Genomic DNA, 57671 nt, shown 5'->3' on the forward strand with positions numbered 1-57671 from the left:
TTCGACGAAGCGCATCAGGTGCCGGATATCGCCAGCCAGTATTTTGGGCAGCAGCTCTCAAGCAAGCAGCTGCTCGACCTGGCTAAAGACATCAGCATTGCTTACCGCACCGAGGTCCGTGATGCGCAGCAGCTGCAAAAATCGGCGGACCGTCTGGCGCAGTGTGCACAGGATTTCCGTCTGGCGCTTGGCGATCCGGGCTTTCGCGGCAACCTGCGCGACCTCCTCAGCGATGCCAATATCCAGCGCGCCCTGACGCTGCTCGATGATGCGCTCGAACTCTGCTATGACGTGGCGAAAATGTCGCTTGGCCGTTCGGCGCTGCTGGATGCGGCTTTCGAGCGTGCGGCACTCTATCGCGGCCGTCTTAAGCGGCTGAAAGATGTCTCACAGCCCGGCTTTAGCTACTGGTATGAGTGTAACTCCCGTCACTTTGTGCTGGCGCTGACGCCGCTCTCCGTCTCCGATCGCTTTCGCGAAGTGATGGACGAGCGCCCGGCGACCTGGATATTTACCTCGGCGACGCTGGCGGTAAATGAGCAGATGACCCACTTTGTGGAGAGGCTGGGCGTCAGCCAGGCCGAGACGCTGATCCTCACCAGCCCGTTTGATTTCGCCAGGCAGGCCCTGCTCTGCGTGCCGAGAAATCTGCCGTCGCCTAACCAGCCTGACAGCGCCAGCCGAATGGCGCGCATGCTGCTGCCGCTGATTGAAGCCAATAACGGACGCTGCTTTTTTCTCTGTACTTCCCATAAAATGATGCGCGATTTGGCGGCGCAGTTCCGATCGCTGCTGACCCTGCCGGTTCTGTTACAGGGTGAAACCAGCAAAGGGCAACTGCTGAAACAGTTTATCGCGGCGGGGAACGCGCTGCTGGTGGCCACCAGTAGCTTCTGGGAGGGCGTCGACGTGCGCGGGGATGTGCTGTCGCTGGTGATCATTGACAAACTGCCGTTTACCTCGCCCGACGATCCGCTACTTAAGGCGAGAATGGAAGATTGTAAACTGCGGGGCGGCGAACCCTTTGACGACGTCCAGCTGCCGGACGCAGTGATCACTCTCAAGCAGGGCGTGGGCCGCCTGATCCGTGACGTTGACGATCGCGGAGTACTGGTTATCTGTGATAACCGGCTGGTTATGCGCCCCTACGGTGCGGTGTTCCTTAACAGCCTGCCGCCGACGCCGCGTACGCGTGATATTCAGCAGGCAGTGGCCTTTCTTAAGCCGGACGCTTAGCCGCAGCGTCCTTAAGCTTGACGCATAGCCATATCGTCGGCAAAGACCTGATTTAAGCCGGAAGTCCGGCAGTAAATTATTGCGCAGTATGCTATGCTGCGCGCCGAAAATTTTCCCCGCCAGAGGTGAGTATGTCCACGCGAATTTTAGCCATTGATACGGCCACGGAGGCCTGCTCCGTGGCGCTGCTTCACGACCAGAAGGTCACCGCCCAGTTTGAGCTTTGCGCCCGCGAACACACCCAGCGCATACTGCCGATGGTGCAGGCGATCCTCCAGCAGGGCAATACGGCGCTGACCGAACTGGATGCACTGGCATTTGGTCAGGGGCCGGGCAGCTTCACCGGCGTGCGCATCGGCATCGGCATCGCCCAGGGGCTGGCACTGGGCGCGGAACTGCCGATGATTGGCGTGTCGACGCTGAAAACCATGGCGGAAGGCGCATGGCGCCGCCAGGGTGCCACCCGCGTTCTGGCAGCGATTGATGCCAGAATGGGCGAGGTCTACTGGGCAGAATATCAGCGGGATGAGCAGGGTATCTGGCAGGGAGACGACAGCGAAGCGGTGCTAAACCCCGAGGCGGCGCAGGAGAGAATGTCCCGGCTCACCGGGTGCTGGGCGCTGGTGGGGACAGGCTGGAAGGCCTGGCCGCAGCTGGCAGAAAGTGCTCACCTTGATTTACAGATGACCGGGGTCGAGCTTCCGCAGGCGGAGGATATGCTGCCCCTGGCCGCGCTGGCGCTTAAGCAGGGCAGGACCGTGGCGGTTGAGCTGGCGGAACCCACCTACCTGCGTAATGAAGTCGCATGGAAAAAGTTGCCGGGGCGTGAGTGAGTTGGCAACTAATTAACGCGCCCGGAGTCAAAAGGAACGGTATCTCGGAGAACACTATGCGTAAACGATTTTTGGTACAGACGGGCAGTATATTACTTGTCAGTATGCTGCTTCTCGGCTGCGTAAGCATACCGGACTCAGTAAAAGGCACGTCGGCTACGCCCCAGCAGGATTTAACGCGCGTGATGAGTGCGCCTCAGCTGTTTATCGGTCAGGAGTCACGCTTTGGCGGCCGGGTGGTGAAGGTGATAAACCAAAACGGCAGCACCCGGCTGGAAATTGCCGCTATGCGGCTGGATGATACCGCCCGGCCGATATTAGGCAGTGCCTCTGTTGGGCGTATTTATGCGGACATCAGCGGCTTTGTCGATCCGGTTGATTTTAATAATCAAATGGTCACCGTTGTCGGTCCGATTAAGGGAACCGAAAAGGGTGTGATTGGGCAGGCTGCCTATAACTTCGTGGTGGTGAGCGTGACCGGCTATCAGCGCTGGCACCTGACGCAGCAGGTGGTCTCACCGCCGCAGCCGCTTGATCCGTGGGTCTGGTATGGCCCGCCACGTGGACGTCACTCCGGTGGCTACTGGGGACCGCCGCCGTTCGGCTACTTTAATCAGGGCCCGGCGCAGGTACAGACCATCCTGACTGAGTAGCCCGGTAGAAAATAATCAACGTGACCCGCTGGCTGTCTTTCCGCTGGCGGGGCATTTTTTTATATTTTTTCTGAATGAAAATGTTTTTAGTGATGGGCTTCGCAACCTCATAACGGAGAAGTAATCAAACTGGTACGCTGAGTTAAAATAATGTTAACAAACGCGACGAGCTGAGGGTGCGATGGAAAATATCACGTGTTCAGGAGGAACTTATTTGAACAAGATTTGGTTAAAACGCTATCCCGCCGATGTGCCTGCGGAGATCAGTGCCGATCGCTATACATCCCTTGTTGACCTCTTTGAAGAGGCGGTAAAACGCTACGCCGATCAGCCCGCCTTTATCAATATGGGGCAGGTGATGACCTTTCGTAAGCTTGAGGAGCGCAGCCGGGCTTTTGCCGCCTGGCTACAGGAAGGGCTGGGGCTGAAACAGGGCGACAGGGTGGCGCTGATGATGCCGAACCTGCTGCAATATCCGATTGCCCTGTTTGGCATCCTGCGCGCAGGGATGGTGGTGGTTAACGTCAATCCCCTCTACACGCCGCGCGAGCTTGAGCACCAGCTTAATGACAGCGGTGCCAGCGCTATTGTGATTGTGTCGAACTTTGCCCATACGCTGGAAAAAGTGGTTGAGAAAACCCAGGTTAAACATGTGATCCTTACCCGGCTGGGCGATCAGCTTTCGCCCGCCAAAGGGACGCTGGTTAATTTTGTGGTCAAATACATCAAGCGTCTGGTGCCTAAATATCATCTTCCGGACGCTATCTCATTTCGCAGTGCGCTGCATAAAGGTTACCGGATGCAGTATGTGCGACCGGACATCGTTAACGACGATCTGGCCTTTCTGCAATATACCGGCGGCACCACCGGCGTTGCCAAAGGGGCGATGCTGAGCCACCGTAATATGCAGGCGAATCTGGAGCAAACCCGGGCAACCTATGGTTCTCTGCTGAAAGACGGGAAGGAAACGGTCGTCACCGCGCTGCCGCTTTACCATATATTTGCGCTTACGGTGAACTGCCTGTTGTTTATCGAGCTGGGCGGTGCAAACCTGTTAATCACCAATCCCCGGGATATTCCCGGACTGGTGCGGGAGCTGGCTAAAACGCGCTTCACCGCCATTACCGGGGTGAATACCCTGTTTAATGCGTTATTGAACGACAGTGATTTCCAAAAGCTGGATTTCTCCAGCCTGAGCTTGTCGGCAGGTGGGGGAATGTCAGTGCAGAAGGCGGTCGCCGAGCGCTGGGAGAAACTGACCGGACACTATTTGCTTGAGGGATACGGCCTGACCGAATGCGCGCCGCTGGTCTCCGTCAATCCCTACGATATTCGCTACCACAGCGGCAGTATCGGGCTGCCGGTGCCGTCAACGGACATCCGCCTGGTGGATGAGCAGGGTAATGAAGTCGCCGCAGGTGAAGCAGGTGAACTGTGCATCAAAGGCCCCCAGGTGATGCAGGGATACTGGCAGAAGCCGGAGGCCACCGATGAGGTGCTCAAAAATGGATGGCTTCACAGCGGAGATATTGTTACCGTTGACGCCGAAGGTTTTATCCGCATCGTCGATCGCAAGAAAGATATGATTCTGGTTTCAGGGTTTAACGTTTATCCTAATGAAATCGAAGATGTGCTGATGCTGCACCCAAAGGTCAGGGAAGCCGCCGCCGTCGGCGTGCCCAATGAGGCCGCGGGTGAAACGGTAAAAATCTGTGTGGTAAAAAAAGATCCCTCTCTTACCCAGGAGGAGCTGATTATCCACTGCAAAAAACATCTTACCGGGTATAAAATTCCCAAAATCGTCGAATTTCGCACTGAGCTGCCCAAGAGTAACGTGGGGAAAATCCTGCGGCGCGAACTCCGCGATGAGGCAATCAGGATAGCGAAAGCATCCTGACGAGGTGACAACACCGCCGATAAACGCTATCACGCCGGGTTTCCCGGCGTTTTTTTGTGATGACACTGAGGCGCAGAACGCCGCAGCGAGAGGATCGTTTTGAATTACACCATGATAACCACCAACGAGGCGCTGGCTGAACTTTGTCAGACTGCCCGTCAGTTCCCCGCGCTGGCGCTGGATACCGAATTCGTCCGGACCCGTACCTATTATCCCCGGCTGGGGCTGATTCAACTGTATGACGGGGAGCAGATCGCGCTTATTGACCCTCTCCCTATTACCGAGTGGGCACCGTTTCGCGACCTGCTGCTTGACGAGGGTGTCATCAAGTTCCTGCATGCTGGCAGCGAAGACCTGGAAGTCTTTCTGCACGAGTATGGCGTTCTGCCCACGCCGATGATTGATACCCAAATACTTGCTGCCTTTACCGGACGCCCGATGTCCTGCGGCTTCGCCACGCTTGTTGAATCCTTTACCGGCATCGCACTGGATAAAAGTGAATCCCGCACCGACTGGATTGCGCGACCGCTGACGGAAAAGCAGTGCCAGTATGCCGCCGCCGATGTGTTCTATCTGCTGCCCATCGCCCACAAGCTGATGGCCGAAGCCGGGGCCGCCGGTAAGCTGGACGCTGCGCTTGATGAGTGTGGGCTGCTGTGCCGACGTCGACAGGTGGTGGTTGCGCCTGAAGAGGCTTACCGTGACATCACCAATGCCTGGCAGCTGCGTCCACGCCAGCTGGCGGCGCTGCGTTTGATGGCGGCCTGGCGGCTTGACATGGCTCGCGAAAAGGATATGGCGGTTAACTTTGTTGTGCGCGAGGAGAACCTGTGGAAGGTGGCGCGCTTTATGCCGGGGTCGCTGGGCGAACTCGATCACCTCGGTCTGGCCGGTCAGGAGATCCGTTTTCACGGCAGGGCGCTGGTGGGCATGGTGGCGCAGGCAAATGCCTTTGATGACAGCGAGCTACCCGAGCCGATCGTTAACCTGATTGACAATCCTGCCTACAAAGCGGCATTCAAGGCGCTAAAATCGCTCGTGGCGGCGGCCGCTGAGCAACACGGCGTCAGCCAGGAACTGCTGGCTTCACGTCGTCAGATTAATCAGCTGTTAAGCTGGTACTGGAAAATAAAGCCGCAGGAAAGAAGGCCAGAGCTGATTGATGGCTGGCGGGGACAGCTGTTAGGCAACGACATCATGGCGCTGCTGCAGGCTGAATACGCCTGATGGTTTCCCCTGCAACCCGCAGGGGAAAGCCATACGCTGATGCGGCTCATTTCGGGGCGTCTTCTGCCTCCGGGAGCGTCACGTTTAGCTCCAGAATCGAAATGTCGTCGTCTTTCTGATCCAGCTTCACGCTAAGCATCTCTGGATCGATCTTCACATACCTGCAGATGACTTCCAAAATATCCCTCTTCAGCTGTGGCAGATAGTGGGGCTCGCTATCGCCCCTCCTGCGTTCTGCCACGATAATCTGCAGCCGCTCCTTGGCTATATTGGCTGTGCTCTTTTTACGGGATAAAAAGAAATCGAGTAAGGCCATGGTTTATCCCCCAAACAGGCGTTTCAGGAAACCCTTCTTCTCTTCTTCAATGAAGCGGAAGGGGCGTTCTTCACCGAGAATACGGTCAACGGTATCGGCATAGGCTTTGCCCGCATCGGATTCAGCGTCAAGAATGACCGGCTCGCCCTGGTTGGAGGCACGCAGCACGGACTGATCTTCCGGGATAACGCCCGCCAGTGGAATACGCAGGATCTCCAGCACGTCTTCCATGCTCAGCATATCACCACGGTTAACGCGGCCCGGATTGTAACGGGTTAACAGCAGATGTTCTTTAATCGGATCCTGGCCGTTTTCTGCCCGACGGGATTTCGACGAGAGGATGCCCAGGATGCGGTCGGAGTCACGCACGGAGGAGACTTCAGGGTTGGTAGTAATAATGGCTTCATCGGCGAAGTAAAGCGCCATCAGCGCACCGGTTTCGATCCCGGCCGGGGAGTCACAGACGATAAAGTCGAAGTCCATTTTCCCGAGGTCATCCAGCACCTTCTCAACGCCTTCACGCGTTAGCGCGTCTTTATCACGGGTCTGCGAAGCAGGCAGAATAAAGAGTTTTTCGGTACGCTTATCCTTAATCAGAGCCTGATTCAGCGTAGCGTCACCCTGTATTACGTTCACAAAGTCGTACACTACGCGGCGCTCACAGCCCATAATCAGATCGAGATTACGCAGGCCGATATCAAAATCGATCACCACGGTTTTTTTACCTTTCTGGGCTAAACCGGTAGCGATGGCCGCGCTGGACGTGGTTTTTCCCACGCCTCCTTTACCCGAAGTAACTACAATAATGCGTGCCATATAATAATTTCCTTAAGAAAAGAAAGGGCTCGTGAGCCTGGCTCAGTTCAGTGTCTGTATAGTCAGCTCGCCATCTTTTAAACAAAGACGCGAGGCTTTTGCAAAAAATTCAGCAGGGATCTGGTCCATAATCCAGTATTCACCGGCGATGGAAACCAGCTCGGCTGATAAGCTGGTACAAAAAATTTGGCATTCACGATCGCCACTCGCACCGGCAAGGGCGCGACCACGCATCATGCCATAAATATGGATATTGCCATCAGCAATCAATTCCGCCCCGGCGCTAACGCTGCTGGTCACAATCAGATCGCTGTTTTTAGCGTAAATTTGCTGACCCGATCGGACCGGCGTATTAATTAATCGGGTTCTGACGGCGGCAGGTTCAGCGGCAGGCTGCGGGGCGGGAGGCTCAATAATCTCAGCGCTTCTTTGCTGCTCCTTGCCTTCCGACAGCAGCGGCAGACCTGCCCGGCTGATAACACGTTTTAACGACTCGTCTTTACAGCCGCTAACGCCAACGATATGCAATCCGGCGGAGGTAATCGCTTCCTGCATCTGTCGCCAGTTGACGTCGCGGGTTAATGAAGCCACGTTTAACACGACCGGCGCATTTTTCAAAAAGGCTGGCGCCTGATTGACTTTATCCTGAATCGCCTGACGAACCACGTCCGGATCGGCATGGTGCAGGTGAACAACTGACAGAGTAAAACTGCTGCCTTTTAACTCAATTGGCGTTTGTGACATCTGGCCCGGCTCAGTCCTGTTATTCAAATTCCCCAATCAGGCCAGCTGAACCGGCATTTAATCGTAATGGGGAAATATTCCGAAGTTCTGCAAGCATGTTATAGTTACTACTATATTCAGGCAAGGTGCCAGCCAGGTTAATTCGAGTAAAAAATATGTTTTGTGTGATCTACAGAAGTCCAAAGCGTGACCAGACTTATCTTTATGTTGAAAAAAAGGACGATTTCTCCCGCGTGCCGGAAGAACTGCTCAGGGGTTTTGGCAAGCCGCAAATGGCGATGATGCTGCCGCTTGATGGCAGTAAGCGTCTGGTCAATGCCAGCCTGGATAAGGTAAAAGCCAGTCTGCAAGAGCAGGGTTATTATTTACAAGTTCCCCCGCCGCTGGAAAGTTTGCTTAAGAGTCATCTGGAAACGGCGAAGAAGCCTAATTAAGAATCGTCTGCAATTATTCACCGCTACCGGTTTCGTCGTTCAGATTTAATTTGTGGCGGTGTCTGAATCCAAAAGGATGCCGCATGAAAACTCCCTCGCTCAGCACAATTATTCTCGCGCTTGCGCTGGCGGGATGCGTCAGTAAAAACAGCGCGGCCCCCACGCAGGCATCAGCGACTCCTGCGCTGCCATCATCAGTTTCAGCCGGATCTGCTGTCACCCACGGCCACTTACTTTTGTCCACGAGCAAAAGCACGCTGGCCACGGAAGGGCGCGATCCTGCCGAATTCCCGGCCTATGTGGCGCAGTTAAAAGATAAGGCAAGGCAGCAGGGTATCGACGATGCCACCCTCAATACCGCCTTTAACGGGGTACACTTTGTCGATCGCGCCATTTCAGCCGATCGCAATCAGCCTGAGAATAAAGTCACCCTCAGCGAGTACCTGGGGCGCGTATTAACGACGGCGAAGATTCAGCAGGCGCGCGACAGCTTGCAGCAATACCGGGCGCAGTTGGCCCCCGTAAGCCAGCGCTCGGGCGTGCAGCCAGAGTACATTGTCGCTCTGTGGGCGATGGAGAGTCATTTTGGCAACATTCAGGGTCGGGAAGAGGTGATCTCCGCGATCTCCACGCTGGCGTTTGAAGGACGGCGCGAGGCCTTTTTCACCCGGGAGCTGATTGCGGCACTGCACATTATTCAGCAGCAGCACATTGCCCCCGGCGATCTGCAGGGCTCCTGGGCCGGTGCCATGGGGCAGAATCAGTTTATGCCCAGCTCATTTTTACGCTATGGTGCAGATGGCGATGGGGACGGCAGAATCGATATCTGGCACAACACGGCTGACGTCTTCGCGTCCACGGCTAATTATCTGACCAAAGAGGGCTGGAAGGCGGGCGGAAGCTGGGGCCGGGAGGCCATCCTCCCGGTTGATTTCGTGCCGGAGATGGCGGGTCTGAAAGCAAACCAGGCGAAAACCGTCGGCGAGTGGCAGAAGCTGGGTGTACGGTTGACCCGCGAGGCTAATCTGCCTGATACGCAACAAAAAGCATGGATCATCATTCCCGAGGATTCACCCGTCAGGGCATTTATGGTGTATGACAACTTCCGTACCCTGCTGCGCTGGAATCGCTCCTGGTATTTTGCTATCAGCATTGGCATGATGGCCGATGCGATGTCTCAGTAACTGAACGGATGCCCGCTATGGGCTTTACCTCATTCAATCAGACAGGGGAAGGATATGTATCAGCATCATAACTGGCAGGGCGCGTTATTAGACTTTCCGGTAAGCAAAGTCGTTTGCGTAGGGAGCAACTACGCTAAGCACATTAAAGAGATGGGCAGTGCCACACCGACCGAACCCGTGCTGTTCATTAAGCCGGAAACGGCGATCTGCGACATCCGTCAGCCGCTGTCTATTCCGAAAGATTCAGGTGCCGTACATCATGAAGTGGAGCTGGCCGTGTTGATTGGCTCTACCCTGAAGCAGGCTTCGGAAGAGCACGTTGCAAAAGCCATTGCCGGCTACGGCGTGGCGCTTGACCTGACCCTGCGCGATATCCAGGCGGGCTGTAAAAAGGCCGGTCAGCCCTGGGAAAAAGCCAAGGGGTTCGATAATTCCTGCCCGCTGTCCGGCTTTATTCCGGTAAACGAATTTGATGCCGACCCGCAAAACGTCGATCTGCGGCTGGTGGTCAATGGCGAGGTGCGCCAGCAGGGGAATACCTCTGATATGATCCACCCCATTCTGCCGCTCATCGCCTTTATGAGCCGCTATTTCACGCTGCGCGCCGGGGATGTGATCCTTACCGGCACGCCTGAGGGCGTGGGCCCGATGGTTTCAGGCGACCGACTTGAAGTCTCACTCGGCGGCCACGGCATCGCGACGCGGGTGTTGTAAGGCTTGCAACTGAAGCCCGAACTGTTTATAAGGTGCGGGCTTTTTACTTAAACGGATACCACGATGACTGACACCCCTTTCTGGCAGCGTAAAACGCTGGAACAAATGAGCGATGAAGAGTGGGAATCCCTCTGTGATGGATGCGGTCAGTGCTGTCTGAATAAGCTGCAGGACGCCGACACCGATGAGATTTACTTCACTAACGTTGCCTGCAACCAGCTGAACATCAAAACCTGCCAGTGTCGCAATTACGAGCGCCGCTTCGAATATGAAGAGGATTGCATCAAACTGACGCGGGATAATCTGCCCACTTTTTCGTGGCTGCCGCCCAGCTGTGCCTATCGTGTACTGGCAGAAGGGAAAAATCTTCCTGTCTGGCATCCCCTGCGTACGGGGTCCAAAGCGGCGATGCACGCCGGGCGCATCTCCGTGCGGCATATCGCGGTCAGGGAGAGCGAAGTGACAGACTGGGAAGATCATATCATCAATAAACCGGGCAGGGGCTGAAGCCGCCCGCCGTCAGCCGCTCCGAATCTTTGCTATGCTTATCCTTATGTTTTACAGGTTAAAAGGATAAGTTACGTGATTCAACGCAGAGAATTCCTCGGCGCCAGCGGTGCCATGCTCGCCCTATCCCTGATAACGCCCTCTGCGGCCCGGAGTCAGCCCACCGGGCAGCCATTGCCTGCTGCGACAGATAAGCCGCCACAGCTCACGCTCCGTGACATCACCATCGGACAGGGCAGTCCGAAGGTTATCGTGCCGACCACTGCCAGCCACCCGGCGGATGTTCTGACCTTTGTCGATAAAGTCGCATCCAGCCAGGATTTTCACGTGCTGGAACTCCGTCTGGATATGCTGGAGAACGCACTGGATGCGAACGCCATGGCCGCGCTAACGCACCAGGTACGCGACCGGCTCGGGAACAAGCTGCTGCTGCTGACGTTTCGTACCCAGGACGAAGGCGGCAAAAAAGCGGTCAGCGACGAGCAGTACGTACAGCTGTATCAACAGCTGCTGGCCGAAGGCACTGCTGACCTGATTGACGTTGAAATGTATCGCGATCGGACAAAAACCGATCCGCTTATCGCCCTGGCTCACCAGCGGGGGGTTAAGGTGATATTGTCTAACCATGAGCTAAAGTCCACTCCGGCGAAAGAGGAGATCGTCTCGCGGCTGCGCGAACAGCAGGCGCGCGGGGCGGATATCCTCAAGCTGGCTGCGATGCCTGCCGACCCGGGAGATGTTCTGACGTTGCTAACGGCAACCTGGGAGATGCATCAGCATTACGCCCAACGTCCGGTTCTGACGATGTCTATGGGCGACCTGGGTGTACTGACGCGGATGAGCGGAGAGCTGACCGGATCGGCGCTGACGTTCGCCATGGTCGGTGAAGCCTCTGCATCCGGTCAGGTTGCTCTGGAGGATTTAAGCAGCGTGCTGGGGATCGTGCATAAAAGCATGGGTTCCTGATACCTGCAGGGATAACGCCAGCGGAATCACCCGCTGGCGTTGGCAAGGGTACCGTTTCTGTCAGGACTGAGGCTGACCGACCGGGCCGCTGCCGCCTGGCGCGCCGGGTGGCTGCTGGCCGCTGGGTGGAGCCGGTGGGGCACTGTGGGTATTTTCTCCTCCCCACCACGCACAGCCGGAAAGCGCGGCGGCAGAGAAGGACAGAACCAGCATTAACGCGATGTTTTTCATAATATTCCTCTTCGATCAGACGTGTCATCTAAGCGTAGTCGCCGTAAGACAGTCCTTCAACCCTGGTCTCTGCCAGGGAGGGCGGGAGGTCAACAGGTGATAAAAAAACCCACCGGCGGTGGGTTGAGTAGCGGCAGAGCTAGCGAGAAAACAGATCCCGTCTTTTCGGTTTTAACGGCTGACCCACCAGCACGAGAATACCGACCAGCAGAAAGGCCGCAAAAATCCCAATCAGCCACTGCGGCATCCCAAGCGTAAGCAGGGACCACTGATTCTGCGAACAGTCACCGCTGGCCACAAAAACGGAGGGCAGGATTTTGTCCAGCGGCAGCCACTGTGGAAAGCGGGCGGCAAAATCACAGGTCACAAACGGATTGGGATGAAGCTGAATCATCGTATGTTCCCAGGCCAGACGGACGCCCTCCCAGGCGCTGTAAATCCAGATAGCGATCGCTGCCAGACGCAGCGGCGTTGCTGGCGCGATGGCGCCGACAAGTCCTGCCGCCATTATCCCGAAAAGGGCGCAGCGTTCATAAATGCACATAACGCACGGTTTCAGCATCATGACGTGCTGAAAATAGAGTGCGACCATTTCCAGAGCAAAAGCAATAAAGGCCATCAAAAGCCAGGCGCCGCGCCCGCGGGAGCAGCTATTCAAATATCTCAACATAGTCAATCCATGTAATAGGTGTTGAACCGGCAGTGTAAACCAAAAGCGCCGGTTCACCAGCATGTTAGCGTAGAATTTCACCGAGAAATTGACCTGAGTGGGACTAATTCTTTCCGGAGAGTGCTATCTCAGAGCTTTCAGAGCCTGCTGATTACAGAGGTGCGAAAGTGGGAGTGACCTGCCAGCAACTTTTTTTATGTTTTGTTAGCGCCTCAGCGTTTTCGCAGCCTGCCCGTCTATGTGATGCCGGGAGCATCTGGTATGATGAGCACAATTTTGCAGTCATGAACGCAATGGAAACAAAACGCTATGGTCATTAAGGCGCAGAGCCCTGCCGGTTTCGCTGAAGAATATATTATTGAAAGCATCTGGAATAGTCGCTTTCCGCCCGGCTCAATTCTGCCGGCGGAAAGAGAGCTTTCGGAACTGATTGGCGTCACCCGTACGACATTACGGGAAGTGTTACAGCGACTTGCCCGCGATGGTTGGCTGACCATTCAGCATGGCAAACCGACCCGGGTGAACAATTTCTGGGAAACGTCCGGCTTAAGCATTCTTGAAACGCTGGCACGTCTGGATCACGACAGCGTTCCACAGCTGATAGATAACCTGCTGGCGGTGCGTACCAATATCTCCTCGATATTTATTCTTCGCGCGATTCGTACCTATCCGGATAAAGCTCTGGAGGTGCTGGAAACGGCCAGGGGCGTGGATGATAAAGCCGAAGCCTATACCGATCTTGATTACAGCATCTTCCGTGGTCTGGCCTTCGCCTCTGGCAATCCCATCTATGGGTTGATCCTGAACGGTCTGAAAGGGCTGTATACCCGCGTCGGGCGTCACTATTTTTCTAATCCTGAAGCGCGTAAGCTGGCCCAGGATTTCTACCAGAAGCTGAACGTTATCTGCCAGCAGCAGCAGTACGATATTATTGTGGATACCGTGCGCGACTATGGCCGCCGCAGCGGTGAGATTTGGCATAACATGCAGACCAGCATGCCGACGGATCTCCCCCCACAGCGTCGGTAATCAGAGGCAGATAAGCCTCTTTTAGGCAGTTGTTCACCCTCAGGGCGAGCCGGAGCGGAGTCAGATGACTGACTCCGCTTTTTTTATGTTTTAACGAGGTTAAAGCGGGGAAGTGCGCGGCGGGCAGCGATCGAGAATTTCAGTGCTGCCGTCGTCGTTCTGCTGCTCGAGATGAATATCAAAGCCCCACAGACGGTGCACGTGCTTAAGCACCTCGCGACGGCTTTTATCCAGCGGCGCGCGGCTGTGCGGCACATAGCGCAGCGTCAGGGAGCGGTCACCGCGCAGGTTAACGTCATACACCTGAATATTCGGCTCCAGATTACTCAGATTATACTGTGCTGACAGCTGCTGACGAATGGCCCGATAACCCGCTTCATCATGAATGGCGGCGATCTCCAGGAAATTGTTACGATCGTCATCCATTACCGTGAACAAACGGAAGTCGCGCATCACCTTCGGTGACAGGAACTGGCTGATAAAACTCTCGTCTTTAAATTCACGCATGGCAAAATGCAGGGTTTCCAGCCAGTCGCTGCCGGCAATATCCGGGAACCAGTAGCGATCTTCCTCCGTTGGCTCCTGACAGATACGCTTAATATCCTGGAACATTGCGAACCCCAGCGCGTAGGGGTTAATGCCGTTATACCACTGACTGTTGTAGGGGGGCTGGTAAATGACGTTGGTATGGCTATGCAAAAACTCCAGCATAAAGCGTTCTGATACCTTACCTTCATCGTAAAGATGGTTAAGGATGGTGTAGTGCCAAAACGTTGCCCAGCCCTCATTCATCACCTGAGTCTGCTTCTGCGGGTAGAAATACTGGCTGACTTTACGCACGATACGCAGCACCTCGCGCTGCCATGACTCCAGCAGGGGGGCATTTTTCTCCATAAAGTAGAGCAGATTTTCCTGCGGCTCGGAGGGGTAGCGAGCTGCCGCCTGCTGGGATTCTTCCCGCTCGCGACGCGGCAGGGTGCGCCACAGCATATTAACCTGACTTTGCAGATACTCCTCGCGGCTTTGCTGTCTTGCCGTCTCCTCCTGCAGGGAGATTTTTTGCGGGCGCTTGTAGCGGTCAACGCCGTAGTTCATCAGGGCATGACAGGAATCAAGGAGCTTCTCGACTTCTTCCACGCCGTGGCGCTCTTCACACTGGCTGATATAGTTTCGGGCAAAAATCAGGTAGTCAACAATGGAGCTGGCGTCGGTCCAGCTGCGGAAAAGGTAGTTATTTTTGAAGAAGGAGTTGTGTCCGTAGCAGGCATGGGCAATGACCAGCGCCTGCATGGTGATGGTATTCTCCTCCATCAGATAGGCAATACAGGGATTCGAATTGATAACAATTTCATACGCCAGGCCCTGCTGGCCGTGTTTATAGCGCTGTTCGGTTTCAATAAACTTTTTACCGAATGACCAGTGAGCATAGTTTATGGGCATGCCGACGCTGGAATAGGCATCCATCATCTGCTCAGAGGTGATCACTTCAATTTGATGTGGATAGGTTTCGAGCCGATAGAGTTTGGCTACGCGGTCAATCTCTGCCAGATAGTCATCCAGCAGGTCAAAAGTCCAGTCGGGTCCATCACTGAGTCGTTTGCTGTCCTTAATCGGATCGTCAAAGATAGTCGTCATAGCGTACCCCTTTTAAAAAACCGGTTTTCGACGTTACAACCTGTAGCGACAAAAGATCCGTTTTCCACCCGGCTACCAGAGCATAGATATACTCCTGCAAAACCGGAACGCAAGCCAATAACTCAATGATAGTTCACTCCCGGCGATCCTTCTGACGAATCCAAATGAATTATTTAGGACAAAATAGAGCGGATTATGAAATATCATTTTTAGGCAGCAGTAAATAAAGGTTCAGATGAAATAGCTGAAATTATATGCTGTTTATAAGGGAATGTTATGGGCAAATCATATTCTGCTGGGAAAGCGCAAAAAACGCCAATCCTCGATAATTTGCTGCTGATAATGGCTAACCTGCGGAATTAAACTCCGTATTTCATCGCGCTAACTCTTTTTATTACCGCTTAGAGTAAAAAAGATGTGAAATGTGTCAGCGTAATGTTAGATAAAGTGACGTAGCGTAATCGTTCGCAGCAGTCGCGTGAAGGCAGTTTAATCCTCTTTTTTTTAAACGGCGGTGGAGAGTTATGCGAGTTGTCATTCTGGGAGGCGGTGTGGTTGGCGTGGCCAGCGCCTGGTATCTGGCACAGGCCGGGCATGAGGTTACGATTATCGATCGGCAGGCCGGCGTGGCACAGGAAACCAGCGCGGCAAATGCCGGACAGATTTCACCCGGCTATGCAGCACCCTGGGCCGCGCCGGGCGTGCCGTTAAAGGCAATCAAATGGATGTTCCAGCGCCACGCGCCGCTGGCATTTCGTCCTGACGGCAGCCGCTTCCAGCTGGCCTGGATGTGGCAGATGCTTAAAAATTGTAATCTTGATCACTACCAGCAGAACAAAAGCCGCATGGTACGCATCGCTGAGTACAGCCGCGACTGCCTGAAAACGCTGCGCCAGCAGACGGGCATTGCCTATGAGGGCAGGCAGGGCGGTACGCTGCAACTGTTTCGCACCGCGCAGCAGTTCGAAAGCGCCACCAAAGATATTGCGGTACTGCGGGAAGCGGGCGTGCCTTATCAACTGCTTGAGGCGGCTCAACTGACTGACGCCGAGCCTGCACTCGCGGCCAGCCGGCACAAACTGACCGGCGGTCTGCGTCTGCCCAACGATGAAACCGGTGACTGCCAGCTCTTCACCCAGCGGCTGGCTGCTATGGCCGCTGCTGTCGGCGTGACCTTTCGTTTCAACACCCCGATCGATGCTCTGTTACAGGAGGGAAACCGGATTACGGGCGTGAAGTGCGGTGCGGAAACGGTCGAGGCCGATGCGTACGTTGTGGCACTGGGGTCCTGGTCCAGAGGACTGCTGGAACAGACGGTCAGCGTGCCGGTTTATCCCCTTAAAGGGTACTCACTGACCCTTCCGGTCAGGGATCCGCAGGCCGCACCCATCTCTACCGTACTGGATGAAAGCTATAAGGTGGCCGTCACCCGCTTCGACAACCGCATTCGCGTTGGGGGGATGGCTGAAATTGTCGGTTATGACCTGTCCCTTCGTCCGGCGCGACGTGAAACGCTGGAAATGGTGGTCGGCGACCTTTTTCCTGGCGGAGGGGAAATCGCCCAGGCGTCATTCTGGAGCGGGCTGCGACCCATGACGCCTGACGGGACGCCAATTGTGGGGCGAACCCCGCTGAGCAATCTTTATCTCAATACTGGTCATGGAACGCTCGGTTGGACAATGGCATGCGGTTCGGGGCAGCTGCTTTCTGATATCATTTCGCGAAGGATCCCCGCCATTGCCGCTGATGACCTGTCGGTAATGCGTTATCTGCCAGGATTCTACCCGACCGTTGGCCAGACGTTGCATGGTGCCAGCCGCTGATCGTTATCGTATCTGATTCAGGAGAAGTTATGTCTCGTCCGATTGTCGCCGCTATCGACACCAGCGCGCTGCGACATAACCTGGCGGTTGCCCGCCAGGCTGCCCCTCATTCCCGTCTCTGGTCGGTGGTGAAAGCCAACGCTTACGGACACGGTATCGATCGCGTTAGGGAAAGTCTTAACGAAACAGATGGATTTGCCCTGTTGGATCTTAATGAGGCGATTCTGCTGCGCGAGCGCGGCTGGAAAAAACCTATCCTGCTGCTGGAAGGGTTCTTTCATGCCAGCGAGCTTGAGATCCTCGATCGTTACCGGTTAACCACCAGTATTCACAGCAACTGGCAGATTCAGGCGCTGGCGAAGGCGAGGCTGTCAGCGCCGCTGGATATCTACCTCAAGATGAATAGCGGCATGAACCGGCTCGGCTTTCAGCCCGGCCAGGTCAACCAGACGTGGCAGTCGCTGCGGGCGCTGCAAAATGTCGGTGAGCTGACGCTGATGGCGCATTTTGCCGAAGCGGAAAGTCGCGAGGGGATAGTCGAACCGATGCGGCGTATCAATGCGGTAGCGGAAGGGCTGGACTGCCCCCGCTCGCTGGCGAACTCCGCCGCCACGCTCTGGCATCCCGAAACGCACTTTAACTGGGTGCGACCGGGTATTGTGCTTTACGGCGCCTCTCCCAGTGGTCGGTGGCATGACGTAGCCAGCAGCGGCCTGCGGCCTGCGATGACCTTGAGCAGTAAGATCATAGGCATTCAGACGTTAAAAAGTGGCGACGGCGTGGGCTATGGCGCCCGCTATCGTGCGGCTGGAGAACAGCGTATCGGGGTGGTGGCCTGCGGCTATGCGGACGGCTATCCGCGTCATGCACCGAGCGGGACACCGGTATGGGTTGACGGCGTGATGACCCATACGGTGGGGGCCATTTCAATGGATATGCTGACCCTTGACCTGACGCCCTGCCCGCAGGCGGGGATAGGCAGTCAGGTGGAACTGTGGGGTAACAACGTTAAAATTGATGAGGTGGCCTACGCTGCCGGCACGGTGGGCTATGAGCTAATGTGCGCACTGGCGCCGCGCGTGCCGGTCACGGTTATCTGAAGTTACAGCGCGGTCAGCGTACCGCGCACTTTTTTACTGTAGATCCACGCCAGTGCGATTAGCACCGCCCCTGCCAGCATCATCACGCCGAGGGCGGATTTCTCAGCAATCGGTAGCGCCATCACCAACAGGCCACCGCTCGCGCCGCCCGCCATTTGAATAAACCCCGCCAGCGCAGAGGCAACGCCAGCCTGCTGCCGATAAGGCTCCAGCGCGTAGCTGGTGGCCGGTCCGACGGTGAAAGCCAGGCCGGCTACCGCAACGGCCACCGGCAGCATATACAGCGCCCAGTGACTTTGCCAACCCGCGGGGAAAAGGGCGACACCGGCAAACAGCAGAAGTGCCCCGAGCGCCATCGCCATGCTGCCAATCATCAGGCAGACCGGGCGGCCCACTTTGCGGATCATCTTGTTGACCAGTACGCTGACCAGCATAATCCAGAAGCCATTAGCGCCAAAGGCCACCGAGAACTGTAGCGCGGAAAGTTTTCCCTCGTTCATCAGCACCTGAGGGGCGAGAGAAACATAGGTAAGCACCATTCCCAGCGCACCGGCATTAGCGAAGGCAAAGGCCAGGAAGCGCGGCTGACGCAGGATCTGAGCGTATTGCTTAAGCGGCAGTCCTTTGACCGGCAGCGTGCCGGCGGGGCGGGTCTCCGGCAGAAAGAACAGCACCAGCACACCCACCGCCAGCGCATAGCAGGCTAAAAACCAGAAGGGCGCGCGCCAGCCAAAAGATTCAGCCAGAAAGCCGCCAAGCATCGGTGCCAGGGCCGGAACAATATTCAGCGCCCCGTTAAGAAACCCATAGGCTTTGGCGGCATCATCGCCATCCAGGCGATCGCGCACGCCGCTGAACGCGACCACGGCCGTACAGCATACTGCGCAGCCCTGCACGACACGGGCGGTGAGAAACTGCGGCCAGCCGGCGGCGGTGGCAGCCAGAATGCTGCCAAGCAGGTAAAGCAGCAGGCCGATCAGGGCAATCGGCTTTCGGCCAAAGTTGTCGACCAGCGGCCCGGCGACAATCTGCCCGAGGCCCATGACCAGTAAAAAGAGGGGAATGGTGGTCTGCAGGGTACTCACCGGCGTGTTCAGGCCCTGAGCAATATCAGGCAGGGTGGGTAAATAGAGATCGATACCCAGCGGGGCCAGCAGGACCAGGCTAAGAAGAATCAGGGTGAATTTTTGCATCGTACGAGGCGACATCCGTTTGAAAGCCAGCCGCACAGGGTAGAGATTACGACAGGAAAAGGAAAGGGGGAGGCTGATAAAAATTAATCCTCTTGCAGAGGCCCATTAAACCCTTTGGCTCATGCCGACCTGAGCTAAATGACAAAGGTCGGCATAAACAGTTTGGCGCAGGCCGGGCTAAAACCTGTGTGGCCGGTGCCGCTTAGTAGGCACCATCCCGCCGTAAAACAACGCCTGCCGTTTTGAACATGATGGCCACATCCGTCCACAGCGCCCAGTTTTTTACGTACCAGGAATCGAAGTAAACCCGGGTGTCATAATCAACGTCATTACGGCCGCTTACCTGCCAGATGCCGGTCATCCCCGGTTTAGCCATCAGGTAATAGTCCACATCCCCCGCATAACGCGCCAGTTCTGCTTCGATCACCGGGCGTGGTCCCACCAGGCTCATTTCACCGCGAATGACATTCCACAGCTGCGGCAGCTCATCCAGACTGGTTTTACGCAGAAAGGCACCGATTTTGGTGATTCGTGGATCATTTTTAAGCTTGAAGTCTTTGTCCCACTCCGCGCGGGCTTCTTCACTGCTCGCTAACAGGGCATCAAGCACGTCTTTCGAGTTGGTGACCATTGAGCGGAACTTAAGGCATTTGAATTTCTTACCATGCTGACCGACGCGTTCATGGCCGTAAATGCGGGCGCCGCCATCACGGCCAACCATCCAGCAAATAAGCGCAAAAGCGGGCGCAAGAAACAGCAGTAGCAGCGAGGCTACCAGGATATCAAAGGTACGCTTAAGGAAGCGTGACGAGCGTTTAGCCAGATTATTACTGACCCGGAGAATAATCACCTCATGGCTGAAGATGTAGGACATGTCGGTGCCATAGAGCGGCACACCGCGCAGGGTAGGGATAACTGAGACTGACCGGCAGCGTTTTTTCGACAGTAGTTTCAGCCAGTCATCGCGCATTACCTGCTGTTCGTACTCCATTGCCACCACAAACTGGGTATTTTCCAAATCAACCCGGTCCCAGACAATGTCTTTAGCGGTGATCACCGGCACGCCATTGAGCTTCTCAGCACCTTTGTGTCCCTGGCTGGCTACAAAGGCGATAACGTCATAGCCCAGCAGCTCCTCACTTTGCAGGGCGGCATAGGCTTCCCGCGCATTTTTTCCGGACCCGATGATAATGGTCTGTTTTTGCCACTGACCCGCGTGGATGAGCACTCTCTTGGCGCACGCGCGCAGCAGGGGGAGCAGTATCAGTGCGTAAATCCAGGTGAAGCTCCACAGGGTGCGGGAAAAGTCCCATCTTGAAAACGCGATCAGCGCCAGATCGAGGAGAGAGAATACCACCAGCATTTTAATGATTTCATTCAGCTCAAACCAGAAGGGTTTGCGGTAGGTATAATGGCGCAGACGCATCCAGAACCCCGCGATACACACTACCGACATAACCAGCTGGGTAATAAAACGAATTTCAAGCTGCTGAGGGGGAATAAAAATATCTAAATTACCCCAAATGCCCTGCACGGTAGCAGCGGCTAAAAACAAGGCCAGATTAATGGAAATTAAATCTGAAAGGCTGAGCGCCACCTTGGCAATAATATTTTTTTGAGTACCGCTAAAAACCCGACGACCGTTATTAAGCACAAGAGTACTAGCCATAATAGCTGCTCTCTATTCATCATGAGGAATCAGTAACCTGACGAGGAACAAGCACGCGTTCAGGGGCGATGATACGGGTATTAACACCTTGAAATTAACTATTTTATCCTTGCGAAGGGCTGCTGCCAAAATCAGTTGTAATAAGGCAGCAGACATCTTCTAGCTGTTTCAACCTGAAGCAGTAGTGAGAGTATGCAGCAGATATTTGCGTTAGTTAATACGGGAAATTCCTAAAAAAATGCTATTGGTGGCGCGGGAAATCAGGGGTGAAATTATTTAAACGAAGCGGGGGCGGAGTATTATCGCTTTTTCTTATGACAATAAAATAACAATTAACGATCGATTTTAAAAAAATCCACCGCAGCGAAGAGTCGCTACGGTGAAGGGGGGGGGTAGAATCAGGCAGGCTTTTTTAAAACCCAGCGATCATTTTCTTTGTCATAGTGACAAATGGCAAGATCAACCGGCTCGCCATCAATCCAGGCCGGTACGCTGGTTTCTGTGTCCCAACCATCCAGCTGGTAGCTCAGACCGGGGTTGGTGTTGCAGGGAATGCTGACGGTATCAATATTTTCCGTATCCATATCGGCATCAACAATCTCATAGCGACCAATTTTAACGACGTGACCCATGGTAATCCTCCCTTTTGACAGAAACGAACTTTAAGCGTAGACGCTATCCGTCTCAAAAGGGATCGGATCAGGACTATTCTTTGTCTTCCGCCACCCTGACGCCCACGCGGCTTATCTCATTGGCTTCTTTTTCAGCCACGGTCCAGATCATGTTTTTCCACTCGACCTGATCGCCGACCACCGGTGCGCCGCCAATCATACCGGCTATCAGATGCCCCAGTGACTGCTGGAGATTGATTTCATCCGTTAGCTCAATCCCGTAGATTTCAGCGATGTCCTGAAGGCGGGCGTCGGCCTGCAAAATAAAGTCGCCGAAGAAGCGCTGGTCCAGGGCTACCGGTGGCGACTGACTAAAAAGTTTACCCAGTGCAGGCAGATCGCGCTCGCGACCGATCACGCAGAGCACATCGCCCTCTTTCAGCCGGGTGCTGCTGGTGGGGTGCAGCAGTAAATTGTCGCGAAACAGGGCGGCAATGCGCGTTTCGCGCGGCAGTTTCAGATCGCGCAGCGCAGCGCCCACGCACCATTTATCCGCCCCCAGCTGATAAACGAATTGTTCCCAGGGGTTCTCAGGGTGAATATCCAGACCGACGCGAGAAATAGGGGAGGCGGTAGGTGGTACCACCACGCGGGCTTTCCGGGCCGCATAGCCCAGCGACGTGCCCTGAACCATCAGGGAGACCAGCACAACAAAGAAGGCGATATTAAAGAACAGGGAGGCGTGAGGCAGCCCCGCCATCATCGGGAAGACAGCGAGAATAATAGGCACGGCTCCGCGCAGCCCGACCCAGCTGATAAAGAAGCGTTCACGGGTCGTGAAGCCCCGAAACGGCAGCAGCCCGACAAAGATGGAAAGCGGTCTGGCAAACAGGATAAGCCACAGCGAAAGCAGCATAGCCGGCAGCGCAATATTCCACAGATCCTTAGGGTTAACCAGCAGGCCGAGCACCAGGAACATACCAATCTGGCTCAGCCAGGCCATACCATCAAACGTCTGCAAAATGCCGTGACGGTTACGGATAGGACGGTTGCCCAGTAAAAAGCCGCACAGATAGACCGCAAGGATACCGCTTCCTTCCAGCATCGTCGTCAGGGCGAAGACCAGGATGCCGCCGCTGACCGCTAACAGCGGATAGAGGCCGCTGGCCAGCGACACGCGGTTGATCAGCTGTTGCAGCGCCCAGCCGCCGCCCAGTCCCAGTACGATGCCCAGTCCGAACTGCTGGATCAGATGGACCACAAACATCCAGCTCAGCCCGGTTTGCCCCTGCTGTATCATTTCGATAAGCGTGATAGTCAGAAACACGGCCATGGGGTCATTGCTGCCGGACTCGATTTCCAGCGTGGCGCTGACGCGCTCGTTCAGCCCTTTTCCGCCCAGCAGGGAGAATACGGCGGCGGCATCCGTCGAACCGATAATGGCACCGACCAGAAAGCCCTCAATCATATTCAGATTAAACAGCCAGGCGGCAGCCATACCGGTCAGGCCGGCGGTGATCAGCACGCCGACCGTTGCCAGCGAGAGCGCGGGGCCAAGTGCAACTTTAAATGAGCTGGCCTGGGTGCGCATGCCGCCATCCAGCAGGATGACCGCCAGCGCCAGATTACTGATCAGATATGCAGCGGGGTAATTGTCAAAGGCAATGCCGCCGATTCCATCAACGCCCGCCAGCATGCCAAGCGCAAGGAAAATGACCAGAATGGGAATGCCAAGCTTTGACGAAAACGAACTCAGCAAAATGCTTGCGGCGACCAGCACGGAACCAATAATAAACAGACTGTAGATAGCGCTGGCTTCCAAAAGGCAATTCTCCTGTGTGGGTAAAGATGTGTTTTAACAGTGTGTTGTAAAACGGCTCCAGCTGTCAAAATTTCTGAGGGCCCGCAGGGTGAAAAAAGCGGAAATTACAGAGAAGGATAAAATAGCATACATTTTGCCATTACAAATGCCGCTGAGTGCGTATGATTAGTGTTGTATTTAGGGAATTGGACAAAAAAAAGCGCCAGGAAGACGATTTTTGCTGCCGATACTGTTATGGGGGGAGAGTGAACAGCCAGTAAACCTGTACTGGCTGGAAAGATCAGGCCTGAATTTAGTAGTTTTCTTCCGCCTGTTTGTGGAAAAGCTCACGAAATACCGGGTAAATATCCTCAGGTTCACGAATATGCTGAATGGCGAAGTTATCAAATCGGGCCTGCAGCTGCTCGTATTCGCGCCACAGGGTCTGGTGCGCACGTCGGGTTATTTCGATATAACTGTAGTAGCGCACGACCGGCAGAATGTTTTTGGCCAGGATTTCATGGCACAGGGGTGAATCGTCTGCCCAGTTGTCACCATCCGATGCCTGGGCGGCATAAATGTTCCACTGCGCAGGATCGTAGCGCTCTTTCACCACCTCATCCATCATCTTTAGCGCGCTGGAAACGATGGTTCCCCCGGTTTCCTGTGAGTAGAAGAACTCCTGTTCATCGACCTCTTTAGCCTGGGTATGATGACGTATATAGACCACGTCCACGTTTTTATAGGTACGGCTCAGGAACAGATAGAGCAGTATATAAAAGCGCTTGGCCATATCCTTCGTCGCCTGATCCATTGAACCGGAGACATCCATCAGGCAGAACATCACCGCCTGGCTGGAGGGTTCCGGACGTTTCTCGAAATTTTTAAAGCGGAGATCAAAAGTGTCAATAAAAGGCACCCGCTTAATACGCGCGCGCAGTTCGGCAATTTCATTGCGCAGGCGCTCCTCTTCCAGCAGTTGAGCAGGTTCAGAATGCTCAATCAGCTCCAGACTGGCTTCAAGCTCGCCGAGCATGCGACGCTTACCGGCGGTCATGGCCGTACGGCGCGCCAGCGAGTTTTGCAGCGAGCGCACGACGCTGATATTGGCGGGCACACCGTTGGACGTATAGCCCGCACGATGAACCTTGTATTCGTTAAGCTGGCGATGCTGATTTTTCTTCAGATTCGGCAGGGCCAAATCTTCAAACAGCAGGTCGAGGTACTCATCCTTTGAAATATTGAAAACAAAGTCATCCTCGCCCTCACCATCCTGACCCGCCTGGCCCTGACCGCTGCCACCGCTCCCGCCCCCCTGCGGGCGCTCAACGCGGTCATTCTGCACAAAGTGATCGTTACCCGGGTGCACGCGATGACGCTGGCCGCCCCGGCCCTGATGGAAAATAGGTTCGTTGATATCACCCACGGGAATGGAAACGGATTCGCCGCTATCAACGTCGGTTACCGAACGCTTATTGATGGCCTCGGAGATCGACTGTTTGATTTGCGACTTGTAGCGGCGTAAAAAGCGCTGGCGATTCACCGCGCTCTTATTTTTGCCGTTAAGACGCCGATCGATAAAATAGGCCATAGCTCCCCCAAACAATGTTGCAAGCTGGGCCGGATGATTCCGGCCCGATTAATGCACTCTGCTGCTATCAGGACGATTTTCTGACCCGCAAATACCATTCGCACAGCAGGCGAACCTGCTTACGGGTATAGCCTTTTTCCATCATTCGGTCGACAAAGTCGTCATGTTTTTTCTGCTCATCCGTGGACGTTTTGGCATTAAAGGAAATGACCGGCAGCAGCTCCTCGGTATTTGAGAACATCTTTTTCTCAATAACCGTGCGGAGTTTTTCATAGCTGGTCCAGTTTGGATTCCGGCCACTATTGTGCGCGCGGGCGCGCAGGACAAAGTTAACAATCTCGTTGCGGAAATCTTTTGGATTACTGATCCCGGCGGGTTTCTCGATTTTCTCCAGCTCAGCGTTTAATGACTCGCGGTCAAATAGCTGGCCGGTATCCGGATCGCGGTATTCCTGGTCCTGAATCCAGAAGTCTGCATAGGTCACGTAACGATCAAAAATGTTTTGACCATATTCAGAATAGGATTCCAGATAAGCTGTCTGGATCTCCTTACCGATAAACTCAGCGTATTTCGGGATCAGATAGCCTTTCAGGTGCTCAAGGTATTTCTCGGCAACATCCTGCGGGAACTGTTCACGTTCAATTTGCTGTTCCAGCACGTAGAAAAGATGTACCGGGTTCGCCGCCACTTCTGCGTGGTCAAAGTTAAACACGCGGGAGAGGATCTTAAAGGCGAAACGGGTCGAGAGACCGTTCATGCCTTCGTCGACGCCCGCGTAATCACGGTACTCCTGATAGGATTTAGCTTTAGGATCGGTATCCTTCAGGCTTTCCCCATCATAAACCCGCATTTTAGAGTGCGTGCTGGAGTTCTCTGGCTCTTTCAGGCGCGACAGGATACTGAATCTGGCCAGCGTCTCCAGCGTGCCGGGTGCGCAGGGAGCATGGCTCAGCTCACTGTGGTTCAGCAGCTTGTCATAAATTTTGATCTCTTCAGAGACGCGCAGGCAGTACGGCACTTTGACGATGTAAACGCGGTCAAGGAAGGCTTCATTATTCTTGTTATTACGGAAGGTCACCCACTCTGACTCATTCGAGTGCGCAAGAATAATGCCGTTGAACGGCAGGGCAGAGATACCCTCGGTGCCGTTATAGTTGCCCTCCTGGGTTGCCGTCAGCAGGGGATGCAGCACCTTGATCGGCGCTTTAAACATCTCGACGAACTCCATAATCCCCTGGTTTGCCCGACAGAGTGCACCGGAATAACCATACGCATCAGGGTCGTTCTGCGCGTGGTTCTCCAGCTTACGGATATCCACTTTACCGACCAGCGCGGAGATATCCTGATTGTTTTCGTCACCCGGCTCGGTTTTGGCAATGGCCAGCTGCTCAAGGATAGAAGGCCAAACCTTAACGACTCTGAAGCGGGAGATGTCGCCGCCGAATTCATGCAGGCGTTTTGCCGCCCACGGAGACATAATAGTGCCGAGATAGCGGCGCGGGACACCGTACTCTTTCTCAAGAATATGGGCATCCTCCTGCGGATTAAACAGGCAGAGTGGATGGTCGTTAACCGGGCTTCGTTCGCCATCGGCGCTTAGCACATAGATAGGCACGCGCTGCATCAGCGACTTAAGTCGCTCGGCCAGTGAGGATTTACCGCCGCCTACCGGACCCAGCAGGTAGAGGATCTGTTTCTTCTCTTCCAGCCCCTGCGCGGCATGTTTCAGGTAAGAGACGATCTGTTCAATCGCTTCTTCCATGCCATAAAATTCTTCAAAAGCGGGGTAGCGCGCAACGACACGGTTAGAAAACAGTCGGGAAAGGCGTGGCTCCAGGGCAGTATCCACCATTACCGGCTCACCAATAGCCATTAACAGTCGTTCTGCCGCGTTGGCGTATGCACTGCGATCCTGCCGACAAACGGTCAGGAACTCCTGCAGAGTGAACTCTTCGTCCTTGGCAGCTTCATAACGCTGACGATAGTGATCGAATATATTCATAGCGATGCCCGTCCTTTCATTTTTAGCACAGGAACCAGGAGCCTAAGTGTGGTTAGCCCCTGAAGGAACTGATGAATGAGTACAGCAACCCTTATGCCAACCAGACATTTTTTTATCGGGATACACAAATCCTGGGGTCACTCTGCTCATTAAAACTTAACGTTATCTATTAAAGCGTAGTTGGCATTCGTAAAATGTCCTGATGCCGCAAAGCTTTTCAATGATATTTCAATAACAAAGTTATAATCCAACTTAGCGACAACCTGAACTGGTGCGGTCTGTCGGGAATTTGTAAATTAGCCGCAGCAATTGATTCATGCGGATTCATGGCAAAAATTGATTCTGAGTGCTACAGGTTGTATTAGGATTTTAACTTACGCGGCAGAGATTGTTAAACTACCGTACTCGATTGTTATATTTATGGAACGAATTAATTGTGAACTATTTCAAAGTTAGCGCTGTGGCAGTCATTTTATCCTCATCTCTGGCAGCATCCCTTGCTCAGGCCAACCCCTTAACCCTCGGTGCCTCTGTCATCTACAGTCAGAGCCCGTATAAAGGGGGGCAGAACCGCTATTACCCTTTACCAATTATCAATTATGAAGGTGACAGCTTCTACGTTCGCAGCTTTCAGGCCGGGTATTATCTTTGGAATGACAAACAGGACCAGCTATCGCTGACCGTGCTGGGATCACCGGAAAATTTCAAAACCAGCGACACCGATAATAAGCAGCTGAAAAAACTGGATAACCGCCATATGACCGCGATGGGCGGGCTTGCGTATCGTCACACCAGTGACTGGGGCATCGTACGCACCGTGGTCGCGGGCGATCTGCTGGATAACAGTAATGGCATTATCTGGGATCTGGCCTATCTTTATCGCTTCCAGATTGGCGATCTGAGCCTGACGCCGGGTATTGGTGCGCTGTACAGCAGTGAAAATCAAAATGACTACTACTATGGCGTCTCCAAACGCGAGTCGCGCCGTAGCGGACTTAGCAGCTATGACGCAGACGATAGCTGGAGCCCCTATCTGGAGCTGACCGCCGCATATGCGATTAATCAGAGCTGGAACGCATCGCTTTCAGGCCGCTATACCCGTCTGAGCAGCGAAGTGAAAGACAGCCCAATGGTCGACAATAACGCTCAGGTCATGCTGTGGACGGGCGTTAGCTACACGTTCTGATCGCCTGTTATCGCATCAAAAAAGGGCGCTCTGCGCCCTTTTGCATGATAGTCACCCCCAAAAGAGTGCAGGAGGAATGCATGAGCTCATCCGTAAACTTTTCAAAAGAGATAACCTTGCCTTCCATCGGCCAGGGAAGCTGGTATATGGGGGAAAATAGCGGCCAGCGTAAATCAGAGGTCGCTGCCCTGCAGCACGGACTCGAACTGGGTCTTAGCGTAATCGACACGGCTGAAATGTACGCAGACGGCGGAGCAGAGGAAGTGGTCGGCGAAGCATTGCAGGGAAGAAGGGACAAGGCCTGGCTGGTCTCAAAAGTTTATCCCTGGAACGCCGGGGCCGGGAGTGCCATTGAAGCCTGCGATCGCAGCCTGCGTCGCCTGAAAACGGATTATCTCGACCTCTATCTTCTTCACTGGCCTGGAAGCATCCCGCTGGAGGAAACCATCACCGCCATGCAGCAACTCCAGCAGGCGGGTAAAATCCGGCACTGGGGCGTATCCAATTTCGATAAGAGTGATCTACAGGACCTGCTGGCAGAAGAAGGGGGATCGGGCTGCGCGGCTAACCAGGTGCTTTACCACCTGGCCTCGCGCGGAATTGAGTACGATCTTCTGCCTGCGTGCCAGCAGCGCGGCATTCCGGTGATGGCTTACTGCCCGCTGGCGCAGGCGGGGCGTCTGCGTCACGATTTGATGAATAACGGCGTGATGGCGGAGATTGCACAGCAAAAGCGCATCAGTGTAGCCCAGCTGCTGCTGGCCTGGGTTATTCGCCAGCAGGGCGTCATGGCTATTCCCAAAGCAGGATCGGTGCAACACGTTGACGAGAATGCGGCTGCGTTGAAGGTGGTGCTGAACAGGGAGGAGCTGGCGCTGATGGACCAGGCCTTTCCACCGCCCACCGGGAAGGTCGCGCTCGACGTCGTCTAAGCCGAGCCAGCGCAGGGTCGCGCCTGGCGGCATTCAAACCCGATCGGGTGGCAAGGTAAGGCAGTAAGGGATTAAAGCCTGGTCAGGCGGTAACTTTTTTACCGCCTCACTGCGTATCGTCAGGCGTTTTTACGCACTTTAATGGTGGTAGCCAGCCGGGATGGGCTCTCGCCCGAACTCTTCATTGCGGATGAGATACGCGCTGTTTCCACGCACACCATCGTTTTATAACCCTCATTGGCCATGTCTCCCATACTGCATGACAGTGCAGGGCCAGGGTTCCACGTGACAACGTCACTATGGTGGTGGTGGTAGACTTCGATGGTACGCTGACCGACAGTATCGGTGATAACGCTACAGTCTTCAGGTTGGGTATACACGCGATCGACCCGATCGGGGTAGGTTTGCCTGCCGGATGCAGAGTTTCCCTCAGCCCCGTCACTGACCTTATCAATATAGGGGTGGCCAAGCCCACTCACTTCAACACCGGCGATGTCGGCAACGTTAAAGTAGCTGTGCAGCGCGGCCGTTGCCTCAAAGTCTCCGTGTGCCTCCAGTTCAATTTCAAGGCGATCGCTGAAGCGGAAGCGCGCAATCAGTGTGAAATCATGCGGCCAGAGCTTTTTCGTGCGCTCGTCACTTTCCAGCACGAAGGTCAGCATCACGCTCTCTTCATTCTCATCGTGTGCTGACAGCGTCCAGGGCAGACTACGGGCAAAGCCATGTGCGGGTTCACCTGCCGGACCAAACCACGGCCAGCAGACAGGCACGCCGCCCCGGATGGCTTTCCCTGCGGTAAAGGCTGTCTTCTCGCTCAGCCAGATAACGGGCTTTTCACTACCAGGCTGCCAGGCAATCAGATGCGCGCCCTGTAAGGTGATGGCCGCCCTGACTTTTGGATGAACAATGGTTAAAAGGGGCAGGTCACCTATTTTTCTCTGCGAAATATAGGGGGTGATCTGGTCAGTAACCGCCAGGGAAAAGAGTTTTTCGCTCATGAGGAAACCTTTTTCAAGCCGATAAAAAAAGGGCGACCGGAGTCGCCCTGATTAGTCTTTCAACTGCTTATTTAGCAATGTGAGAGATCAGATCCAGAACTTTGTTTGAATAGCCCGTTTCGTTGTCATACCAGGCAACCAGTTTGACGAAGGTGTCGCTCAGGGCGATACCTGCTTTGGCATCAAATACAGAAGTCAGAACTTCGCCGTTGAAATCGGTAGAAACCACGTCATCTTCGGTGTAGCCCAGAACGCCTTTCAGTTCGCCTTCAGAAGCCGCTTTGATTGCATCACAAATTTCTTTGTAAGAGGCAGGCTTAGCCAGACGAGCAGTCAGGTCAACCACGGAGACGTTTGGCGTAGGGACGCGGAAAGACATACCGGTCAGTTTGCCGTTCAGCTCAGGGATCACTTTACCTACGGCTTTTGCTGCGCCGGTAGAAGAAGGGATGATGTTCTGAGATGCGCCACGACCGCCACGCCAGTCTTTGTGAGACGGGCCATCAACGGTTTTCTGGGTTGCAGTGGTTGCATGCACGGTGGTCATCAGTGCTTCAACGATGCCGAACTTGTCGTTGATCACTTTTGCCAGCGGTGCCAGGCAGTTAGTGGTGCAGGATGCGTTAGAAACGATGTCCTGGCCGTCGTAAGACTTGTGGTTCACGCCCATAACGAACATTGGGGTGTTGTCTTTAGAAGGACCGGTCAGTACGACTTTCTTCGCGCCAGCCTGAATGTGCTTACGTGCGGTTTCGTCGGTCAGGAAGATACCGGTTGCTTCAGCAACAACGTCAACGTCGATTTCGCCCCATTTCAGGTTAGCTGGATCTCTTTCAGCGGTAACACGAATGGTTTTGCCGTTAACAACCAGGTGGCCGTCTTTGACTTCTACAGTACCGTCGAAACGGCCATGGGTAGAGTCGTACTTCAGCATGTAAGCCATGTACTCGGCGTCCAGCAGATCGTTGATTGCAACGATTTCTACATCAGAACGCTGCTGAGCAGCACGGAAAACGATGCGACCGATACGGCCAAAACCATTGATACCTACTTTGATAGTCATATATTCCACCAGCTATTGGTTAGTGAATAAAAGGTTGGCTGTAAAATTACAAAAACCTTACCAGGCGTCAAGCGGAATCGCTTCAATTGTTGCGACAAATCAAACCAGCGAGCAGGAATAATTTATCTGAAAGCATGATTCGCGGCACCCGTTAGAACCTAATCTTGGGCCTTCCTGCACGAATATAAAGGGGCAGGGGTATCAAAGAGTGATCTGAATCACATAATCGTCTGCTTTTACTTTCAGATATCTCTGTAAGCGAAAAAATCCCCTGACGTTGTTATGTATTTGTTAGAATGATAGACATTATCCAGAACACACCGCCAGAGAGTATCGATATGGCTAACAAACATCTGAACCCAGAAACCGATTTGAACGAAGTACAGCGTTATGTGACCCAGGAGCGCGGTACCGAGAGACCCTTTACCGGCAAGCTGCTGCATAACAAAGGTGAAGGGCTGTATCACTGCCTGGTGTGCAATTCGCCGCTGTTCCTGTCGGAAACCAAGTACGACTCCGGCTGCGGCTGGCCCAGTTTTTACCAGCCCGTCAGCGATGATGCTATTCGTTATATTGAAGATGACACTCACGGTATGCAGCGTATCGAAATTCGCTGCGGCAGCTGTGATGCCCACCTGGGGCACGTATTTCCGGATGGTCCTCAGCCTACGGGCGAGCGCTACTGCGTCAATTCCGCTTCGTTAAGCTTTTCTGACGAAGAAGGCAACAACATTAAAGGATAGCGGCAATGGTGTTGGATGAGATGATTAATGCCATGACGCCGGATGTTTACCAGCGTCTGCTGACTGCCGTTGAAACGGGTAAATGGGCCGACGGCGTCGCGCTGACGGATGCGCAGAAAGAGAACAGCCTGCAGCTGGTGATGATGTGGCAGGCGAAATATAATGAGCAGCCGCAGCATATGAGCATTGGCAAGGGTGGCGAGATGGTGACAAAAAGCAAAAGAGAGCTTAAGGAAGCGTTTGGCATCGTGGATGACAACGTCACCCGCATTAAGCTGCAATAAATTATTCCTGGAGGAATAAATGTCGCTGGTTCACGCCACGATCCCCGGTTAAATCCCGGCAGCAGGTTTTACCGGAGCGTTCCTTCCGCCCCCTCAGCATTGATAAGCAGCGCGCCGCTGGCCGCCATTTCCGCCAGCGCCCGCTCACCGTCACCCGCTTCCAGATTCACACCCCGACACCCTGCGACAATCACGCTGACGCGATAGCCCAGCCTTAGCGCGTCCAGCACGCTATATTTCACGCAGTAATCGGTCGCCAGGCCCATCACCGTTAGCGCCGTCACCCCCTGCGATTTTAACCAGCTGTCCAGGCCGGTCTGGCTGCGCTGGCCATTGTCAAAAAAGGCGCTGTAACTATCTGTGCGGGGATCCGTTCCCTTATAGATCTGCTTGACGAGCACGCTGCGATTAAGCTCAGGGTGCAGCTCTGCCCCCTTACTCCCCTGAACGCAGTGATCGGGCCACCAGACCTGGGGCAGCCCATCCAGCTCCCCCATGGTCCAGGGCACTTCTCCGGCATTTGAGGCGAAGCTGCCGTGGTGATGCGGGTGCCAGTCGAGCGTGGCGACCACCGGCTGACCACGCTGGTGAAAACGCATCGCAACCTGATTTGCTACGGCGATAACCGCATCACCTTCCTCCACGGCCAGCGCGCCGCCGGGACAAAAGTCATTCTGTAAATCAATCAATAACAGTGCCTGCTGCGTTTTCATTATGGTTCCTTATTTCTCGTCTGGCGTCAGTTCGCCGCGCAGATTAACCTGCATCAGCTGACGTACCCTGTCGCTCGAAAGGCCCTGTGACAGTAAAAAATGGAGCTTGGTCAGCGTCGCCTCGACGGTCAGATCGTAACCGCTGATCACCCCTGCAAGCGCCAGCGCGTTGCCGGTGGCATAACCGCCCATATTGACCTTACCGGACATACACTGAGTCAGGTTGATAACCACTATCCCGCGCGAGGAAGCCTCCTTAAGCTCCTTCAGGAAGGCAGGGTTTTGGGGGGCATTACCTACACCGTACGAGCGCAGAATCAGCGCCTTTACCGGCTGCAGGAGAAAATTACTGACCACATCGGCTGAGATACCGGGATATATCGTCACCACGCCAACCGGCTGCGGGGTAATCGGATGCACGATCAGCTCACCCTCGCCGTGGGGAGCTGGCGGGGTGTTTAGGCGGCGGATATGAATACCGGCTTCAAGCAGCGGGGCCAGATTGGGTGAGGCGAACGCATTGAAACCGTCGGCATGTGCCTTGGTCGTGCGGTTACCGCGATAAAGCGTATTGTTAAAAAACAAAGATACTTCATTTATCGGGAAGTTCGCCGCCACAAAGAGTGCATTCAACAGATTCTGTTGTCCGTCGGAGCGGAGTTCCTCAAGCGGAATCTGTGACCCTGTCACAATTACCGGCTTGGCGAGATTTTCCAACATAAAAGAGAGCGCAGACGCGGTGAAGGCCATGGTATCGGTGCCGTGCAGGATCACAAAGCCGTCATAGCGATGGTAGTTCTGACGAATATCCTCGGCGATGATTTGCCAGTCCTGCGGGGTCATATCCGATGAGTCAATCAGTGGCTGATACTCATGGATGGTAAAGTCAGGCATTTCGGCGCGATGAAACTCGGGCATATTTGCCAGCTGGGTCTGCAGATGCCCAGACACCGGAATATAGCCCTGGGAAGAACGCTGCATGCCTATGGTTCCACCCGTATAGGCCACGTAGATAGATTTCTTTTGCATGTATAAGCTCTGGCCTGTCGTACAGGCGCATGACAGGAATAGGGGTAAAGGCAGCCCGACGTGATGCCGGGCTGCCACCGGGTTATTTCACCTGACCACAGGTCAGGCAGATGGCATAGCGATTTTGCGGATCGTTAAGGTTATCAAACAGGCCGGGCTGATCCCTCATTGCCGCCATGGTGTCCATAACCGGCGCGGGCAGCCACACCTTCAGGACATCAGGCAGCGCGGCGCGAATTGAGACATCCATCTGACTGAACAGCATATCAAGCATGCCCGGATCGTCCTGATACCAGTTTAGCTGGGGCTGTTTCAGCTTAGCCAGCTCGGCCGCTTTGGCAACGGCATCGTCAAAGTCGCCCAGCGCGTCAACCAGTCCGTTTGCTTTGGCATCGCTGCCCGTCCAGACGTGACCCTGAGCGATCTGGTCGATCTGCTCCGGGGTTTTATTACGGGCCTGCGCCACCAGATTAAGGAAGTTTTTATAGCCGTTCTCAATGCTCAACTGCATCATCTGCTGAACTTCAGGCGGGAGCGCCTTAGTGGTGGCCACATCGGCCAGCGGCGAGGTAGACACGCCATCCGTATGAACGCCAATCGCACCGAGTGAGTTTTCGACGGTATTAATCACGCCGAAAATCCCAATCGAGCCGGTCAGGGTGTTCGGACTGGCNCCCCCCACGGTGCCCGCCGTCTCGTCGCCATCCATGATCGCACCGTTAGCCATAATCACCGCGATATTGCCGTCGGCTGACTGCTGATCTTTGACCTGATAGTCGTAGATGCTGGTGCCGTTGAAATCTTTTGCTTCTTTATCCCAGCCGAAAACTTTCGTCAGCTGCTGATCAACCGCTGAGCGCGAGGCTAACTCATCCACCAGCCGGGCATTTTTGGCGTATTCAGCCGTGTCGCCGCCGGTTTTCTGTAGTGCATCGAGCAGGCCCTGCGCACCCGGGAAAACCTGATCCGGGGTGATCTGACGGTTGGCCGCCAGGGTATTGAGATAGTTTTGCCACAGTTCGCCCATCCAGCGGCTGTCCGCCTCGCGCGCTGCCGGAGACATATCATCCCGCAGGAACGGCTCAACGGCCGACTTGTAGGTCCCCACGCGGAAGACGTGTGATGAGACCTTCAGGTTATCCAGCAGTGACTTATAGTAGAGTCCGTTAGTGGCAAAACCGTGGATATCCACCGTACCCTGTGGGGAGAGATAAATTTTATTGGCGAAGCTGGCAAGGTAGTACTGTGCCTGACTGTAGCTGTCACCGGTGGCGTAAATCTGTTTACCGCTGTCGCGAAACTCGCGCAGGGCCTTACCCATATACTGGAGCGAGGGCTGATCGGCACCGGCGAAATCGCGCAGATCGAGCACCATGCCAGTAATATTGGCATCGCCTTTCGCCTGGCGGATGGCATCCACTACGTCAAACAGCGAATTCTCCTTCAGGCGGTTGCTATTGGTACCCAGCAGCTGGCGACCAAGTTTGCTGAGCTTATTGCTGACGGAGGGCTTATCGACCACCGTGCCGCTCAGATCAACAATCAGTGCGCCTTTAGGGGATTGTTCCGGCGTGGCAGGGCGGCTGAACTGAACGTAAACTCCAATACAGATCAGAATCAATACCACCAGAAACAGATTGAGAATGAACTCACGGACGAAATTCAGCAGTCGCCAGGTCCATTTAAAAAAACCAGCGATTGCTCGCCACAAAGTGCGCATATTATCTCCATAATCGCGGTAAAAAAGCCCGTTTCACCGGGTGCAATAGCGCACGAACGGCGAAACCGGAGCAGGTTGGTGACATCCTAATTAGCCAGGGCGCTATTGTCAGCAGGAAAAAGCGCCATGCTGTAACAAATCATCATCCTGTGCTAGTTTCTGCTAAATCAGAATCATTATCAGGAGAAATTTATGGATGCGCTGGATTTAGTGGTTAACCGTCGTTCTGCCTCGCGGCTCAGTGAACCGGCGCCTGCGGGTGAAGCCCTGGAGAATATCCTTCGTGCCGGTATGCGCGCGCCCGACCACGGCACGCTCCAGCCGTGGCGCTTTAGCATTATCGAAGGCGCAGGACGCGAGCGCTTCAGCCAGCTGCTGGAAACGACGGCCCGTCAGGATGATATGGATTTAAAGGCCATTGAAAAGGCAAAACAGTCCCCGTTTCGCGCGCCGATGATCATCACCGTTGTAGCGCGCTGCGAAGACCATCCGAAGGTCCCGCGCTGGGAGCAGGTGGTTTCCGCAGGCTGTGCGGTGATGGCAATGCAGATGGCCGCGCTGGCGCAGGGGTTTAACGGCGTCTGGCGTACCGGTGCCTGGACTGAGCATCAGGCGGTGCGCGAGGCGTTTGGCTGCCGCGAGCAGGATAGCCTGGTGGGTTTTCTGTACCTTGGTACGCCCCAGCTCAAATCTTCCACTACCGTTCTTCCGCCCGACACCGCGCCATTTGTCAGTTATTTCTGAGTGACAGCGGGTCACAATCCCTGCAGGCTTGTGACCCGCTCTGCAATTTGTCGCGATAATAAGCAAACGGAGCGGCAATTATGCGCCCGGACTTACCACGCTTAGCCTGACAGGTTACCATTGCGGGCCATGATACCCGCGCCCGCGTCGCGGGTCAGTTGAGGTGCACGCCACAGGGCGACACCGGGTGAACTGATGCCGCGGTACGCCGTGCGTTCAGTAACAGAAATTGTAAGTTAAGCAGGATGTCATTTCGCATGCGTTTGTTTATTGCCGAAAAACCCAGCCTTGCCCGCGCGATAGCGGATGTATTACCTAAGCCGCACCGCCGGGGCGAGGGCTACATTGCCTGCGGACCGGATAATATGGTGACGTGGTGCGTCGGGCACCTGCTGGAACAGGCGCAGCCGGACAGCTATAACAGCCGCTATGCGCGCTGGTCGCTGGCCGATCTGCCGATTGTCCCGGAAAAATGGCAGCTACAGCCGCGGCCTTCGGTAGCAAAACAGCTCAATGTGATCAAGACGCTGCTGGAACAGGCGACTGAAGTGATCCACGCCGGGGACCCGGACAGGGAAGGGCAGCTGCTGGTGGACGAGGTGCTGGATTATCTGGCGCTGCCGGCAGGCAAGCGCGAAAAGGTGCAGCGCTGCCTGATTAACGATCTCAACCCCCAGGCGGTTGAACGGGCGGTGGGGCGGCTGCGTGAAAATCGCGAATTTATCCCGCTGTGCGTCTCTGCGCTGGCGCGGGCGCGGGCCGACTGGCTTTACGGCATTAATATGACCCGTGCCTACACGCTGCTGGGGCGCAATGCAGGCTATGACGGCCTGCTGTCCGTAGGTCGGGTACAAACGCCGGTTTTGGGGCTGGTGGTACGGCGGGATGAAGATATCGAAGGCTTCGTTCCAAAAGATTTTTACGAAGTTAAGGCGCATATCGTCACGCCCGCTGATGAGCGATTTGTCGCGCTATGGCAGCCCAGCGATGCCTGCGAATCCTGGCAGGATGAGGAGGGGCGTTTGCTGCATCGCCCGCTGGCAGACCATGTGGTGGCGCGTATTGGCGGTCAGCCTGCCCACGTCACCAGCTATAACGACAGGCGGGAAAACGACACGGCGCCGCTGCCTTTTTCTCTTTCCACGCTGCAAATCGAGGCGGCGAAGCGCTTCGGCCTTAGCGCGCAGACCGTGCTTGATACCTGCCAGAAGCTTTACGAAACCCATAAGCTGATCACCTACCCTCGTTCGGACAGCCGTTACCTGCCGGATGAGCACTTTGCCGGGCGTCATGCCGTTCTTAACGCGATAGGTGTACACCAGCCCGATCTGCAAACGCCTGCCGATTTTGACAGCGACCGCAAGAACCGCTGCTGGGACGATAAAAAAGTGGATGCGCACCATGCAATTATCCCGACGGCACGCGGCGGCACCCTGCGCCTGAGTGAAAATGAAAGCAGTATCTACCGGCTGATCGCCACCCAGTATCTGATGCAGTTTTGTCCCGATGCCGTCTACCGCAAATGCGTGATTGAACTTGATATCAACGGCGGGAAATTTATGGCTAAGGCCCGATTTCTGGCCGAAGCGGGCTGGCGTGCGCTGCTCGGCAGTAAAGAACGGGATGAGGAAAATGACGGCACGCCGCTACCGGTGGTGGCAAAAGGGGATGAGCTCCTCTGCGAGCGCGGAGAAGTGGTGGCGAAGCAGACACAGCCGCCCAGACCCTTTACCGATGCCACGCTGCTCTCAGCGATGACCGGTATTGCGCGCTTCGTCCAGGATAAAGATCTAAAGAAAGTGCTGCGTGCGACCGATGGTTTAGGGACAGAGGCTACGCGCGCCGGGATTATTGAGTTGCTCTTCAAACGGGCTTTTTTGTTTAAAAAAGGGCGCTATATTCATGCCAGTCCCGCCGGGCGGGCGCTGATCCACTCGCTGCCAGAGATGGCAGCCAGACCGGATATGACCGCCCAGTGGGAGTCCACGCTGACTAAAATCAGTGAAAAGCAGTGCCGCTATCAGGATTTTATGATGCCGCTGGTAGAGACGCTGCATAATCTGATCTCGCAGGCCCGGCAGCAGCCCGCCGCGCATGCATTCCGTGGCCTTCCTGCGGCAGAAAATCGTAAAAAACCGGCGCGTCGCAGGGCGTCCAAAGCGAAGGAAACTGAGTAATGAGAAAAAATGCCGTAGTGATGCTGTTTGCTGCGCTGCTGTTAAGCGGTCAGGCAGCGGCAACCAGTCAGAGCCTGCACGTTGGCGGCGGGCAGGGCAGTGACGTGAGCAGTGGATACGGGTCAGGCGGCTATGTGCCCGCAGGCAGAAACAATACCGGCGTGGTGGTAGATATGCCGCCAGAGGCGTGGACGCAGGGGCAAAACAGCAATCAGCCGCCGTGTCTGCGCTGCTGTACCTGGGAGAATCGCAGCTATACCGAAGGATCGGTGGTGAAAATGGAAGGGATACTTTTGCAGTGCCGCCGCGACGAACGCTCGGTTGGCACTAACAACCTGACCTGGCAAACGCTACATCAGAATTAACGATTAACCGGGCATTCGCCCGGTCAGATTAACGGACTAATCAAAACTAAACTGCGCCCAGACCGGCGCATGGTCGGAGGGTTTTTCCATTCCGCGAATGTCATAGTCAATACCGGTTGCGACGCAGCGTTCGGCCAGTGGCCTGCTGGCCAGCAGCAAATCGATACGCAGACCGCGATTATCGTCAAAGCCTTTTGAGCGGTAATCGAACCACGAGAAGCGATCGCTGACCTCAGCGTTCTGCGCCCGCCAGGTATCCACCAGGCCCCAGCCCATCAGCCTGTCCATCCACTCCCGCTCTTCAGGCAGAAAAGAACACTTGCCGGTGCGCAGCCAGCGCTTACGGCTATCTTCCCCGATGCCGATATCGGTATCGGCGGAACTGATATTCATATCACCCATAATCAGTACCTGATTCGCGGGCTTTTGCTCCGTCTCAAGGAAATTCTGCAGGTCGCGATAGAATTTTTCCTTCGCCGGGAATTTGGTGGGGTGGTCACGACTCTCCCCCTGCGGGAAATAGCCGTTGATCACCAAAATATTTCCTGCCGGACTGGGGATCTCGGCCATGATCAGGCGGCGCTGGGCGTCTTCTTCATCTCCCGGGAAACCACGTCTGACGGTGAGAGGCTCGGCTTTCGTCAGCAGGGCGACGCCGTAGTGACCTTTTTGCCCATGATAAAAGACGTGGTAGCCGTGGCTGGCGACCTCATCAAGCGGAAACATATCATCGTGAACCTTGGTTTCCTGCAGGCCGATGACGTCAGGCTGATGCTGCTCAATAATGGCGGCTAGCTGGTGAGGACGGGCGCGCAGCCCATTGATATTAAAAGAAACAAATTTCATGGCGGAGGCCGTCTTTACGAAGGAATAAGCCCGGATGGTAGCAGAGTCTGGCGGTATATGTCATCCGTCATGCTCAGCCTGCGCCCGGTCATCTGCTTATCTACATGGCTCCACCTGCATCGCTATCAGCAACCGCTATTAAGGTGTAGGTGAAACTGCGGCTAAAGTGCGGCATATGTGAAGGTAAAGGTGTANAATGGTGGTGGGGGAAGGATTCGAACCTTCGAAGTCGATGACGGCAGATTTACAGTCTGCTCCCTTTGGCCGCTCGGGAACCCCACCAGGGGAAGCGTATTACAGTATCAAATCTGAAACTTCTCATCCTTTACCTTGCGGTGCTGGGATGGCCTGAAAAGCGCTAACAATACGGCTGGTGCGAATGGTGGTGGGGGAAGGATTCGAACCTTCGAAGTCGATGACGGCAGATTTACAGTCTGCTCCCTTTGGCCGCTCGGGAACCCCACCACTGGCCTTGCTCGCTCTGTTCACTCAAGCGGGGCGCATCATATCAGATGAAATACGGGTGTAAACCCCGCGCGCCCCGAATATCAATCGTTTGCCGCTTTTTTGCCCTGACTGCTGCATTGTCAGTCAAAAAAGCCTTTTATGCCATGACAGACCAGGGCATTACAGGATAATCGTGCGGTTGCCATAAACGAAAACGCGCTGGGCAAGCACCTGATAAAGCGCGCGACTCAACGCATTTTTTTCAACGTCGCGGCCGGCACGCATCATATCCTCGGCCGTATAATTATGATCTACGTGGATCACTTCCTGGATAATGATAGGACCTTCATCCAGATTGTCATTCACGTAGTGCGCCGTGGCGCCAATAATTTTGACGCCGCGTTCATAAGCCTGGTGATAAGGGCGGGCTCCGATAAAAGCAGGCAGAAACGAGTGGTGGATATTGATGATTCGATTGGGGTAGCGCTGAACAAATGCTGGCGTCAGTACGCGCATATATTTTGCCAGCACCACGTAATCGGGCTGAAAGCGATCAATTTCCGCAGCCATATTGTTATCGTGCTGGTCGCGGGTCAGACCTTCGTGGCTCTGGAAAATAAACGGAATATCAAAGCGCTCGACCAGCGTGCGCAGGGTTTCATGGTTGCCAATGACTGCTGCGATCTCAACATCCAGTCCGCCGTAGGCGCTTTTCATCAGCAGATCGCCCAGGCAGTGCGCTTCCCTGGTCACCAGGATAACGATGCGGCGACGTCCGGCTGAATTCAGCTCACGTATCGAACCCTCTGGCAGCGCGCTGTCTAAATCGGCCAGCAGCGTTGCGTCATTGAAAATGCCTTCCAGCTCGGTACGCATAAAGAAACGCCCGGTACGGTGATCGACGAACTCATTGTTCTGCACAATGTTCAGCTCGTGCTTGTAGCAAATGTTGGTGATTTTTGCGATCAGCCCTTTGGCATCCGGGCAGATTGTTCTTAAAACTTTTCGTTGCAGTGTTTGCGGGTGCATTGCGATGGGGGTCCTGTCGAAACAATTCTTGTGTTAATGGCGAACGCTACTGGCCGCAGCATTTCTTAAATTTTTTACCTGAGCCGCAGGGGCAGCGGTCATTTCGTCCCGTTTCAGGGAATGTTCCGTCGATATAGTACCAGCGTTGTTCCTCACGAAGAAAGCGTGAACGTTCACTTATAAAGCTATGACGCTGATTTTCAGAGAATCTGGCAAAAAATGTAACAAACCCTTCAGAAGAATCCCGTGGTTTTTTTGCTTCAATAATATGTAAACTTAACCACCGGGTAGTGGCAAAGCTCGCTTCAAGCGCCGGGCGAAAGCTCTCTGCGCCGCAGGAAGGGTGCCAGGTCGCGATCAAATAATCCGCGTTTTGCATCGCATAAGCGGTATAGCGCGAACGCATCAGCGTTTCAGGCGTTGGGGCTATTGCCATATCGTTTAGATAGGGGTGGCAACATAGGCTATACTCCAATCCGCTACAGCAGGGGCAAGGGTCTGACACATTGACTCCGATAGAAAAATTAAGATGCTGATTTAAAACCAGGGCACCATGGTAACCGAGCAGCAGGGATGATGCTATTTGTAACTCAAGTCAACGCCAGAGGTGGGATGAGAAAGGTTAAAATCGGACTGGCGCTAGGTTCAGGCGCTGCCAAAGGATGGGCTCATATAGGCGTTATACATGCGCTGGAAAGGGCAGGTATAAAAATCGATGTCGTTGCGGGCTGTTCCGTCGGCGCGCTGGTGGGCGCGGCTTATGCCAGCCATCGGCTGCCGCTGATGGAGACCTGGGTGCGGTCGTTCAGCTACTGGGATGTTATCCGTCTGATGGATTTCTCATGGCGTCGGGGTGGGTTGCTCAGAGGCGAACGCGTCTTCAATCACGTCAGGCGGCTGGTTCATCACGACAAAATCGAACAGTGCGCCCTGCCTTTTGGCGCGGTCGCAACGAATCTTAGCACCGGCCGTGAGCTATGGCTTACTGAAGGCGATCTGCACCAGGCCGTTCGAGCCTCCTGCAGCATGCCGGGTCTGCTTGCGCCCGTTAGCTGGAATGGTTACTGGCTGGTGGATGGCGCGGTCGTCAACCCGGTGCCCATCTCTCTGACCCGTGCGCTGGGGGCGGATATCGTCATCGCCGTTGACCTGCAGCATGACGCGCATCTGATGCAGCAGGATCTGCTGTCCGTTACGCCCAGAAATGAAGAGGAGGCCAGCCAGTCGGTCCATAGCTGGGGAGGAAGGCTGCGACAAAGTCTGGCGAAAAAAGTGCAGCGCAAGGTTAACCAAAGCCCAGGCGCGATGGAAATAATGACCACATCTATCCAGGTGTTGGAAAATCGCCTTAAGCGAAACCGCATGGCTGGCGATCCACCGGATATACTGATACAACCCTTTTGCCCGCAAATCTCCACGCTGGACTTCCACCGCGCGGAAGAGGCAATTGAAGCCGGCAGGCTGGCCGTTGAGAAAAAAATGGATGAATTACTTCCCCTGGCCCACCAGAATGCGCTGCCGGATGTTTGAATGAGAATACGAAAGGTAATTCTGACGGGCACGGATGTTGATTATGAGCCACTATTGAGTTATCTGCTGTGTGAGGGGGGATAATGGACAAACCATTAACGGGAAAACAGATTCTGATTGTTGAAGACGAGGTCGTTTTCCGCTCTCTGTTGGACAATTTTCTTACTGCGCTTGGCGCAACAAACATACTGGCAGATGATGGCCTGCAGGCGCTGGAAAAAATGAACCAGCTAACCCCCGACCTGGTTATCTGCGATCTTGCCATGCCCAGAATGAACGGGCTTAAACTGGTAGAACATCTGCGCAGTAAGGGCAGTGCAGTGCCTATTCTGGTTATCTCCGCCACCGAAAACATGGCGGATATCGCGCGCGTACTCCGTCTTGGCGTGCAGGACGTGCTGCTGAAGCCGCTTAAAGACCTGGACCGCCTGCGGGAGGCGGTTTACGAATGTCTCTATCCCTCTATGTTTACTTCGAAAGTTGAAGAGGACGAACAGCTGTTTCAGGACTGGGATGCGCTGGTGCGCGACCCACAGGCCGCTGCCAAACTGCTCAAGCAGCTACAGCCGCCGGTGCAGCAGGTTATCGCCAACTGCCGTATTAATTACCGCCAGCTGACGATGGCCGAGCAGCCGGGTCTGGTCCTGGATGTGGCAGCCCTGTCGGAAAAAGATTTGGCTTTCTACTGTCTTGACGTCACGCGCGCCGGGGATAACGGCGTATTAGCGGCGCTTCTGCTGCGGGCGTTATTCAATGGGCTACTCCAGGATCAATTATCGGGCCAGGCTCCGCGTCTGCCTGAATTAAACGGCCTGCTAAAACAGGTTAATCTGCTGCTTCGGCAGGCCAATCTAAAGGGACAATTTCCTTTACTGGTTGGTTACTATCATCAGGGTTTAAAAAATCTGATTTTAGTCTCCGCAGGTTTAAACGCCACGCTCAACGTTAATACCCATCAAATTCAGCTGAGTAATGGTATTCCCCTTGGCACGCTGGGTAGTACGCATCTTAACCAAATAAGTCAGCGGTGTGACACATGGCAGTGCCAGGTATGGGGCGCGGGCGGCAGACTGCGTCTGATGTTGACGACGGAATAACCGTTTAAGGGATTATTTTGCGCCGTGCGGGATTAGCAGGGCCAAAAATTGGCTTTACACTTGGGTAATAATCTTAATTTGCGCTGAAATGGTTTAACCAGGATAAATCCACCCGTATACAACTGGTATACTCATCTCGTTTTTAAACTCGACATATCAAGTAATAACTTGAACGGCCTAAAGAGAGGTACTTTGATGTCTGCCTATAAGTCTAAAGTAAAAAAAGCGGTAATCCCTGTAGCAGGTTTGGGTACGCGTATGCTGCCAGCAACCAAAGCAATTCCGAAAGAGATGTTGCCGCTGGTTGATAAGCCGTTAATTCAGTATGTCGTTAATGAGTGTATCGCAGCTGGAATCACAGAGATTGTGCTGGTGACGCACTCCTCTAAAAACTCGATTGAAAACCATTTCGATACCAGCTTTGAGCTGGAAGCTATGCTGGAAAAACGCGTTAAGCGCCAGCTGCTGGAAGAGATCCAGTCTATCTGCCCTCCACACGTCACCATTATGCAGGTGCGTCAGGGTCTGGCGAAGGGTCTGGGCCATGCGGTCATGTGTGCCTATCCGGTTGTCGGTAATGAGCCTGTGGCCGTTATTCTGCCGGACGTGATCATTGACGAATACGAATCAGATTTGGCGAAGGATAACCTGGCCGATATGATGCGTCGCTTTGATGAAACGGGCCACAGCCAGATCATGGTTGAGCCAGTGGCAGACGTAACCGCCTACGGCGTTGTTGACTGCCAGGGTGCAGAGCTTAGCGCGGGTGAAAGTGCGCCTATGGTTGGCGTCGTTGAGAAACCAAAAGCGGATAAAGCACCGTCTAATCTGGCCGTTGTGGGTCGTTATGTGCTGTCTGCGGATATCTGGCCTCTGCTGGCTAAAACCCCTCCGGGTGCAGGCGACGAAATTCAGCTTACCGACTCCATTGCCATGCTGATGGATAAAGAGACGGTTGAAGCCTATCACCTGAAAGGCATTAGCCATGACTGTGGTAACAAACTGGGCTATATGCAGGCTTTCGTAGAATACGGCGTACGTCATAATACGCTGGGCAGCGACTTTAAAGAGTGGCTTGAAAGCACTGTTGGCAATAAAAAATAAGTTTAATTTCTAACCGGGACAATTCAATGAAAGTCACCGTATTTGGTATCGGCTATGTTGGTCTGGTTCAGGCTGCGGTTCTGGCCGAAGTCGGACATGACGTTCTTTGCATCGATGTCGACGAAAATAAAGTCGAAAATCTGAAGAAAGGGATCATTCCAATATTTGAGCCAGGCCTGACGCCGCTGGTTATGCAGAACTATGAGGCAGGTCGCCTTAAGTTCACCACTAACGCGGAAGAGGGCGTTAACCACGGCGTTATGCAGTTTATTGCCGTGGGTACACCACCGGATGAAGACGGCTCTGCCGATCTGAAATACGTTACTGCCGTGGCGCGCACCATCGCGCAGCATATGAATGGCCACAAAGTGGTGATTGATAAGTCAACAGTGCCCGTGGGTACCGCTGACAGAGTGCGTGCAGTAATGGAAGAAACGCTGAAAACCCGTGGTGCTGAGATCGCGTTTGACGTGGTATCTAACCCGGAATTTCTGAAGGAAGGTGCTGCGGTAAACGACTGCATGCGTCCTGAGCGTATCGTGGTGGGTACGGATAATGATGAGGTGGTGGAACTGCTGCGCGAGCTTTATGAGCCGTTCAACCGTAACCATGATCGCATGATCCTGATGGATATCCGTAGCGCTGAGCTGACCAAGTATGCGGCTAACTGCATGCTGGCCACCAAAATCAGCTTTATGAACGAAATTTCCAACCTGGCAGAGCGTTTGGGTGCAGACGTAGAGAAAGTTCGTCAGGGCATTGGTTCAGATTCCCGCATTGGCTACTCGTTTATTTACCCAGGCTGCGGTTATGGCGGTTCGTGCTTCCCGAAAGACGTTCAGGCCCTGATCAGAACCGCAGAGCAGATTGGTTATAAGCCGCGCCTGCTACAGGCGGTAGAAGACGTGAATGACTCGCAGAAAACCAAGCTGCCAGCCTTTATCAAGCGTCATTTCGGTGAGAACCTGGAGGGTAAAACCTTCGCGCTTTGGGGCCTGTCCTTTAAGCCTAACACCGACGATATGCGTGAGGCTTCCAGCCGCGTGCTGATGGAATCTCTCTGGCAGGCGGGTGCATCCGTGCAGGCGTTTGACCCGGAAGCGATGGACGAAGCGCAGCGTATTTATGGCCACCGCAGCGACCTTAAGCTGATGGGAACCAAAGAAGCGGCCCTGCAGGGTGCTGACGGTCTGGTTATCTGTACCGAATGGCAGAGCTTCCGCGCGCCAGATTTCGATGTTATCAAAAATGCTCTTAAAGAAGCGGTGATTTTTGATGGTCGTAACCTGTATGATCCTGAAAGAGTCAGCAAGCGCGGATTTGTTTATTATGCAATCGGCCGCGGTGCTTCAATACAAATTGCATAATTAACGAGGGCAGTATGAAATATCTGGTTACCGGCGCAGCAGGCTTTATAGGGTATCACGTAGCACAACGCCTGCTCGCTGCCGGTCACCAGGTTGTCGGTATCGACAACCTGAATGACTATTATGATGTAAACCTCAAGCTGGCCCGCCTGGCGTTAATTCAATCCTCTAACTTTACCTTTATCAAATGCGATCTTGCCGACCGCGAGGGCATTGCCCTGCTGTTCCGTAATGAAGGATTTGACCGCGTTATCCATCTGGGAGCACAGGCTGGTGTACGTTATTCGCTGGAGAATCCTCTGGCTTATGCTGACGCTAATCTGATAGGGCATCTGAATATTCTTGAGGGATGTCGTCATCATCAGGTGGGGCATCTGCTGTACGCCTCTTCAAGCTCGGTATATGGTCTTAATCGCAAGCTGCCATTCTCAACGGATGACAGCGTGGACCATCCCGTTTCGCTGTATGCGGCGACGAAGAAAGCCAATGAGCTGATGTCCCACTCGTACTCCCACCTGTATGGCATTCCAACCACCGGCCTGAGATTTTTTACCGTCTATGGGCCGTGGGGACGTCCGGATATGGCACTGTTTAAATTTACGCGTGCCATGCTCGCCGGTGAGAAAATTGACGTCTATAACAACGGTCAGATGCGACGTGATTTCACCTATATCGATGATATTGCTGAAGCCATATTTCGCCTGCAGGACGTTATCCCGCAGCCCGATCGGGACTGGACGGTAGAAGAGGGCAATCCTGCGAGTAGCTCAGCGCCTTACCGTGTTTATAACATTGGGAACAGCCAGCCGGTTACGCTAATGGCCTATATTGAGGCGTTAGAAAAAGCACTGGATATCAAAGCTGACAAAAATATGATGCCTATGCAGCCCGGCGACGTATTAGAAACCAGTGCGGATACCGCAGCACTCTTCGACGCGATTGATTTCAAGCCTCAGACGGGCGTGGAGACCGGCGTCGCGCGGTTTGTTAGCTGGTATCGTGAGTTTTATAAGGTTTAACAGCAGGCGGTAAATAAAAAAGGAAGCTTATGGCTTCCTTTTTTTGTGGCTATCAGAAACACCACGGAGGGTAGAACGTTGACACCATTAAAATGTGGCCTGTAACGTAGACACGTTTAAATGCCGTCAGACTTCAATTTACAGCAGGAAATCATCAAGAGATTTGCCGTCATCAAGGGCTTTCTTGATTACAGCGGGCGTACGGCCCTGGCCGGTCCAGGTTTTGGATTCGCCATTCTCATCAATATATTTATATTTAGCCGGGCGCGCAGCACGCTTCGTTTTACCCGGTGCTTTAACAGCAGCCAGCGTTGACAGTAATTCGTTAGGATCAATACCGTCTGCAATCAGCATTTCACGATATTGCTGCAGTTTGCGGCTACGTTCTTCATTCTCTGCCTGAGCATGGCTCTCTTCTTCGCGGCGCTCGTTAACAACAACTTCTAACTTTTCCAGCATCTCTTCCAGAGTTTCCAGCGTACATTCTCTGGCTTGCGCACGCAGGCTACGAATGTTGTTCAGAATTTTAAGTGCTTCGCTCATTGTCTAAATCTCAAAATTATAAAAAAGTGGGGGGCTGTTTTGCCTGATAATAATAGAGGGCGTTAATCCTAACTGCAATAGATAATTTTGTAAGGAATTCAGAATAACAAGTCACTCCTGCATTTACGGCTCTTAATAATGCAGTGGGAAAGTAAATTGAAAGGCAATATCACTCTGTAACCCCCCTCGCTGACAGCTGCCATTTAGTAGATAAACAGCCTGTAAATTGCCTATTTGTGACAGCAGATGAGATCACCTTTTCAGTGGGTATACCGGCTAACTTTTAGAAAAGTCAGTGGATAATCACAGCATACATCCCATTTATTACTAAGCTATTGCAGGGAAATTGTTAAGGAGGACATCTTTAGCGCGGCTTAAAAAACCAGCCTGGCCGCCTGTAGTAGAGACATAAACATCTTATGGGGATTATTAACCTCGGCTACTGGGTAGCGGTACGCCGCCCGGAGGGCTTGTGATACACTTTACGGTCTAACACGAACCCTGTTTCTGGAGTCGAGCACAATGGCTCAGCTGTATTTTTACTATTCTGCTATGAATGCAGGTAAATCAACTGCCCTGTTGCAGTCATCCTACAACTACCAGGAGCGCGGTATGCGCACGCTGGTCTATACCGCTGAAATAGATAACCGTTTCGGGGTGGGTAAGGTCAGTTCCAGAATTGGACTTTCATCTCCTGCAAAATTGTATAATAACGAGACTGCATTGTTTGATGAAATTAACGCTGAGCAGAGTATTGAACCCGTTAACTGCGTGCTGGTAGATGAATGTCAGTTCCTGACCCGCGATCAGGTTAAGGCGCTTTCCAGGGTAGTGGATAATCTAGATATACCTGTACTGTGCTATGGCCTACGTACAGATTTCCGGGGAGAGTTATTTACCGGCAGCCACTACTTACTTGCCTGGTCAGATAAGCTGGTTGAATTAAAAACCGTTTGCCACTGCGGGCGTAAAGCTGGAATGGTATTAAGGCTGGATCAAAATGGAGCACCCTTTAAAGAGGGGGAGCAGGTCGTCATTGGTGGAAATGAGCGCTATGTTTCCGTCTGTCGTAAGCATTATAACGCGGCAATTGAACAGGGTTGTCTACAGGCTATTCACGGTAAAACCGGCAATAAGGGCAGTAGCTGATCCGGGCTATTCTGGTAGGCAGGTATATGAATAGCCTGCTTCTTATTTCCGTCGTCTATTAGTTTTATTAAACATTACTGGAAAAAACCCGCCACTGGCGGGTTTTTTTTTACACAAATTTTACTATTTTACCTTTTTGCTTTTTCTCACAGGCGTATTTATTTCAACCGACTGTGAAACAATGGCCTCTGCCATGTTGCTAAAGGGTTCGGTAAATTCGCGGCCGTAGAAACTATCCAACATGATCTGTTTCAGTTCGGCAATCAGCGGATAACGTGGGTTGGCACCGGTACACTGGTCGTCGAAGGCATCATCCGCCAGCTGGTCAACTTTCGCCAGGAAGTCCGCTTCCTGTACGCCAGCTTCACGAATAGATTTCGGAATGCCAAGCTGACTTTTCATCTCTTCCAGCCAGCTAAGCAGCTTCTCAATCTTCTGTGCGGTGCGATCGCCAGGCGCGGTCAGTCGCAGGTGGTCAGCAACCTCAGCATAGCGGCGGCGGGCCTGCGGGCGGTCATACTGACTGAATGCAGCCTGTTTGGTTGGGTTATCGTTGGCGTTATAGCGAATAACGTTAGCGATAAGCAGGGCGTTGGCCAGACCGTGTGGAATATGAAACTCCGAACCCAGCTTATGCGCCATAGAGTGGCAGACGCCGAGGAAGGCGTTAGCGAAAGCGATACCCGCGATGGTCGCCGCATTATGCACGCGCTCACGGGCTACTGGATTCCTGGCCCCTTCACTGTAACTGGCAGGCAGGTTCTCCTGAAGCAGTTTTAATGCCTGTAGCGCCTGGCCGTCAGAGTATTCATTTGCCAGCACGGAAACGTAGGCTTCCAGTGAATGTACCACCGCATCCAGGCCACCAAAGGCGCACAGGGATTTCGGCATATTCATCACCAGGTTGGCGTCTACGATGGCCATATCCGGCGTCAGCGCATAATCTGCCAGCGGATATTTCTGACCGGTCGCATCATCAGTCACCACGGCGAAAGGTGTGACTTCAGAACCGGTACCAGAGGTGGTGGTAATGGCAATCATTTTTGCCTTCACGCCCATTTTAGGGAACTTGTAGATGCGTTTACGAATATCCATAAAGCGCAGGGCCAGCTCTTCAAAGTGCGTTTCAGGATGTTCGTACATCACCCACATGATTTTGGCCGCATCCATTGGCGATCCGCCGCCAAGCGCAATAATCACGTCGGGCTTAAAGGAGTGCATCTGTTCAGCGCCTTTACGTACCACGCTTAGCGTCGGATCCGCTTCGACCTCAAAGAACACTTCCGTTTCAATACCGTGTGATTTCAGTACGGTAATGATCTGATCGGCATAGCCGTTGTTGAACAGATAACGGTCGGTCACGATAAAGGCGCGTTTGGCTCCATCCGTCGCCACTTCTTCCATGGCGATAGGCAGGGAACCGCGGCGGAAATAGATAGATTTGGGAAGTTTATGCCACAACATATTTTCTGCTCGCTTGGCCACGGTTTTCTTGTTGATCAGATGTTTAGGTCCGACGTTTTCAGAAATGGAGTTACCCCCCCATGAACCACAGCCCAGCGTCAGCGAAGGGGCCAGCTTAAAGTTATACAGGTCGCCAATGCCCCCCTGTGACGCCGGAGTATTAATCAGGATACGTGCCGTTTTCATCTTATCACCGAAGAAATTGACGCGTTCACGCTCGTTATCCTGATCGGTATAGAGGCATGAGGTGTGCCCGATGCCGCCCATCGCAACCAGTTTTTCAGCCTTAACCACGGCATCTTCAAAATCTTTTGCCCGGTACATCGCGAGGGTAGGGGAGAGCTTTTCATGTGCGAAAGGTTCTGACTCATCAACCCTTTCCACTTCGCCAATAAGAATTTTGGTGTTACCCGGTACGCTAATCCCGGCCATCTCGGCAATTTTGACCGCAGGCTGACCGACGATAGCGGCATTCAGGCCGCCATTTTTCAAAATGATGTCCTGAACGGCCTTCAGCTCCTGGCCCTGAAGCATGTAGCCACCGTGGCTGGAGAAGCGTTCACGGACCGCATCATAAATAGCATCAACCACGATAACGGACTGCTCTGACGCACAGATGACGCCGTTATCAAAGGTTTTTGACATCAGGATTGACGCCACGGCACGTTTGACGTCCGCCGTTTCATCAATAACAACCGGGGTATTACCTGCGCCAACGCCGATGGCCGGTTTCCCTGAGCTGTAAGCTGCCTTAACCATGCCGGGGCCGCCGGTGGCGAGGATCAGATTAATATCCGGATGGTGCATTAGCTGATTAGAAAGCTCCACGGAGGGGACATCAATCCAGCCGATAATATCTTTAGGTGCGCCGGCGGCAATGGCAGCCTGGAGCACAATATCCGCTGCTTTATTGGTAGCATCTTTAGCACGTGGATGGGGAGAGAAAATAATACCGTTTCGGGTTTTAAGGCTAATCAGTGCTTTAAAGATAGCGGTAGAGGTAGGGTTGGTGGTTGGCACGATCCCGCAGATCAGCCCGGTAGGTTCAGCAATGGTGATGGTGCCGAAGGTCTCATCGGTCTCGAGAATGCCGCAGGTTTTTTCATCTTTGTAAGCGTTGTAGATATATTCAGAAGCGAAGTGGTTTTTGATCACCTTGTCTTCGACAATCCCCATACCCGACTCAGCAACGGCCATCTTAGCCAGGGGGATGCGCGCGTCTGCTGCGGCCAGCGCGGCTGCGCGGAAAATTTTATCCACCTGCTCCTGGGTGAAATTAGCATACTCACGCTGTGCTTTTTTAACACGCTCAACCAGTGCGTTAAGTTCAGCAACATTAGTAACGGCCATAATGCTCTCCTGATGAAAGTTAAACTCTATTAGTAAACGAATCAGAACCCTTAATTGTAGTAATCAGGCTTTAACTTATTGTTTTATTAATGTGACAGGCCCAAAGGTTTTACAACATAAAGCGTCTGTGTTTACTGAAAGAGTCTCCCTCCTGATGTCATCATTGAACTGAATCGCCTGCTCTACCTGGCGGATCAGGCCTCTCATTCAGAGGGAGGTCCGTTAAGACCTGCTCTGACAAAACAAAGCTTACTCATAATGAGGTACTCCAGAGTTGATCTGGATCACCGATAATCTCTGCTGATACCTTTCAGCTCACATAATTTGAACCAGGCGGTAGATGTCGAGCGGCAAACGCCGCCTGACAGACAGTAATAGGGGGTATTCACCTGTATTTAGGTTTTCATACTGGTTTTTGGTGGAAAATACAGGCGGAAATTCTACCCCGGCGGGATGGTATGCGCATTGCTTTTACATTAAATTACCGCACGTTGAACAGGCCCTTTCAGGAGTACAGTGTGAACCCCGTAATTTTAGATTTCTCAGGCTATATTAAATTTTTTGTGGGTTTATTCGCCCTGGTTAATCCGGTTGGGATCATTCCTGTCTTCATCAGTATGACCCGCTATCAGGTTCCCGCTGCGCGCAACAAAACCAATATGACAGCTAACCTCTCGGTGGCGATCATTCTCCTGACCTCGTTATTTCTGGGCGATGCCATCCTGCAACTGTTCGGCATCTCAATCGACTCTTTTCGTATCGCGGGCGGCATCCTCGTGGTGACCATCGCGATGTCGATGATCAGCGGTAAGCTGGGTGAAGATAAGCAGAATAAACAGGAAAAATCAGAGACGGAAATCAGGGAGAGTATCGGCGTAGTGCCGCTGGCGCTGCCGTTAATGGCCGGGCCGGGCGCGATCAGTTCCACCATCGTCTGGAGCACGCGGTATCACAGCTGGCAAAATCTGCTGGGCTTTAGCCTCGCCATTGCGCTGTTTGCGTTTTGCTGCTGGCTGCTGTTTCGTGCGGCACCGCTCATGGTCAGGGTATTGGGACAGACCGGCATCAACGTCATCACCCGCATAATGGGGCTGCTGCTCATGGCGCTGGGGATCGAATTTATTGTTACCGGTATCAAAGTGCTCTTTCCCGGTTTGACGCACTAAACGACTCCTGCCTGAAGAGCCTAATATAAAGCGCATAATCTGCGCTTATTTTCCATCGCAGGTCTCCTTGCGCACCAAAATGATGCACTGCACGCGTTTATCGCCTCTTTATGGTGCATTTATTCCTTCTGCTTAATATCCGCGCTCGATTATTAATGTAATTACTGAAAATTGCATTCTTATCAGAAGCTAACCTGAAAATGTTATTAAAATTTCACGACTAAAATCCGATAGAATGGCTTGATGCTGGAATAAAATGCTAATCATTCCCTGCATTCTGGGCAAAGACGCCGGTAAAGTGTGGATTCTTACTCATCTCCCTACGGCAAACGTCAAAAAAAGGCGCGATCGGCACATTCCTGGCCTGAATCGAGTTAACCTGTTGATAAATAGCCCTCTGTTACTTAATTTGCTTTGTTAAATAACACTTCTTCTTGTGATCGTTTCGTGATAAAAGAGAATAAGTTAACATTTTTGTTATTTAGGTTTGGCGTCGAAATCAGCGTTCTGATAGTTTTCGGAAATCGTCTTCATAATTGGCATTGGATGTGCAAATAAGATCGGCTTTAACCGATCTGATAACAGATCCAAAAACACAGGTTAACTACGCTTAATGAAATATCTTTCGTACCGCCGCCCGTGTTTTAGCCAGGCGATGATGGTTGTTTTAGGTATTTACTCCGGCGTTTCGTCGGCTGCTACGGTACCCGCAGGCGTAACGCTCGCCGCCAGTCAGGCCATCACGATTAATAATGGCAGCGAAGTCTCTTCATTGGATCCGCAAAAAATTGAAGGGGTGCCTGAAAGTAACGTTGTCGGCAATCTGCTTGAAGGGTTAGTCACCACGGATAATAACGGCCACATTGTGCCTGGCGTGGCAGAGAGCTGGAGTCATCAGCAGAGCAGGATCTGGACGTTCACGCTGCGTAAGGATGCCCGCTGGAGCAATGGTCAACCGGTGACCGCGGCCGATTTTGTTTATAGCTGGCAGCGACTGGTGGATCCGAAAACGGCTTCACCCTACGCCAGCTATCTGCAATTTGCCCATATCGACAACATTGATGATGTTCTGGCGGGTAAAAAGCCCCCATCGGCGCTGGGCATCAAAGCGCTTGATGACGCGCATGTGCAGATTACCCTCAGCGAACCCGTGCCCTATTTTGTGGCGCTGGCCGCCAATACCGCGCTCCGACCCGTTAACCGCCAGGCGGTGGAAAAATGGGGTGACCAGTGGACGCAGCCCGCCCACTTTATCGGCAACGGTGCGTATACGCTGAGTGAGTGGGTGATCAATGAAAAAATCGTAGTGAAGCGTAATCCACTTTACTGGAATAATGCCCGCACGGTTATTGAAACAGCCACTTTCCTGCCCATTACCGCCGAGGGCAGCGACGTGAACCGCTATCGCAGCGGTGAAATTGATATGACTAACAGCGCACTGCCGCCCGATCTTTTTCCTACGTTGAAGAAAACCCTGGGCAGTCAGGTGCGTATCAGTCCGCTGCTCTGCACCTTTTACTACGAGCTGAACAACAAACGACCGCCCTTTAACGATCCCCGGGTAAGAGCTGCGGTTAAGCTCACCCTCGACCGCGATATCATCGCCAACAAAATTATGGGGCAGGGGCAGATACCGGCCGGGGGCTTCACGCCAACTTTTATTGATGGCGCGCACCTGACGCAGCCTGCATGGATGACGCTGACGCAGGCAGAACGCAATGCAAAAGCCAAAGCGCTGCTGGCAGAGGCAGGATACAGCGCTGAGAAACCCCTCCGCTTCACGCTGCTCTATAACACCTCCGACGTGAATAAAAAACAGGCCATCGCCGCGGCTTCAATGTGGACAAAGAATCTGGGCGCCGGGGTGAAGCTGGATAACCAGGAGTGGAAAACCATGCTGGATACCCGGCATCAGGGTAATTTCGATGTCGCGCGGGCCACCTGGTGTGCCGACTATAACGAACCCTCTACCTTTCTGAATGCCATGCTGAGTGATTCATCCACTAACACGGCGTTCTATAAAAGTCAGGCCTTTGACGACCTGATGGCTAAAACACTGACGGTATCGGATGAGCAGCGCGCGGACATCTATCAGCAGGCGGAAGCTCAGCTTGATAAAGACTCGGCCATTGTGCCGGTTTACTACCGGGTCAGTGCAAGGCTGGTGAAACCCTGGGTCGGTGGATTTACCGGTAAAGACCCACAGGATCTGACCGATATTAAATATTTCTACATCGTAAAGCATTAAGAACTACGGGTTATTCGTGACGGGCGAAAACCGTAATAAATCAGGGTAACGCATTAACGGCTCGGGATGCCGTCGTTCCGGAAGCCTGAGCCGATAGCCCGTTTAACGGGGGAAGCTGGTGTTAAGACCACATCAGCAATAATAAAAACTGGAGTAGATAATGACCAATATCACGAAAAAAAGTCTGATTGCGCTTGGGGTGTTTGCTGCGCTGGCGGGAAATATGGCAATCGCGGCTACCGTACCGGCAGGCGTTGAGCTGGCGGCGAAGCAGGAGCTGGTAAAGGGTAATGGCGACGAGGTGCAGTCTCTCGATCCGCATAAAATTGAGGGCGTGCCTGAAGCGAACGTCAGTTACGATCTGCTGGAAGGGCTGGTCATCAACGATCTTTCCGGTCACCCGATCCCTGGCGTGGCTGAAAGCTGGGAGAACAAAGACGGTAAAATCTGGACCTTTCATCTGCGCAAAGACGCGAAATGGTCAAACGGTGAGCCGGTTACCGCTCAGGATTTCGTCTACAGCTGGCAGCGCCTGGCTGATCCTAAAACTGCTTCCCCGTACGCCAGCTATCTCCAGTACGGACATCTTGAAAATGTTGACGACATTATTGCCGGTAAGAAAAGCCCCGATCAGCTTGGCGTAAAGGCCATAGATGCGCATACGCTCCAGGTAACCCTCACCGAGTCCGTTCCCTATTTCTACAAGCTGCTTATTCACCCCTCCATGTCCCCGGTTTACAAGCCTGCTATCGACAAGTTTGGCGAAAAGTGGACTCAACCGGAGAACTGGGTGGGTAACGGTGCCTACAAGCTTGAATCGCACATCATCAATGAGCGTATTGTCGTGGTGCGCAATCCCCAGTACTGGGATAATGCCCATACCAAACTGGAGAAAGTCACCTTCCTGCCGATCCCTTCTGAGGTCAGCGACGTTAACCGCTATTTCAGCAGTAACGGCAGTGACATGACCTATACCAACCTGCCGATTGAACTGTTTAAAAAGCTACAGCGTGATAATCCAAAAGAGCTGCACGTTGATCCCTATCTTTGTACTTACTACTACGAAATCAATAACCAGAAAGCACCTTTCACTGACTCCCGCGTCCGTGAAGCACTGAAGCTGGGCCTGGATCGTGACATCATGGTGAATAAAGTCCTGGCGCAGGGGCAGCAGCCTGCCTACAGCTACACGCCGCCTGCAATTGACGGTGCCAATGTGACGAAACCCGCGTGGTTTAGCGAAACGCAGGATCAGCGTAATGCTGAAGCGAAAAAGCTGCTTGCCGAGGCGGGCTATACCGCCGACAAACCGCTGACTTTCGAACTGCTTTACAACACCTCCGATTTGCATAAAAAGCTGGCTATCGCGGCGGCATCCATCTGGAAGAAAAATTTAGGTGTGAATGTAAAACTGACCAATCAGGAGTGGAAAACCTTCCTTGATACGCGTCACCAGGGAACATTTGATGTTGCCCGTGCCGCCTGGTGCGCGGATTACAACGAGCCGACGTCATTCCTGAATACCATGACTTCCGGCAGCAGCAATAACACCTCTCATTATAAATCAGCAGATTTTGACAAGGCGATTGCTGCCGCGTCCACGTCCAGTAACGAAAAAGAGCGCAGCGCAGCCTACACCCAGGCGGAAGAGACTTTAGATAAGGATTCGACCATTGTGCCGGTCTTTTACTATGCCAATACCCGCCTGGTTAAGCCTTACGTCGGCGGCTACACCGGTAAAGATCCGCTGAACTACGTGTACGACAAAGATCTCTACATCATCAAACATTAATGGCAACAACAGGGGGAGGGTCACCTCCTCCTGCGTGTCTCATTTTAAGCAGTGCTAAGGCACAAGCCAGCAGGTACGGGCAATGTTAAAGTTTATATTTCGTCGCGTTCTGGAAGCGATCCCGACGTTACTCATTCTGATTACCATCTCCTTTTTTATGATGCGTCTTGCACCAGGCAGCCCCTTTACCGGCGAGCGCACGCTGTCGCCGGAAGTTATGGCAAATATTGAAGCCAAATACCATCTGAACGATCCCATCTGGAAGCAGTACGGCAACTACCTGATCCAGCTGGCACATGGGGATTTTGGTCCGTCGTTTAAATATAAAGACTATTCGGTTAACTACCTGGTAGGCCACGCCTTCCCGGTCTCCGCTAAGCTGGGCCTGGCGGCCTTTTTGCTGGCCATTATCCTCGGGGTGACCGCCGGGGTCATTGCCGCGCTGAAGCAAAACAGCAAATGGGACTTTATGGTGATGGGGGTGGCAATGACCGGCGTGGTAATACCGAGCTTCGTGGTGGCACCGCTGCTGGTGCTGATCTTCGCCATTGCACTGAAGTGGCTGCCGGGTGGCGGCTGGAACGGCGGTGAGGCGAAATTTATGATCCTGCCGATGGTGGCCCTGTCGCTGGCTTATATCGCCAGCATCGCGCGTATTATGCGCGGCTCAATGATTGAGGTGCT

General features: G+C 53.6%; 51 protein-coding genes, 2 tRNA genes and 1 pseudogene (1 of these 54 running past the window's edge). 30 read left to right on the top strand and 24 right to left on the bottom strand.

Translation table 11 applies throughout. The annotated features are described in order from the left end of the window. The 5 genes and pseudogenes from A1830_RS02545 to rnd all read left to right on the top strand — a co-directional run. A pseudogene (locus A1830_RS02545) lies at positions 1-1236 on the top strand (ATP-dependent DNA helicase); the annotation flags it as partial. Positions 1237-1367: 131 nt separating this feature from the next. Beyond that, the gene (gene tsaB, locus A1830_RS02550) at positions 1368-2069 is read left to right on the top strand and encodes a tRNA (adenosine(37)-N6)-threonylcarbamoyltransferase complex dimerization subunit type 1 TsaB (protein ID WP_067701283.1); all 702 of its coding nucleotides are present in this window, start codon (positions 1368-1370) and stop codon (positions 2067-2069) included. Between the two features lie 56 nt (positions 2070-2125). Then, positions 2126-2722 (top strand): Slp family lipoprotein, encoded by a 597-nt coding sequence (locus tag A1830_RS02555; RefSeq protein ID WP_067701285.1) that lies wholly within the window; start codon positions 2126-2128, stop codon positions 2720-2722. A gap of 214 nt (positions 2723-2936) precedes the next feature. Continuing rightward, positions 2937-4619 (top strand): long-chain-fatty-acid--CoA ligase FadD, encoded by a 1683-nt coding sequence (fadD, locus tag A1830_RS02560; protein ID WP_156484919.1) that lies wholly within the window; start codon positions 2937-2939, stop codon positions 4617-4619. Positions 4620-4730: 111 nt separating this feature from the next. Continuing rightward, positions 4731-5846, top strand: coding sequence for a ribonuclease D (gene rnd / locus A1830_RS02565; protein ID WP_067701291.1), 1116 nt, complete (start codon positions 4731-4733; stop codon positions 5844-5846). Positions 5847-5892: 46 nt separating this feature from the next. Here rnd and minE read toward each other — a convergent pair whose 3' ends face one another. From minE to minC, 3 genes are read right to left on the bottom strand one after another with little or no spacing between them, the layout of a single operon-like run. Next, the gene (gene minE / locus A1830_RS02570) at positions 5893-6162 is read right to left on the bottom strand and encodes a cell division topological specificity factor MinE (RefSeq protein ID WP_067701294.1); all 270 of its coding nucleotides are present in this window, start codon (positions 6160-6162) and stop codon (positions 5893-5895) included. A gap of 3 nt (positions 6163-6165) precedes the next feature. Beyond that, the gene (minD, locus tag A1830_RS02575) at positions 6166-6978 is read right to left on the bottom strand and encodes a septum site-determining protein MinD (RefSeq protein ID WP_067701297.1); all 813 of its coding nucleotides are present in this window, start codon (positions 6976-6978) and stop codon (positions 6166-6168) included. A gap of 42 nt (positions 6979-7020) precedes the next feature. Continuing rightward, positions 7021-7722: a septum site-determining protein MinC gene (gene minC / locus A1830_RS02580; protein ID WP_067701299.1), complete on the bottom strand. Its 702-nt coding sequence runs from the start codon at positions 7720-7722 to the stop codon at positions 7021-7023. A 155-nt stretch (positions 7723-7877) separates the two neighbouring features. Between minC and A1830_RS02585 the strand changes: the two genes are divergently transcribed. The 5 genes from A1830_RS02585 (at position 7878) to aroD (ending at position 11527) form a co-directional block, all read left to right on the top strand. After that, positions 7878-8156 carry a YcgL domain-containing protein gene (locus A1830_RS02585; protein WP_067701302.1) on the top strand — a complete coding sequence of 93 codons (279 nt, stop codon included), beginning with the start codon at positions 7878-7880 and terminating at the stop codon, positions 8154-8156. A gap of 83 nt (positions 8157-8239) precedes the next feature. Then, the gene (locus A1830_RS02590; RefSeq protein ID WP_067701305.1) at positions 8240-9340 is read left to right on the top strand and encodes a lytic murein transglycosylase; all 1101 of its coding nucleotides are present in this window, start codon (positions 8240-8242) and stop codon (positions 9338-9340) included. A gap of 54 nt (positions 9341-9394) precedes the next feature. Continuing rightward, on the top strand, positions 9395-10054 hold the full coding sequence (locus A1830_RS02595) for a fumarylacetoacetate hydrolase family protein (RefSeq protein ID WP_067701308.1): 660 nt from the start codon (positions 9395-9397) through the stop codon (positions 10052-10054). Positions 10055-10117: 63 nt separating this feature from the next. Beyond that, complete coding sequence (locus tag A1830_RS02600) at positions 10118-10561, top strand: YcgN family cysteine cluster protein (RefSeq protein WP_067701311.1); 444 nt, start codon at positions 10118-10120, stop codon at positions 10559-10561. A gap of 75 nt (positions 10562-10636) precedes the next feature. Continuing rightward, positions 10637-11527 carry a type I 3-dehydroquinate dehydratase gene (gene aroD, locus A1830_RS02605; RefSeq protein WP_231877556.1) on the top strand — a complete coding sequence of 297 codons (891 nt, stop codon included), beginning with the start codon at positions 10637-10639 and terminating at the stop codon, positions 11525-11527. A gap of 60 nt (positions 11528-11587) precedes the next feature. Here the strand turns inward: aroD and A1830_RS22470 are convergent, their stop codons facing one another. Further along, a complete protein-coding gene (locus A1830_RS22470) occupies positions 11588-11758 on the bottom strand; it encodes a hypothetical protein (RefSeq protein WP_156484920.1) in 171 nt (56 codons plus the stop codon). Between the two features lie 139 nt (positions 11759-11897). Further along, a complete protein-coding gene (gene dsbB / locus A1830_RS02610; RefSeq protein ID WP_067701314.1) occupies positions 11898-12428 on the bottom strand; it encodes a disulfide bond formation protein DsbB in 531 nt (176 codons plus the stop codon). Positions 12429-12737: 309 nt separating this feature from the next. On the opposite strand from dsbB, the gene fadR reads away from it, so the two are divergent. Then, positions 12738-13457 (top strand): fatty acid metabolism transcriptional regulator FadR, encoded by a 720-nt coding sequence (gene fadR / locus A1830_RS02615; RefSeq protein WP_067701317.1) that lies wholly within the window; start codon positions 12738-12740, stop codon positions 13455-13457. 99 nt (positions 13458-13556) lie between these two features. Here fadR and A1830_RS02620 read toward each other — a convergent pair whose 3' ends face one another. After that, entirely contained in the window at positions 13557-15092 is a 1536-nt protein-coding gene (locus A1830_RS02620) for a SpoVR family protein (RefSeq protein ID WP_067701319.1), read from the bottom strand. Positions 15093-15616: 524 nt separating this feature from the next. Between A1830_RS02620 and A1830_RS02625 the strand changes: the two genes are divergently transcribed. Then, the gene (locus A1830_RS02625) at positions 15617-16915 is read left to right on the top strand and encodes a D-amino acid dehydrogenase (protein ID WP_067701322.1); all 1299 of its coding nucleotides are present in this window, start codon (positions 15617-15619) and stop codon (positions 16913-16915) included. 29 nt (positions 16916-16944) lie between these two features. Then, complete coding sequence (gene dadX / locus A1830_RS02630) at positions 16945-18015, top strand: catabolic alanine racemase DadX (RefSeq protein WP_067701325.1); 1071 nt, start codon at positions 16945-16947, stop codon at positions 18013-18015. Positions 18016-18017: 2 nt separating this feature from the next. Here the strand turns inward: dadX and A1830_RS02635 are convergent, their stop codons facing one another. The 6 genes from A1830_RS02635 to yeaG form a co-directional block, all read right to left on the bottom strand. Beyond that, complete coding sequence (locus tag A1830_RS02635; protein ID WP_067701328.1) at positions 18018-19208, bottom strand: multidrug effflux MFS transporter; 1191 nt, start codon at positions 19206-19208, stop codon at positions 18018-18020. 202 nt (positions 19209-19410) lie between these two features. Further along, entirely contained in the window at positions 19411-20877 is a 1467-nt protein-coding gene (gene wbaP / locus A1830_RS02640) for an undecaprenyl-phosphate galactose phosphotransferase WbaP (RefSeq protein WP_067701331.1), read from the bottom strand. A gap of 398 nt (positions 20878-21275) precedes the next feature. Next, a complete protein-coding gene (locus tag A1830_RS02645) occupies positions 21276-21509 on the bottom strand; it encodes a DUF1480 family protein (protein WP_067701334.1) in 234 nt (77 codons plus the stop codon). 73 nt (positions 21510-21582) lie between these two features. Then, the gene (locus A1830_RS02650) at positions 21583-23310 is read right to left on the bottom strand and encodes a potassium/proton antiporter (protein WP_067701337.1); all 1728 of its coding nucleotides are present in this window, start codon (positions 23308-23310) and stop codon (positions 21583-21585) included. A 292-nt stretch (positions 23311-23602) separates the two neighbouring features. Beyond that, positions 23603-24880 (bottom strand): YeaH/YhbH family protein, encoded by a 1278-nt coding sequence (locus A1830_RS02655; protein ID WP_067701340.1) that lies wholly within the window; start codon positions 24878-24880, stop codon positions 23603-23605. Positions 24881-24947: 67 nt separating this feature from the next. After that, positions 24948-26882, bottom strand: a complete 1935-nt coding sequence (yeaG, locus tag A1830_RS02660; RefSeq protein ID WP_067701343.1) for a protein kinase YeaG — start codon at positions 26880-26882, stop codon at positions 24948-24950. Positions 26883-27318: 436 nt separating this feature from the next. On the opposite strand from yeaG, the gene A1830_RS02665 reads away from it, so the two are divergent. Next, on the top strand, positions 27319-28068 hold the full coding sequence (locus A1830_RS02665) for a MipA/OmpV family protein (RefSeq protein ID WP_067701347.1): 750 nt from the start codon (positions 27319-27321) through the stop codon (positions 28066-28068). 80 nt (positions 28069-28148) lie between these two features. Beyond that, on the top strand, positions 28149-29000 hold the full coding sequence (locus A1830_RS02670; RefSeq protein ID WP_067701351.1) for an aldo/keto reductase: 852 nt from the start codon (positions 28149-28151) through the stop codon (positions 28998-29000). Between the two features lie 119 nt (positions 29001-29119). On the opposite strand, the gene A1830_RS02675 is transcribed toward A1830_RS02670, so the two are convergent. After that, complete coding sequence (locus A1830_RS02675) at positions 29120-29998, bottom strand: D-hexose-6-phosphate mutarotase (RefSeq protein ID WP_067701353.1); 879 nt, start codon at positions 29996-29998, stop codon at positions 29120-29122. A 67-nt stretch (positions 29999-30065) separates the two neighbouring features. Next, entirely contained in the window at positions 30066-31061 is a 996-nt protein-coding gene (gene gapA / locus A1830_RS02680) for a glyceraldehyde-3-phosphate dehydrogenase (protein ID WP_067701356.1), read from the bottom strand. A 338-nt stretch (positions 31062-31399) separates the two neighbouring features. Here gapA and msrB point away from each other — a divergent pair, with 338 nt between their 5' ends. Together msrB and A1830_RS02690 are read left to right on the top strand one after the other, a co-directional pair. After that, positions 31400-31804, top strand: coding sequence for a peptide-methionine (R)-S-oxide reductase MsrB (msrB, locus tag A1830_RS02685; protein ID WP_067701359.1), 405 nt, complete (start codon positions 31400-31402; stop codon positions 31802-31804). A 5-nt stretch (positions 31805-31809) separates the two neighbouring features. After that, positions 31810-32088 carry a YeaC family protein gene (locus tag A1830_RS02690; RefSeq protein WP_067701362.1) on the top strand — a complete coding sequence of 93 codons (279 nt, stop codon included), beginning with the start codon at positions 31810-31812 and terminating at the stop codon, positions 32086-32088. A 68-nt stretch (positions 32089-32156) separates the two neighbouring features. Here A1830_RS02690 and pncA read toward each other — a convergent pair whose 3' ends face one another. The 3 genes from pncA to sppA all read right to left on the bottom strand — a co-directional run bounded on the left by pncA (position 32157) and on the right by sppA (position 35550). Then, a complete protein-coding gene (gene pncA / locus A1830_RS02695; protein WP_067701365.1) occupies positions 32157-32801 on the bottom strand; it encodes a bifunctional nicotinamidase/pyrazinamidase in 645 nt (214 codons plus the stop codon). 9 nt (positions 32802-32810) lie between these two features. Beyond that, a complete protein-coding gene (gene ansA / locus A1830_RS02700; RefSeq protein ID WP_067701368.1) occupies positions 32811-33830 on the bottom strand; it encodes an asparaginase in 1020 nt (339 codons plus the stop codon). Between the two features lie 82 nt (positions 33831-33912). Next, on the bottom strand, positions 33913-35550 hold the full coding sequence (gene sppA / locus A1830_RS02705; RefSeq protein WP_067701371.1) for a signal peptide peptidase SppA: 1638 nt from the start codon (positions 35548-35550) through the stop codon (positions 33913-33915). A gap of 192 nt (positions 35551-35742) precedes the next feature. Here sppA and A1830_RS02710 point away from each other — a divergent pair, with 192 nt between their 5' ends. The 3 genes from A1830_RS02710 (at position 35743) to A1830_RS02720 (ending at position 38836) form a co-directional block, all read left to right on the top strand. Continuing rightward, positions 35743-36294 (top strand): NAD(P)H nitroreductase, encoded by a 552-nt coding sequence (locus tag A1830_RS02710; protein WP_067701374.1) that lies wholly within the window; start codon positions 35743-35745, stop codon positions 36292-36294. Positions 36295-36551: 257 nt separating this feature from the next. Beyond that, positions 36552-38471 carry a DNA topoisomerase III gene (locus A1830_RS02715; protein WP_067701377.1) on the top strand — a complete coding sequence of 640 codons (1920 nt, stop codon included), beginning with the start codon at positions 36552-36554 and terminating at the stop codon, positions 38469-38471. Beyond that, positions 38471-38836, top strand: coding sequence for a DUF1496 domain-containing protein (locus A1830_RS02720; protein WP_067701380.1), 366 nt, complete (start codon positions 38471-38473; stop codon positions 38834-38836). Before A1830_RS02715 ends, A1830_RS02720 begins: the two co-directional genes overlap by 1 nt. Before the next feature lie 36 nt (positions 38837-38872). Here A1830_RS02720 and xthA read toward each other — a convergent pair whose 3' ends face one another. The 5 genes from xthA to A1830_RS02745 form a co-directional block, all read right to left on the bottom strand. Further along, positions 38873-39682 (bottom strand): exodeoxyribonuclease III, encoded by an 810-nt coding sequence (gene xthA, locus A1830_RS02725; protein ID WP_067701383.1) that lies wholly within the window; start codon positions 39680-39682, stop codon positions 38873-38875. A gap of 197 nt (positions 39683-39879) precedes the next feature. Further along, positions 39880-39964: transfer RNA gene (locus A1830_RS02730), tRNA-Tyr, on the bottom strand. A gap of 98 nt (positions 39965-40062) precedes the next feature. Then, positions 40063-40147, bottom strand: a tRNA-Tyr gene (locus A1830_RS02735). A 162-nt stretch (positions 40148-40309) separates the two neighbouring features. Further along, positions 40310-41158, bottom strand: a complete 849-nt coding sequence (purU, locus tag A1830_RS02740; protein ID WP_067701387.1) for a formyltetrahydrofolate deformylase — start codon at positions 41156-41158, stop codon at positions 40310-40312. Between the two features lie 46 nt (positions 41159-41204). Next, a complete protein-coding gene (locus tag A1830_RS02745) occupies positions 41205-41663 on the bottom strand; it encodes a YchJ family protein (RefSeq protein WP_067701390.1) in 459 nt (152 codons plus the stop codon). A gap of 107 nt (positions 41664-41770) precedes the next feature. Between A1830_RS02745 and rssA the strand changes: the two genes are divergently transcribed. From rssA to A1830_RS02770, 5 genes are all read left to right on the top strand, one after another. Next, positions 41771-42688 carry a patatin-like phospholipase RssA gene (rssA, locus tag A1830_RS02750; protein WP_067701392.1) on the top strand — a complete coding sequence of 306 codons (918 nt, stop codon included), beginning with the start codon at positions 41771-41773 and terminating at the stop codon, positions 42686-42688. Between the two features lie 83 nt (positions 42689-42771). Beyond that, positions 42772-43785: a two-component system response regulator RssB gene (gene rssB / locus A1830_RS02755; protein ID WP_067701395.1), complete on the top strand. Its 1014-nt coding sequence runs from the start codon at positions 42772-42774 to the stop codon at positions 43783-43785. A 195-nt stretch (positions 43786-43980) separates the two neighbouring features. Beyond that, entirely contained in the window at positions 43981-44889 is a 909-nt protein-coding gene (gene galU / locus A1830_RS02760) for a UTP--glucose-1-phosphate uridylyltransferase GalU (RefSeq protein ID WP_067701398.1), read from the top strand. Between the two features lie 26 nt (positions 44890-44915). Next, positions 44916-46256, top strand: a complete 1341-nt coding sequence (locus A1830_RS02765; RefSeq protein ID WP_067701401.1) for a UDP-glucose dehydrogenase family protein — start codon at positions 44916-44918, stop codon at positions 46254-46256. A 14-nt stretch (positions 46257-46270) separates the two neighbouring features. Then, a complete protein-coding gene (locus A1830_RS02770) occupies positions 46271-47275 on the top strand; it encodes an NAD-dependent epimerase (protein ID WP_067701404.1) in 1005 nt (334 codons plus the stop codon). 138 nt (positions 47276-47413) lie between these two features. Here A1830_RS02770 and hns read toward each other — a convergent pair whose 3' ends face one another. Then, entirely contained in the window at positions 47414-47818 is a 405-nt protein-coding gene (gene hns / locus A1830_RS02775) for a histone-like nucleoid-structuring protein H-NS (protein WP_067701407.1), read from the bottom strand. Between the two features lie 522 nt (positions 47819-48340). On the opposite strand from hns, the gene tdk reads away from it, so the two are divergent. Next, on the top strand, positions 48341-48967 hold the full coding sequence (gene tdk / locus A1830_RS02780; protein ID WP_067701410.1) for a thymidine kinase: 627 nt from the start codon (positions 48341-48343) through the stop codon (positions 48965-48967). A gap of 123 nt (positions 48968-49090) precedes the next feature. Here tdk and adhE read toward each other — a convergent pair whose 3' ends face one another. Further along, entirely contained in the window at positions 49091-51781 is a 2691-nt protein-coding gene (adhE, locus tag A1830_RS02785; RefSeq protein WP_067701413.1) for a bifunctional acetaldehyde-CoA/alcohol dehydrogenase, read from the bottom strand. 518 nt (positions 51782-52299) lie between these two features. Between adhE and A1830_RS02790 the strand changes: the two genes are divergently transcribed. The 4 genes from A1830_RS02790 to oppB form a co-directional block, all read left to right on the top strand. Next, positions 52300-52947, top strand: coding sequence for a YchE family NAAT transporter (locus A1830_RS02790; protein ID WP_067701416.1), 648 nt, complete (start codon positions 52300-52302; stop codon positions 52945-52947). A 655-nt stretch (positions 52948-53602) separates the two neighbouring features. Next, on the top strand, positions 53603-55195 hold the full coding sequence (locus A1830_RS02795; protein WP_067701420.1) for an ABC transporter substrate-binding protein: 1593 nt from the start codon (positions 53603-53605) through the stop codon (positions 55193-55195). 160 nt (positions 55196-55355) lie between these two features. After that, a complete protein-coding gene (oppA, locus tag A1830_RS02800) occupies positions 55356-56987 on the top strand; it encodes an oligopeptide ABC transporter substrate-binding protein OppA (RefSeq protein WP_067701426.1) in 1632 nt (543 codons plus the stop codon). Positions 56988-57069: 82 nt separating this feature from the next. Then, on the top strand, positions 57070-57671 hold the 5' portion of the coding sequence (gene oppB / locus A1830_RS02805; protein ID WP_067701429.1) for an oligopeptide ABC transporter permease OppB. Its footprint extends 319 nt past the window's final position; only the first 602 of its 921 coding nucleotides appear in the window; the start codon lies at positions 57070-57072; the stop codon falls past the right edge of the window.

It is taken from the genome of Erwinia sp. ErVv1 (assembly GCF_900068895.1).
Classification (GTDB): domain Bacteria; phylum Pseudomonadota; class Gammaproteobacteria; order Enterobacterales; family Enterobacteriaceae; genus Erwinia.

Excerpts from the sequence above, each read along its gene's own strand:
- A1830_RS02595 (WP_067701308.1), top strand. The coding sequence starts at position 9,395 with ATGTATCAGCATCATAACTGGCAGGGCGCGTTATTAGACTTTCCGGTA.
- A1830_RS02620 (WP_067701319.1), bottom strand. The coding sequence starts at position 15,092 with ATGACGACTATCTTTGACGATCCGATTAAGGACAGCAAACGACTCAGT.
- rssA (WP_067701392.1), top strand. The coding sequence starts at position 41,771 with ATGAGAAAGGTTAAAATCGGACTGGCGCTAGGTTCAGGCGCTGCCAAA.
- rnd (WP_067701291.1), top strand. The coding sequence starts at position 4,731 with ATGATAACCACCAACGAGGCGCTGGCTGAACTTTGTCAGACTGCCCGT.
- A1830_RS02670 (WP_067701351.1), top strand. The coding sequence starts at position 28,149 with ATGAGCTCATCCGTAAACTTTTCAAAAGAGATAACCTTGCCTTCCATC.
- A1830_RS02795 (WP_067701420.1), top strand. The coding sequence starts at position 53,603 with ATGATGGTTGTTTTAGGTATTTACTCCGGCGTTTCGTCGGCTGCTACG.
- gapA (WP_067701356.1), bottom strand. The coding sequence starts at position 31,061 with ATGACTATCAAAGTAGGTATCAATGGTTTTGGCCGTATCGGTCGCATC.
- tdk (WP_067701410.1), top strand. The coding sequence starts at position 48,341 with ATGGCTCAGCTGTATTTTTACTATTCTGCTATGAATGCAGGTAAATCA.
- A1830_RS02765 (WP_067701401.1), top strand. The coding sequence starts at position 44,916 with ATGAAAGTCACCGTATTTGGTATCGGCTATGTTGGTCTGGTTCAGGCT.
- A1830_RS02675 (WP_067701353.1), bottom strand. The coding sequence starts at position 29,998 with ATGAGCGAAAAACTCTTTTCCCTGGCGGTTACTGACCAGATCACCCCC.
- A1830_RS02585 (WP_067701302.1), top strand. The coding sequence starts at position 7,878 with ATGTTTTGTGTGATCTACAGAAGTCCAAAGCGTGACCAGACTTATCTT.
- A1830_RS02715 (WP_067701377.1), top strand. The coding sequence starts at position 36,552 with ATGCGTTTGTTTATTGCCGAAAAACCCAGCCTTGCCCGCGCGATAGCG.
- adhE (WP_067701413.1), bottom strand. The coding sequence starts at position 51,781 with ATGGCCGTTACTAATGTTGCTGAACTTAACGCACTGGTTGAGCGTGTT.
- dsbB (WP_067701314.1), bottom strand. The coding sequence starts at position 12,428 with ATGTTGAGATATTTGAATAGCTGCTCCCGCGGGCGCGGCGCCTGGCTT.
- A1830_RS02635 (WP_067701328.1), bottom strand. The coding sequence starts at position 19,208 with ATGCAAAAATTCACCCTGATTCTTCTTAGCCTGGTCCTGCTGGCCCCG.
- A1830_RS02690 (WP_067701362.1), top strand. The coding sequence starts at position 31,810 with ATGGTGTTGGATGAGATGATTAATGCCATGACGCCGGATGTTTACCAG.
- A1830_RS02590 (WP_067701305.1), top strand. The coding sequence starts at position 8,240 with ATGAAAACTCCCTCGCTCAGCACAATTATTCTCGCGCTTGCGCTGGCG.
- minE (WP_067701294.1), bottom strand. The coding sequence starts at position 6,162 with ATGGCCTTACTCGATTTCTTTTTATCCCGTAAAAAGAGCACAGCCAAT.
- oppA (WP_067701426.1), top strand. The coding sequence starts at position 55,356 with ATGACCAATATCACGAAAAAAAGTCTGATTGCGCTTGGGGTGTTTGCT.
- ansA (WP_067701368.1), bottom strand. The coding sequence starts at position 33,830 with ATGCAAAAGAAATCTATCTACGTGGCCTATACGGGTGGAACCATAGGC.
- fadR (WP_067701317.1), top strand. The coding sequence starts at position 12,738 with ATGGTCATTAAGGCGCAGAGCCCTGCCGGTTTCGCTGAAGAATATATT.
- hns (WP_067701407.1), bottom strand. The coding sequence starts at position 47,818 with ATGAGCGAAGCACTTAAAATTCTGAACAACATTCGTAGCCTGCGTGCG.
- galU (WP_067701398.1), top strand. The coding sequence starts at position 43,981 with ATGTCTGCCTATAAGTCTAAAGTAAAAAAAGCGGTAATCCCTGTAGCA.
- dadX (WP_067701325.1), top strand. The coding sequence starts at position 16,945 with ATGTCTCGTCCGATTGTCGCCGCTATCGACACCAGCGCGCTGCGACAT.
- minD (WP_067701297.1), bottom strand. The coding sequence starts at position 6,978 with ATGGCACGCATTATTGTAGTTACTTCGGGTAAAGGAGGCGTGGGAAAA.
- A1830_RS02600 (WP_067701311.1), top strand. The coding sequence starts at position 10,118 with ATGACTGACACCCCTTTCTGGCAGCGTAAAACGCTGGAACAAATGAGC.
- A1830_RS02625 (WP_067701322.1), top strand. The coding sequence starts at position 15,617 with ATGCGAGTTGTCATTCTGGGAGGCGGTGTGGTTGGCGTGGCCAGCGCC.
- tsaB (WP_067701283.1), top strand. The coding sequence starts at position 1,368 with ATGTCCACGCGAATTTTAGCCATTGATACGGCCACGGAGGCCTGCTCC.
- A1830_RS02555 (WP_067701285.1), top strand. The coding sequence starts at position 2,126 with ATGCGTAAACGATTTTTGGTACAGACGGGCAGTATATTACTTGTCAGT.
- A1830_RS02720 (WP_067701380.1), top strand. The coding sequence starts at position 38,471 with ATGAGAAAAAATGCCGTAGTGATGCTGTTTGCTGCGCTGCTGTTAAGC.
- xthA (WP_067701383.1), bottom strand. The coding sequence starts at position 39,682 with ATGAAATTTGTTTCTTTTAATATCAATGGGCTGCGCGCCCGTCCTCAC.
- wbaP (WP_067701331.1), bottom strand. The coding sequence starts at position 20,877 with ATGGCTAGTACTCTTGTGCTTAATAACGGTCGTCGGGTTTTTAGCGGT.
- pncA (WP_067701365.1), bottom strand. The coding sequence starts at position 32,801 with ATGAAAACGCAGCAGGCACTGTTATTGATTGATTTACAGAATGACTTT.
- msrB (WP_067701359.1), top strand. The coding sequence starts at position 31,400 with ATGGCTAACAAACATCTGAACCCAGAAACCGATTTGAACGAAGTACAG.
- A1830_RS02710 (WP_067701374.1), top strand. The coding sequence starts at position 35,743 with ATGGATGCGCTGGATTTAGTGGTTAACCGTCGTTCTGCCTCGCGGCTC.
- yeaG (WP_067701343.1), bottom strand. The coding sequence starts at position 26,882 with ATGAATATATTCGATCACTATCGTCAGCGTTATGAAGCTGCCAAGGAC.
- A1830_RS22470 (WP_156484920.1), bottom strand. The coding sequence starts at position 11,758 with ATGAAAAACATCGCGTTAATGCTGGTTCTGTCCTTCTCTGCCGCCGCG.
- A1830_RS02655 (WP_067701340.1), bottom strand. The coding sequence starts at position 24,880 with ATGGCCTATTTTATCGATCGGCGTCTTAACGGCAAAAATAAGAGCGCG.
- A1830_RS02770 (WP_067701404.1), top strand. The coding sequence starts at position 46,271 with ATGAAATATCTGGTTACCGGCGCAGCAGGCTTTATAGGGTATCACGTA.
- minC (WP_067701299.1), bottom strand. The coding sequence starts at position 7,722 with ATGTCACAAACGCCAATTGAGTTAAAAGGCAGCAGTTTTACTCTGTCA.
- A1830_RS02645 (WP_067701334.1), bottom strand. The coding sequence starts at position 21,509 with ATGGGTCACGTCGTTAAAATTGGTCGCTATGAGATTGTTGATGCCGAT.
- purU (WP_067701387.1), bottom strand. The coding sequence starts at position 41,158 with ATGCACCCGCAAACACTGCAACGAAAAGTTTTAAGAACAATCTGCCCG.
- rssB (WP_067701395.1), top strand. The coding sequence starts at position 42,772 with ATGGACAAACCATTAACGGGAAAACAGATTCTGATTGTTGAAGACGAG.